61 protein-coding genes and 1 pseudogene (1 of these 62 running past the window's edge) are annotated in these 48,757 nt (G+C 61.9%); 52 read left to right on the top strand and 10 right to left on the bottom strand.

Translation table 11 applies throughout. The features are described from left to right. The 38 genes and pseudogenes from LB568_RS23435 to LB568_RS23250 all read left to right on the top strand — a co-directional run. Positions 1-84, top strand: a pseudogene (locus LB568_RS23435) (elongation factor Tu); the annotation flags it as partial. Positions 85-153: 69 nt separating this feature from the next. Continuing rightward, positions 154-462 (top strand): 30S ribosomal protein S10, encoded by a 309-nt coding sequence (rpsJ, locus tag LB568_RS23430; protein ID WP_010909272.1) that lies wholly within the window; start codon positions 154-156, stop codon positions 460-462. A 61-nt stretch (positions 463-523) separates the two neighbouring features. Next, the gene (gene rplC / locus LB568_RS23425) at positions 524-1,237 is read left to right on the top strand and encodes a 50S ribosomal protein L3 (RefSeq protein WP_013895700.1); all 714 of its coding nucleotides are present in this window, start codon (positions 524-526) and stop codon (positions 1,235-1,237) included. Beyond that, positions 1,237-1,857, top strand: coding sequence for a 50S ribosomal protein L4 (gene rplD / locus LB568_RS23420; protein ID WP_013895699.1), 621 nt, complete (start codon positions 1,237-1,239; stop codon positions 1,855-1,857). Before rplC ends, rplD begins: the two co-directional genes overlap by 1 nt. Next, entirely contained in the window at positions 1,854-2,147 is a 294-nt protein-coding gene (locus tag LB568_RS23415; protein WP_010909275.1) for a 50S ribosomal protein L23, read from the top strand. The genes rplD and LB568_RS23415 overlap by 4 nt, the downstream gene beginning before the upstream one ends. Positions 2,148-2,170: 23 nt before the next feature. Then, a complete protein-coding gene (gene rplB, locus LB568_RS23410) occupies positions 2,171-3,004 on the top strand; it encodes a 50S ribosomal protein L2 (RefSeq protein ID WP_013895698.1) in 834 nt (277 codons plus the stop codon). Between the two features lie 16 nt (positions 3,005-3,020). Continuing rightward, a complete protein-coding gene (gene rpsS, locus LB568_RS23405) occupies positions 3,021-3,299 on the top strand; it encodes a 30S ribosomal protein S19 (protein WP_006205463.1) in 279 nt (92 codons plus the stop codon). A gap of 2 nt (positions 3,300-3,301) precedes the next feature. Continuing rightward, entirely contained in the window at positions 3,302-3,691 is a 390-nt protein-coding gene (gene rplV / locus LB568_RS23400; protein ID WP_006205462.1) for a 50S ribosomal protein L22, read from the top strand. After that, positions 3,691-4,416 carry a 30S ribosomal protein S3 gene (gene rpsC, locus LB568_RS23395; RefSeq protein WP_013895697.1) on the top strand — a complete coding sequence of 242 codons (726 nt, stop codon included), beginning with the start codon at positions 3,691-3,693 and terminating at the stop codon, positions 4,414-4,416. Before rplV ends, rpsC begins: the two co-directional genes overlap by 1 nt. Positions 4,417-4,443: 27 nt before the next feature. Then, complete coding sequence (gene rplP / locus LB568_RS23390; RefSeq protein ID WP_006205460.1) at positions 4,444-4,857, top strand: 50S ribosomal protein L16; 414 nt, start codon at positions 4,444-4,446, stop codon at positions 4,855-4,857. Positions 4,858-4,870: 13 nt separating this feature from the next. Continuing rightward, entirely contained in the window at positions 4,871-5,071 is a 201-nt protein-coding gene (gene rpmC / locus LB568_RS23385) for a 50S ribosomal protein L29 (RefSeq protein WP_006205459.1), read from the top strand. 11 nt (positions 5,072-5,082) lie between these two features. Continuing rightward, a complete protein-coding gene (rpsQ, locus tag LB568_RS23380; RefSeq protein WP_010909280.1) occupies positions 5,083-5,322 on the top strand; it encodes a 30S ribosomal protein S17 in 240 nt (79 codons plus the stop codon). Between the two features lie 72 nt (positions 5,323-5,394). Next, positions 5,395-5,763, top strand: coding sequence for a 50S ribosomal protein L14 (gene rplN, locus LB568_RS23375; protein ID WP_006205457.1), 369 nt, complete (start codon positions 5,395-5,397; stop codon positions 5,761-5,763). A gap of 12 nt (positions 5,764-5,775) precedes the next feature. After that, a complete protein-coding gene (gene rplX, locus LB568_RS23370; RefSeq protein ID WP_006205456.1) occupies positions 5,776-6,090 on the top strand; it encodes a 50S ribosomal protein L24 in 315 nt (104 codons plus the stop codon). Further along, complete coding sequence (rplE, locus tag LB568_RS23365; RefSeq protein WP_013895696.1) at positions 6,083-6,661, top strand: 50S ribosomal protein L5; 579 nt, start codon at positions 6,083-6,085, stop codon at positions 6,659-6,661. Before rplX ends, rplE begins: the two co-directional genes overlap by 8 nt. Positions 6,662-6,688: 27 nt before the next feature. Next, positions 6,689-6,994, top strand: a complete 306-nt coding sequence (gene rpsN, locus LB568_RS23360) for a 30S ribosomal protein S14 (RefSeq protein ID WP_013895695.1) — start codon at positions 6,689-6,691, stop codon at positions 6,992-6,994. 12 nt (positions 6,995-7,006) lie between these two features. Then, complete coding sequence (gene rpsH, locus LB568_RS23355; RefSeq protein WP_006205453.1) at positions 7,007-7,405, top strand: 30S ribosomal protein S8; 399 nt, start codon at positions 7,007-7,009, stop codon at positions 7,403-7,405. Positions 7,406-7,494: 89 nt separating this feature from the next. Beyond that, the gene (rplF, locus tag LB568_RS23350; RefSeq protein WP_224731344.1) at positions 7,495-8,028 is read left to right on the top strand and encodes a 50S ribosomal protein L6; all 534 of its coding nucleotides are present in this window, start codon (positions 7,495-7,497) and stop codon (positions 8,026-8,028) included. A gap of 140 nt (positions 8,029-8,168) precedes the next feature. Continuing rightward, positions 8,169-8,528, top strand: coding sequence for a 50S ribosomal protein L18 (gene rplR / locus LB568_RS23345; RefSeq protein ID WP_010909284.1), 360 nt, complete (start codon positions 8,169-8,171; stop codon positions 8,526-8,528). Between the two features lie 76 nt (positions 8,529-8,604). Beyond that, positions 8,605-9,168, top strand: coding sequence for a 30S ribosomal protein S5 (gene rpsE, locus LB568_RS23340; RefSeq protein ID WP_006333394.1), 564 nt, complete (start codon positions 8,605-8,607; stop codon positions 9,166-9,168). 25 nt (positions 9,169-9,193) lie between these two features. Then, entirely contained in the window at positions 9,194-9,391 is a 198-nt protein-coding gene (gene rpmD, locus LB568_RS23335; protein WP_006205449.1) for a 50S ribosomal protein L30, read from the top strand. Positions 9,392-9,413: 22 nt separating this feature from the next. Next, complete coding sequence (gene rplO, locus LB568_RS23330) at positions 9,414-9,887, top strand: 50S ribosomal protein L15 (RefSeq protein ID WP_224731343.1); 474 nt, start codon at positions 9,414-9,416, stop codon at positions 9,885-9,887. A 194-nt stretch (positions 9,888-10,081) separates the two neighbouring features. Continuing rightward, on the top strand, positions 10,082-11,422 hold the full coding sequence (gene secY / locus LB568_RS23325; RefSeq protein ID WP_224731342.1) for a preprotein translocase subunit SecY: 1,341 nt from the start codon (positions 10,082-10,084) through the stop codon (positions 11,420-11,422). Further along, positions 11,419-12,027 carry an adenylate kinase gene (locus LB568_RS23320; RefSeq protein WP_224731341.1) on the top strand — a complete coding sequence of 203 codons (609 nt, stop codon included), beginning with the start codon at positions 11,419-11,421 and terminating at the stop codon, positions 12,025-12,027. Before secY ends, LB568_RS23320 begins: the two co-directional genes overlap by 4 nt. 206 nt (positions 12,028-12,233) lie before the next feature. Then, positions 12,234-12,602, top strand: coding sequence for a 30S ribosomal protein S13 (gene rpsM / locus LB568_RS23315; RefSeq protein WP_006205445.1), 369 nt, complete (start codon positions 12,234-12,236; stop codon positions 12,600-12,602). 127 nt (positions 12,603-12,729) lie between these two features. Further along, positions 12,730-13,119 (top strand): 30S ribosomal protein S11, encoded by a 390-nt coding sequence (gene rpsK / locus LB568_RS23310; protein ID WP_006205444.1) that lies wholly within the window; start codon positions 12,730-12,732, stop codon positions 13,117-13,119. Between the two features lie 100 nt (positions 13,120-13,219). Next, entirely contained in the window at positions 13,220-14,230 is a 1,011-nt protein-coding gene (locus LB568_RS23305; protein WP_006205443.1) for a DNA-directed RNA polymerase subunit alpha, read from the top strand. A gap of 104 nt (positions 14,231-14,334) precedes the next feature. Beyond that, positions 14,335-14,766 (top strand): 50S ribosomal protein L17, encoded by a 432-nt coding sequence (gene rplQ / locus LB568_RS23300; RefSeq protein ID WP_013895690.1) that lies wholly within the window; start codon positions 14,335-14,337, stop codon positions 14,764-14,766. A 181-nt stretch (positions 14,767-14,947) separates the two neighbouring features. Further along, on the top strand, positions 14,948-16,441 hold the full coding sequence (locus LB568_RS23295) for a DegQ family serine endoprotease (protein ID WP_224731340.1): 1,494 nt from the start codon (positions 14,948-14,950) through the stop codon (positions 16,439-16,441). 41 nt (positions 16,442-16,482) lie between these two features. After that, positions 16,483-17,790 carry a replication-associated recombination protein A gene (locus tag LB568_RS23290; protein ID WP_023776147.1) on the top strand — a complete coding sequence of 436 codons (1,308 nt, stop codon included), beginning with the start codon at positions 16,483-16,485 and terminating at the stop codon, positions 17,788-17,790. A 5-nt stretch (positions 17,791-17,795) separates the two neighbouring features. Further along, positions 17,796-18,473 carry a DUF930 domain-containing protein gene (locus tag LB568_RS23285; protein ID WP_224731339.1) on the top strand — a complete coding sequence of 226 codons (678 nt, stop codon included), beginning with the start codon at positions 17,796-17,798 and terminating at the stop codon, positions 18,471-18,473. A 159-nt stretch (positions 18,474-18,632) separates the two neighbouring features. Further along, positions 18,633-19,463 (top strand): aspartyl/asparaginyl beta-hydroxylase domain-containing protein, encoded by an 831-nt coding sequence (locus LB568_RS23280; RefSeq protein WP_224731338.1) that lies wholly within the window; start codon positions 18,633-18,635, stop codon positions 19,461-19,463. Between the two features lie 380 nt (positions 19,464-19,843). Further along, positions 19,844-21,502 carry a hypothetical protein gene (locus tag LB568_RS23275; RefSeq protein WP_224731337.1) on the top strand — a complete coding sequence of 553 codons (1,659 nt, stop codon included), beginning with the start codon at positions 19,844-19,846 and terminating at the stop codon, positions 21,500-21,502. 67 nt (positions 21,503-21,569) lie between these two features. Continuing rightward, on the top strand, positions 21,570-21,944 hold the full coding sequence (crcB, locus tag LB568_RS23270) for a fluoride efflux transporter CrcB (protein ID WP_224731336.1): 375 nt from the start codon (positions 21,570-21,572) through the stop codon (positions 21,942-21,944). A gap of 61 nt (positions 21,945-22,005) precedes the next feature. Continuing rightward, positions 22,006-22,986 (top strand): RluA family pseudouridine synthase, encoded by a 981-nt coding sequence (locus LB568_RS23265; protein WP_013895683.1) that lies wholly within the window; start codon positions 22,006-22,008, stop codon positions 22,984-22,986. A 41-nt stretch (positions 22,987-23,027) separates the two neighbouring features. Next, positions 23,028-23,900, top strand: coding sequence for a DMT family transporter (locus LB568_RS23260; protein WP_049802473.1), 873 nt, complete (start codon positions 23,028-23,030; stop codon positions 23,898-23,900). Between the two features lie 11 nt (positions 23,901-23,911). Continuing rightward, a complete protein-coding gene (locus LB568_RS23255; protein ID WP_013895681.1) occupies positions 23,912-24,703 on the top strand; it encodes an ATP12 family chaperone protein in 792 nt (263 codons plus the stop codon). Positions 24,704-24,886: 183 nt separating this feature from the next. Continuing rightward, positions 24,887-26,776, top strand: coding sequence for an MFS transporter (locus LB568_RS23250; RefSeq protein ID WP_224731335.1), 1,890 nt, complete (start codon positions 24,887-24,889; stop codon positions 26,774-26,776). Positions 26,777-26,859: 83 nt separating this feature from the next. Here LB568_RS23250 and LB568_RS23245 read toward each other — a convergent pair whose 3' ends face one another. Further along, positions 26,860-27,051 carry a DUF2735 domain-containing protein gene (locus tag LB568_RS23245; protein WP_023768589.1) on the bottom strand — a complete coding sequence of 64 codons (192 nt, stop codon included), beginning with the start codon at positions 27,049-27,051 and terminating at the stop codon, positions 26,860-26,862. Positions 27,052-27,368: 317 nt separating this feature from the next. Here LB568_RS23245 and LB568_RS23240 point away from each other — a divergent pair, with 317 nt between their 5' ends. Next, positions 27,369-28,409: a glutamine synthetase beta-grasp domain-containing protein gene (locus tag LB568_RS23240; protein WP_013895678.1), complete on the top strand. Its 1,041-nt coding sequence runs from the start codon at positions 27,369-27,371 to the stop codon at positions 28,407-28,409. Positions 28,410-28,531: 122 nt separating this feature from the next. Here LB568_RS23240 and LB568_RS23235 read toward each other — a convergent pair whose 3' ends face one another. The 3 genes from LB568_RS23235 to LB568_RS23225 form a co-directional block, all read right to left on the bottom strand. Then, positions 28,532-28,696 (bottom strand): hypothetical protein, encoded by a 165-nt coding sequence (locus LB568_RS23235; protein WP_210241457.1) that lies wholly within the window; start codon positions 28,694-28,696, stop codon positions 28,532-28,534. 722 nt (positions 28,697-29,418) lie between these two features. Beyond that, the gene (gene glnA / locus LB568_RS23230; RefSeq protein ID WP_023768587.1) at positions 29,419-30,828 is read right to left on the bottom strand and encodes a type I glutamate--ammonia ligase; all 1,410 of its coding nucleotides are present in this window, start codon (positions 30,826-30,828) and stop codon (positions 29,419-29,421) included. Between the two features lie 58 nt (positions 30,829-30,886). Further along, complete coding sequence (locus LB568_RS23225; RefSeq protein WP_006205430.1) at positions 30,887-31,225, bottom strand: P-II family nitrogen regulator; 339 nt, start codon at positions 31,223-31,225, stop codon at positions 30,887-30,889. 358 nt (positions 31,226-31,583) lie between these two features. Between LB568_RS23225 and LB568_RS23220 the strand changes: the two genes are divergently transcribed. Continuing rightward, positions 31,584-33,113, top strand: coding sequence for an NAD(P)H-hydrate dehydratase (locus tag LB568_RS23220; RefSeq protein ID WP_224731334.1), 1,530 nt, complete (start codon positions 31,584-31,586; stop codon positions 33,111-33,113). A gap of 13 nt (positions 33,114-33,126) precedes the next feature. Here the strand turns inward: LB568_RS23220 and LB568_RS23215 are convergent, their stop codons facing one another. Further along, positions 33,127-34,659, bottom strand: a complete 1,533-nt coding sequence (locus LB568_RS23215) for an acyl-CoA carboxylase subunit beta (RefSeq protein ID WP_013895675.1) — start codon at positions 34,657-34,659, stop codon at positions 33,127-33,129. A 66-nt stretch (positions 34,660-34,725) separates the two neighbouring features. Here LB568_RS23215 and LB568_RS23210 point away from each other — a divergent pair, with 66 nt between their 5' ends. The 4 genes from LB568_RS23210 (at position 34,726) to LB568_RS23205 (ending at position 37,038) form a co-directional block, all read left to right on the top strand. Then, complete coding sequence (locus LB568_RS23210; RefSeq protein ID WP_013895674.1) at positions 34,726-34,962, top strand: transcriptional regulator; 237 nt, start codon at positions 34,726-34,728, stop codon at positions 34,960-34,962. 6 nt (positions 34,963-34,968) lie between these two features. Continuing rightward, complete coding sequence (locus LB568_RS33855; protein ID WP_412033925.1) at positions 34,969-35,154, top strand: type II toxin-antitoxin system RelE/ParE family toxin; 186 nt, start codon at positions 34,969-34,971, stop codon at positions 35,152-35,154. Further along, positions 35,151-35,255, top strand: coding sequence for a hypothetical protein (locus LB568_RS33850; protein ID WP_412033924.1), 105 nt, complete (start codon positions 35,151-35,153; stop codon positions 35,253-35,255). Before LB568_RS33855 ends, LB568_RS33850 begins: the two co-directional genes overlap by 4 nt. Before the next feature lie 349 nt (positions 35,256-35,604). Beyond that, complete coding sequence (locus LB568_RS23205) at positions 35,605-37,038, top strand: DEAD/DEAH box helicase (RefSeq protein WP_023768583.1); 1,434 nt, start codon at positions 35,605-35,607, stop codon at positions 37,036-37,038. Positions 37,039-37,152: 114 nt separating this feature from the next. Here the strand turns inward: LB568_RS23205 and LB568_RS23200 are convergent, their stop codons facing one another. Continuing rightward, positions 37,153-38,127, bottom strand: coding sequence for an alpha/beta hydrolase (locus LB568_RS23200; protein WP_224731333.1), 975 nt, complete (start codon positions 38,125-38,127; stop codon positions 37,153-37,155). A 92-nt stretch (positions 38,128-38,219) separates the two neighbouring features. Continuing rightward, entirely contained in the window at positions 38,220-39,044 is an 825-nt protein-coding gene (locus LB568_RS23195) for an SDR family oxidoreductase (protein ID WP_224731332.1), read from the bottom strand. A 225-nt stretch (positions 39,045-39,269) separates the two neighbouring features. Between LB568_RS23195 and LB568_RS23190 the strand changes: the two genes are divergently transcribed. From LB568_RS23190 to LB568_RS23165, 6 genes are all read left to right on the top strand, one after another. Next, entirely contained in the window at positions 39,270-40,304 is a 1,035-nt protein-coding gene (locus LB568_RS23190) for a cysteine synthase A (RefSeq protein ID WP_224731331.1), read from the top strand. Next, positions 40,304-41,047 (top strand): alanyl-tRNA editing protein, encoded by a 744-nt coding sequence (locus tag LB568_RS23185; protein WP_224731346.1) that lies wholly within the window; start codon positions 40,304-40,306, stop codon positions 41,045-41,047. The genes LB568_RS23190 and LB568_RS23185 overlap by 1 nt, the downstream gene beginning before the upstream one ends. 30 nt (positions 41,048-41,077) lie before the next feature. After that, positions 41,078-41,944, top strand: a complete 867-nt coding sequence (gene sseA / locus LB568_RS23180; protein ID WP_224731330.1) for a 3-mercaptopyruvate sulfurtransferase — start codon at positions 41,078-41,080, stop codon at positions 41,942-41,944. Between the two features lie 5 nt (positions 41,945-41,949). Further along, positions 41,950-42,513 carry a GNAT family N-acetyltransferase gene (locus LB568_RS23175; protein WP_224731345.1) on the top strand — a complete coding sequence of 188 codons (564 nt, stop codon included), beginning with the start codon at positions 41,950-41,952 and terminating at the stop codon, positions 42,511-42,513. Positions 42,514-42,611: 98 nt separating this feature from the next. Beyond that, positions 42,612-43,169: an OmpA family protein gene (locus LB568_RS23170; protein WP_224731329.1), complete on the top strand. Its 558-nt coding sequence runs from the start codon at positions 42,612-42,614 to the stop codon at positions 43,167-43,169. Positions 43,170-43,350: 181 nt separating this feature from the next. Continuing rightward, positions 43,351-43,818, top strand: coding sequence for a DUF1203 domain-containing protein (locus LB568_RS23165; RefSeq protein WP_224731328.1), 468 nt, complete (start codon positions 43,351-43,353; stop codon positions 43,816-43,818). 232 nt (positions 43,819-44,050) lie between these two features. Here LB568_RS23165 and LB568_RS23160 read toward each other — a convergent pair whose 3' ends face one another. Together LB568_RS23160 and ald are read right to left on the bottom strand one after the other, a co-directional pair. Then, positions 44,051-45,361 (bottom strand): outer membrane protein, encoded by a 1,311-nt coding sequence (locus LB568_RS23160; protein ID WP_224731327.1) that lies wholly within the window; start codon positions 45,359-45,361, stop codon positions 44,051-44,053. A gap of 213 nt (positions 45,362-45,574) precedes the next feature. After that, positions 45,575-46,690 (bottom strand): alanine dehydrogenase, encoded by a 1,116-nt coding sequence (gene ald / locus LB568_RS23155; RefSeq protein WP_013895663.1) that lies wholly within the window; start codon positions 46,688-46,690, stop codon positions 45,575-45,577. A 158-nt stretch (positions 46,691-46,848) separates the two neighbouring features. Here ald and LB568_RS23150 point away from each other — a divergent pair, with 158 nt between their 5' ends. Beyond that, a complete protein-coding gene (locus LB568_RS23150; protein ID WP_013895662.1) occupies positions 46,849-47,322 on the top strand; it encodes an Lrp/AsnC family transcriptional regulator in 474 nt (157 codons plus the stop codon). Positions 47,323-47,776: 454 nt separating this feature from the next. Here the strand turns inward: LB568_RS23150 and LB568_RS23145 are convergent, their stop codons facing one another. Beyond that, positions 47,777-48,427 carry a 5-formyltetrahydrofolate cyclo-ligase gene (locus LB568_RS23145; protein ID WP_224731326.1) on the bottom strand — a complete coding sequence of 217 codons (651 nt, stop codon included), beginning with the start codon at positions 48,425-48,427 and terminating at the stop codon, positions 47,777-47,779. A 163-nt stretch (positions 48,428-48,590) separates the two neighbouring features. Here LB568_RS23145 and LB568_RS23140 point away from each other — a divergent pair, with 163 nt between their 5' ends. Further along, positions 48,591-48,757, top strand: the start of a protein-coding gene (locus LB568_RS23140; protein WP_224731325.1) for an NAD(P)/FAD-dependent oxidoreductase. Its footprint extends 1,099 nt past the window's final position; 167 of the gene's 1,266 nt are visible here — the first part of the coding sequence; its start codon is at positions 48,591-48,593; its stop codon lies beyond the right edge, outside the window.

Below are 48,757 nucleotides of genomic sequence, written 5' to 3'. Positions count from 1 at the left end.
GCCATGGAAGAGAAGCTGCGCTTCGCCATCCGTGAAGGCGGCCGCACCGTCGGTGCCGGCATCGTCGTCACCATCAAAGAGTAATTTGGACTTAAACCGATCTGTCGCGGGCGCGGGAGTTGCCCGCGCCGCGCCAGAACAAGGAAGTGACGCATGAACGGACAGAATATCCGCATCCGCCTGAAGGCGTTTGATCACCGCGTGCTCGACGCCTCGACGAAGGAAATCGTGTCGACGGCCAAGCGTACCGGTGCAAACGTCCGCGGCCCCATTCCGCTGCCGACGCGGATCGAAAAGTTCACGGTCAACCGGTCGCCTCACGTCGACAAGAAGAGCCGCGAGCAGTTCGAGATGCGCACGCACAAGCGTCTGCTCGACATCGTCGATCCGACCCCGCAGACCGTCGATGCTTTGATGAAGCTCGATCTGGCCGCCGGCGTCGACGTCGAGATCAAGCTCTAAGGGAATGAGAGCGCGGTAAGGGGCGGTGCCCCTGGCCCGGAACTCTAAAGGAATTGAACCGATGCGTTCAGGTGTGATTGCAAAGAAGGTGGGAATGACCCGCATCTACAACGATGCCGGGGAACATGTTCCCGTCACCGTTCTCCAGATGGAGAACTGCCAGGTCGTGGCGCAGCGCACGCAGGAGAAGAATGGCTACACCGCCGTTCAGCTCGGCGTTGGCCTCGCCAAGGTGAAGAACACGTCGAAGGCGCTGCGCGGCCATTTCGCGACCGCTTCCGTCGAGCCGAAGGCTAAGGTCGCCGAGTTCCGCGTCTCCGCCGACAACATGATCGATGTTGGCGCCGAGATCACCGTCGAGCACTTCGTCGCCGGCCAGAAGGTCGATGTGACGGGCACGACGATCGGCAAGGGTTTCCAGGGCGTCATCAAGCGCCACCACATGGGTGGTGGCCGCGCGACGCACGGTAACTCGGTTTCGCACCGTACGCACGGTTCGACCGGCCAGCGTCAGGACCCGGGCAAAGTGTTCAAGGGCAAGCATATGGCTGGCCACATGGGCGACACCCGCGTCACCACGCAGAATGTCGAGATCGTCTCGACCGACGCCGATCGCGGCCTGATCCTGATCCGCGGTGCGGTTCCCGGATCGAAGGGCGCATGGATCCTGGTCCGCGACGCGGCCAAGGTGGCGCTGCCGGCCAATGCGCCGAAGCCCGCCGCGATCCGTGCCGTTGCTAAGAACGAGGCTCCGGCCACAGAGGGAGCGGAATAATGGATCTCAAGATCACAACGCTGGGCGGCAAGGACGCCGGCAAGGTGAAACTCTCCGAGGAGATTTTCGGCCTTGATCCCCGCGAGGACATCCTGCAGCGCGTCGTGCGCTGGCAGCTTGCCAAGAAGCAGCAGGGCACGCACAAGGCCAAGGGCCGCGCCGAAATCGCGCGCACCGGCGCCAAGATGTACAAGCAGAAGGGCACGGGCCGCGCCCGTCACCACTCCGCACGCGCTCCGCAGTTCCGCGGCGGTGGCAAGGCCCATGGCCCGGTCGTCCGCAGCCACGAGCACGACCTGCCGAAAAAGGTCCGCGCGCTCGGCCTCAAGCATGCTCTCTCGGCCAAGGCCAAGAGCGCGTCGATCATCATCATCGACGAGCTGAAGCTGACAGAGGCCAAGACGAAGGCGCTGATCGCGAATTTCGCGACGCTGGGCCTGAGCAACGCCCTGGTGATTGGTGGCGCCGAGCTTGACCAGAACTTCAAGCTGGCCGCGACCAACATTCCGAACATCGACGTGCTGCCTATCCAGGGCATCAACGTCTACGACATTCTGCGCCGCGGCACGCTGGTCCTTTCGAAGGCCGCCGTCGAGGCTCTCGAGGAGCGCTTTAAATGACCGACCTTCGTCACTACGACGTGATCGTCAGCCCGGCGATCACCGAAAAGTCGACCATGGCTTCCGAGCAGAACCAGGTCGTCTTCAACGTCGCCAAGAAGGCGTCGAAGCCGGAAATCAAGGCCGCCGTCGAAGCGCTGTTCGGCGTCAAGGTGATGGCCGTGAACACGCTTGTCCGTAAGGGCAAGATCAAGCGCTTCCGCGGCACGATCGGCCGCCAGAGCGACGTCAAGAAGGCGATTGTGACGCTGGCCGACGGCCAGTCGATCGACGTCGCGACGGGTCTCTGAGCAAGGCCGCGAGGACAACAACAATGGCACTGAAAAAATTCAACCCGGTAACGCCGAGCACCCGCCAGTTGGTCATCGTCGACCGCTCGGGCCTCTACAAGGGCAAGCCCGTCAAGGGTCTGACCGAGGGCCTGACCAAGTCGGGCGGCCGCAACAATCACGGCCGCATCACCGCCCGCTTCATCGGCGGTGGTCACAAGCGTTCGTACCGCATCATCGACTTCAAGCGCCGCAAGTTCGACGTCGTCGGCACGGTCGAGCGCATTGAATACGATCCGAACCGCACCGCCTTCATCGCGTTGATCAAGTACGACGATGGCGAGCTGTCCTACATCATCGCCCCGCAGCGCCTTGCCGCAGGCGACAAGATCGTGGCTGGCGAAGCGGTGGACGTGAAGCCGGGCAATGCGATGCCGCTGGCCTCGATGCCGGTCGGCACGATCGTCCACAACATCGAGCTGAAGCCGGGCAAGGGCGCCCAGGTCGCCCGTTCGGCTGGCGGTTACGCCCAGCTCGTCGGCCGCGACCAGGGCATGGCGATCCTGCGCCTCAATTCGGGCGAGCAGCGTGTCGTCCACGGCTCCTGCATGGCCACAGTCGGTGCCGTGTCCAACCCGGACCACGGCAACATCAACGACGGCAAGGCCGGCCGCACGGTTTGGCGCGGCAAGCGTCCGCACAATCGCGGCGTGACCATGAACCCGGTCGACCACCCGCATGGCGGTGGTGAAGGCCGCACCTCCGGTGGCCGTCATCCGGTCAGCCCGTGGGGCAAGCCGACCAAGGGCAAGAAGACGCGGTCCAACAAGGCGACCGACAAGTTCATCCTGCGCTCGCGCCATCAGCGCAAGAGCTAAGAAGAGGTAACGCCAAGTGACTCGTTCTATTTGGAAAGGCCCCTTCATCGACGGCTACCTTCTCAAGAAGGTGGACAAGGTTCGTGAAGGTGGTCGCAATGAGGTGATCAAGATGTGGAGCCGTCGCTCCACCATCCTGCCGCAGTTCGTCGGCTTCACCTTCGGTGTCTACAACGGCCAGAAGCATGTTCCCGTTTCGGTGAACGAGGACATGGTCGGTCATAAGTTCGGTGAATTCGCTCCGACCCGGACCTATTACGGTCACGGCGCGGATAAGAAGGCGAAGAGGAAATAATCATGGGCAAGGCCAAAGCTCCGCGCAGGCTTGCTGACAACGAAGCGCGCGCCGTGTTGCGCACGATCCGTATCAGCCCGCAGAAGCTGAACCTGGTTGCCGCGCTAATCCGCGGCAAGAAGGTCGCGACAGCGCTTTCCGATCTCGAATTCTCGGCCAAGCGGATTTCCGGCACGGTCAAGAAGACGCTGGAATCGGCGATTGCCAACGCGGAAAACAACCACGACCTGGACGTCGATGCGCTGATCGTGGCGGAAGCCTATGTCGGCAAGTCGATCGTCATGAAGCGGTTCCACGCTCGTGGCCGTGGTCGCGCCAGCCGTATCGAGAAGCCGTTCTCGCACCTCACGATCGTCGTTCGTGAAGTCGAAGAAAAAGGGGAGGCCGCATAATGGGCCAGAAAGTCAATCCGATCGGTCTTCGCCTCGGCATTAACCGCACCTGGGATTCGCGCTGGTTCGCGAACACCGGCGAGTACGGCAAGCTGCTGCATGAGGACATCAAGATCCGCAAGTATCTTGAGAAGGAACTCAAGCAGGCCGCGATCTCCAAGGTCGTGATCGAGCGCCCGCACAAGAAGTGCCGCGTCACCATCCATGCCGCGCGCCCGGGTCTGATCATCGGCAAGAAGGGCGCCGACATCGAGAAGCTTCGCAAGAAGCTGATGGAGATGACGAAGTCCGAGACGCACCTCAACATCGTCGAAGTGCGCAAGCCGGAAATCGATGCGACCCTGGTCGCCCAGTCGATCGCCCAGCAGCTCGAACGCCGCATCGCGTTCCGCCGCGCCATGAAGCGCGCCGTGCAGTCGGCGATGCGCCTCGGTGCCGAGGGCATCCGCATCAACTGCGCCGGCCGTCTCGGCGGCGCCGAGATCGCGCGCATGGAATGGTATCGCGAAGGCCGCGTGCCGCTGCATACGCTGCGCGCCGATGTCGACTACGGCACGGCCGAGGCGAACACCGCGTACGGTATCTGCGGCGTCAAGGTCTGGGTATTCAAGGGCGAGATCCTCGAGCACGATCCGATGGCTTCGGAGCGTCGCGCGACCGAGGGTGATGCTGCGCATGGCGGTGGTGGTGATCGCGAACGCGGTCGTCGTCGCGAAAACGCCTGAGACATTTAGGAATTTGGAGTTAGAACGATGCTGCAGCCAAAGCGCACAAAGTTCCGCAAGCAGTTCAAGGGCCGTATCCATGGTACCGCAAAGGGCGGCACCAACCTGGATTTCGGTGGTTTCGGGCTGAAGGCGCTTGAGCCGAACCGCGTCACCGCGCGTGAGATCGAGGCGGCCCGCCGTGCGATCACTCGCGAAATGAAGCGCGCTGGCCGCGTCTGGATCCGTATTTTCCCGGACGTGCCGGTCACCTCGAAGCCGACCGAAGTCCGCATGGGCAAGGGCAAGGGCGCGGTCGACTACTGGGCGGCGCGCGTCAAGCCGGGCCGCATCATGTTCGAGATCGACGGCGTCAATGAAGAAACCGCCCGTGAGGCGCTGCGTCTCGGCGCGGCCAAGCTCTCGGTCAGGACGCGCTTCGTACAGCGCATCGCAGAATAAGGACGGGCTGATCATGAAAGCCGAAGACATCCGGACCAAGACCCAGGACCAGCTGACCGACGACCTGGCCAGCCTGAAGAAGGAGCAGTTCAACCTGCGCTTCCAGAAGGCCACCGGCCAGCTCGAGAAGACCGCGCGCGTGAGACAGGTCCGTAAGGATATTGCGCGTATCAAGACCATCGCTGCGGAAAAGTCCGCGGCTAAGAAGGCTTAAGGACGAAAACCATGCCAAAGCGCATTCTGCAGGGCACCGTCGTCAGCGACAAGAACGAGAAGACGGTTGTCGTCAAGGTCGAACGGCGCTTCACGCATCCCGTGATGAAGAAGACCGTGCGCATGACCAAGAAGTACAAGGCGCACGACGAGAACAACGCCCACAAGGTTGGCGATCAGGTGTTCATCCAGGAATCGAAGCCGATTTCCAAGGATAAGCGCTGGATCGTCGTATCCTCGGACCAGGCGTAAACAAACGAATTTTGGACAGACCGGGGAGGGGTGAAGAACCCGTCCCGTTAGAAAAGAAGAAGGCGGCCAGTCATGATTCAGATGCAAACAAACCTCGACGTGGCGGATAATTCCGGCGCGCGTCGTGTCATGTGCATCAAGGTGCTGGGCGGCTCGAAGCGGAAATACGCTTCCGTGGGCGACATCATCGTGGTGTCGATCAAGGAAGCCATTCCGCGCGGCCGCGTTAAGAAGGGCGATGTGATGAAGGCGGTCGTGGTTCGCACGGCCAAGGACATCCGCCGCCCGGACGGCAGCGTGATCCGTTTCGACAAGAACGCGGCCGTTCTCGTCGACAACAAGAAAGAGCCGATCGGCACGCGTATCTTCGGACCGGTTCCGCGCGAACTCCGCGCCAAGAACCACATGAAGATCATCTCGCTCGCGCCTGAAGTGCTGTAAGGAGCCGGACCAATGCAAAAGATTAGAAAAGGCGACAAGGTCGTCGTTCTGGCCGGCAAGGACAAGGGCCGTTCGGGCGAAGTCCTCTCGGTTCAGCCGAAGGATGACACCGCGCTGGTGCGCGGCGTCAACATGATCCGTCGTCACCAGAAGCAGTCCCAGTCCCAAGAGGGCGGGATCATCACCAAGGAAGCGCCGATCCAGCTGTCGAACATCGCGCTGGCCGACCCCAAGGATGGCAAGCCGACCCGCGTCGGTTTCATCTTCCAGAAGGACGGCAAGAAGGTGCGCGTCGCCAAGCGCTCGGGAGAAGTCATCAATGGCTAAGGCTCAAAGCAAGCAGGCGACTGCCACCAACACGCCGCGCCTCAAGCAGGTCTACAACGAGACCATCCGCAAGGCGCTGCAGGAGCAGTTCGGCTACGACAACGACATGCAGGTTCCGCGCCTCGACAAGATCGTGCTGAACATGGGCGTCGGTGAAGCGACCGCCGATTCGAAGAAGCCTTCGGTTGCCGCCGAAGACCTGGCGATGATCGCCGGCCAGAAGGCCGTCGTCACCCGCGCCCGCAATTCGATCGCCGGCTTCAAGGTCCGCGAGAACATGCCGATCGGCGCCAAGGTCACGCTGCGCAAGGAACGCATGTACGAGTTCCTCGACCGCCTCGTGAACATCGCGCTGCCGCGCGTCCGAGACTTTCGCGGACTGAATCCGAAGAGCTTCGATGGCCGTGGCAACTACGCCATGGGCATCAAGGAACACATCGTGTTTCCGGAGATCAACTACGACAAGGTTGATCAGATCTGGGGCATGGACGTCATCGTTTGTACGACTGCGAAGACGGACGACGAAGCCAGGGCATTGCTCAAGGCCTTCAACTTCCCCTTCCGCCAGTAACGGCAGCGAGAAAAGGAAAAATCTGAAATGGCAAAGACCAGCTCAGTCGAGAAGAACAACAGGCGCCGCAAGCTTGCCGACCAGTACGGTCCCAAGCGGGCTGCCCTGAAGGCGATCATCATGGATCAGTCCAAGCCGATGGAAGAGCGCTTCCGCGCTCAGCTCAAGCTTGCCGCCATGCCGCGCAACTCGGCCAAGATCCGCATCCGCAACCGCTGCGAAGTCACCGGCCGTCCGCGTGCCTACTATCGCAAGCTCAAAGTATCGCGCATCGCGCTTCGTGATCTCGGCAATAACGGCCAGATCCCGGGCCTGGTCAAGTCGAGCTGGTAAGGAGGACATAACATGTCATTGAGCGATCCTCTCGGCGATATGCTGACCCGCATCCGCAACGCGTATGGCCGCAAGAAGTCGAGTGTCTCGACGCCGGCTTCGCGTCTGCGCACTCGCGTCCTCGACGTGCTGAAGGCTGAAGGCTATATCCGCGATTACAGCCAGACCGACTTCGACAACGGCAAGTCCGAAATCGAGATCGAGCTGAAGTATTTCGACGGCGCGCCGGTCGTGCGTGAAATCGCCCGCGTCTCGAAGCCGGGCCGCCGCGTTTACGTTTCGGCCAAGTCGATCCCGCACGTCGCCAACGGCCTCGGCATCGCCATCCTTTCGACACCGAAGGGCGTGATGGCCGACCACGAAGCACGCGAACAGAACGTCGGCGGTGAGATCCTCTGCCAGATCTTCTGATCTGGCAGCTGACCGCAAAGTGGAATCCGGTCTTCGGATCGTTTCCGAAGACAGAGACCTGAAACAAGAGAAGTGACGAGGACAACAAAATGTCTCGTATTGGAAAGAAACCCGTTTCGCTGCCGCAGGGCGTGACCGCGACCGTCAACGGCCAGACCGTGACGGCGAAGGGCCCCAAGGGCGAGCTGAAGTTCGTGGTGAACGACGAAGTCCTGGTCAAGATGGAAGGCAGCGAGATCGCTGTCCAGCCGCGCGACCAGACCAAGACGGCCCGCTCCAAGTGGGGCATGTCGCGCACGCAGATCGTCAACATCCTGCAGGGTGTGAAGGACGGCTTCGAGAAGAAGCTCGAGATCACCGGCGTCGGCTATCGTGCCGCACTTCAGGGCAAGAACCTGCAGCTGGCACTTGGCTTCAGCCATGACGTCGTCTACGAGACGCCGGCTGGCATCACCATCACGGTGCCGAAGCCGACGGAAGTCACCGTGGCCGGCATCGACAAGCAGCAGGTCGGCCAGGTGGCCGCCGAGATCCGCGAATACCGCGGCCCCGAGCCCTACAAGGGCAAGGGCGTCCGCTACGCTGGCGAGAAGATCGTCCGCAAGGAAGGCAAGAAGAAGTAGTGGGCTTGGCCCCGAAAGGTTGAAGACTTTTCGGAAAGGGCCAAGCTGAAGAAGTGCAACGCCGCGGGGAGCGGTCGCGGGAGGCGCTTTCGCCTACCGCACATGGCGGCCCCCGTTTTTTGAAGGCAAGGAAGACCATCATGGGTACCAAGGAATCCACGCAGCGCCGTGCGCAGCGCGTTCGCCGCCAGATCAGGAAGGTCGCCGGCGAGCGTCCGCGTCTGTCGGTTCACCGCACCTCGAAGAACATCTATGTCCAGGTGATCGACGACGCCAAGGGCCACACCATCGCTGCCGCCTCGACGCTCGAGAAGGATCTCAAGGGTTCGCTCAAGACCGGCGCCGACACCGCCGCCGCCGCCGCGATCGGCAAGCTGATCGCCGAGCGCGCCACCAAGGCCGGCGTCAAGGAAGTCGTCTTCGACCGTGGCCCGTACATCTATCATGGCCGCGTCAAGGCGCTGGCTGAAGCTGCCCGCGAAGGCGGCTTGAGCTTCTGATCTTTCACCGTCGGCGACCCAAAGCGGCGCCGGCAATCAGCAACCCGTGCTTCCGGAAAAGAACAAGGAACAGGATATGGCACAGGAACGTAGGGATGGCGGCCGCGGCCGCGATCGTGAAGAACGCGATGACGGCATGGTGGACAAGCTGGTCCACATCAACCGCGTCGCCAAGGTCGTCAAGGGCGGCCGTCGCTTCGGCTTCGCCGCACTCGTCGTCGTCGGCGACCAGAAGGGCCGCGTCGGCTTCGGTCACGGCAAGGCACGCGAAGTGCCGGAAGCGATCCGCAAGGCAACCGAATCGGCAAAGCGCGACATGATCTTCGTGCCGCTGCGCTCGGGCCGCACGCTGCACCACGACGTCGAGGGACGTTGGGGCGCTGGACGCGTTCTGCTGCGCGCTGCCAAGCAGGGTACCGGCATCATCGCCGGCGGCCCGATGCGCGCCGTCTTCGAGACGCTCGGCATGCATGACGTGGTCGCCAAGTCGATGGGTTCGTCGAACCCCTACAACATGGTTCGCGCCACCTTCGACGCGCTGAAGAGCCAGATGCATCCCAAGGATGTGGCTGCCGCGCGCGGCATCAAGTATTCGACCCTTCAGGCCCGCCGCGGCACCGCCGTTGCGGCTGAAGAATAGTCGATCTGACCAGGGATTTTTGACCATGGCCAAGAAAGCAACCAAGACCATCACCGTTGAGCAGATCGGTTCGCCGATCCGCCGCCCGAAGGAACAGCGCGCGACGCTGGTCGGCCTCGGCCTCAACAAGATGCACAAGCAGCGCACCCTGGAAGATACGCCTTCCGTGCGCGGCATGATCGCTGCCGTTCAGCATCTCGTCCGCGTCGTGGACGAGGGCTGAACCAAAGCGCAGGAGAACCCAGATGAAACTCAACGATCTGCGTGACAAGGACGGCGCGACGCACTCCAAGAAGCGTCTCGGCCGTGGCATCGGTTCCGGCTCGGGCAAGACCGCCGGTCGCGGCGTCAAGGGCCAGAAGGCGCGCTCCGGCGTCGCCGTCAACGGCTTCGAGGGTGGCCAGATGCCGCTTTACCGGCGCCTGCCGAAGCGTGGCTTCAACAACATCTTCGCCAAGAGCTTCAACGTCGTCTCGCTGGCCCGCATCCAGGTGGCCATCGACGCCAAGAAGCTCGATGCCAAGGCAGCCGTGACGGCTGAATCGCTGGTTGCCGCCGGCGTCATTCGTCGCGTCAAGGACGGTGTGCGCATCCTTTCGGACGGCGAGATCAAGGCGAAGCTCGCCTTCGACGTCGCCGGTGCCTCCAAGGCCGCGATCGAGAAGATCGAAAAGGCCGGCGGCTCGGTCAAGCTGCCGGAAAAGGCAGCCGCGGAGTAACGGCAATTTGAAGCGCGACCGGTAAGAATGGGATCCCGTTTTTGCCCACGGTCGCGCTTTGATCTGCTCAATTAAGCGGCCGCGTCAACGCGCCCGCTTGCATGTTTAGAGCCCGGAGCTTATCTCGTGAGCTTCGGTGAAACGCACCGCCTGACCTCACGGGCCATCAAGCGTTACCAAGCGGAGAATCAGGCATGGCTTCGGCTGCTGAACAATTAGCCTCGAATCTGAATTTCTCGGCCTTCGCCAAGGCGGAGGACCTGAAGAAACGCATCTGGTTCACCATCGGCGCGCTGCTCGTCTATCGCCTCGGCACCTACATTCCGCTTCCCGGCATCAATCCCGACGCCTTCGCCCAGGCCTTCTCCTCGCAGAGCAAGGGTGTGCTCGGCATGTTCAACATGTTCGCCGGCGGCGCCGTGCAGCGCATGGCGATCTTCGCGCTCGGCATCATGCCTTACATCTCCGCCTCCATCATCATGCAGCTGATGACCTCGGTCGTCCCGTCGCTGGAAGCGCTGAAGAAGGAAGGCGAGCAGGGCCGCAAGGTCATCAACCAGTACACGCGCTACGGCACCGTGCTGCTCGCGCTGGTTCAGGCCTATGGCATTTCGGTGGGGCTGGAGAACGGCAACGGCATCGTCAGCGATCCCGGCATGTTCTTCCGCATCTCGACCGTCGTCACTCTGGTCGGCGGCACCATGTTCCTGATGTGGCTCGGTGAGCAGATCACCGCGCGCGGCATCGGCAACGGCATTTCGCTGATCATCTTCTCGGGCATCGTCGCCGGCCTGCCGCACGCCATCTCCGGCACGCTGGAACTCGGCCGCACCGGCGCACTGTCGACCGGCCTGATCCTGGCGATCATCGTGCTGGCCATCGTCGTCATCGCGCTGATCGTGTTCTTCGAGCGCGCCCAGCGGCGCCTGCTGATCCAGTATCCGAAGCGCCAGGTCGGCAATCGCATGTTCCAGGGCGATACCTCGCATCTGCCGCTCAAGCTGAACACGTCGGGCGTCATCCCGCCGATCTTCGCCTCGTCGCTGCTGTTGCTGCCGGCCACCATCGCCGGCTTCTCGCAGACGACCAACATGCCGGCCTGGGCCAGCACCATCCTGGCCTCGCTCGGCCATGGCCAGCCGCTCTACATGGCGTTCTACGCGGCGATGATTGTGTTCTTCGCCTTCTTCTACACAGCGATTGTCTTCAACCCGAAGGACACCGCCGACCAGCTCAAGAAGCATTCGGGCTTCATCCCGGGCTATCGTCCGGGCGAGCGCACCGCCGATTACATCGATTACGTTCTCACCCGCATCACCGTCGTCGGCGCCATCTATCTGGTGCTGGTGTGCCTGCTGCCGGAGTTCCTGATCTCGGCGACTGGCGTACCATTCTACCTTGGTGGCACATCGCTTCTGATCGTGGTCAGTGTCACGCTCGATACGGTTGCGCAGATTCAGGGCCACCTGATCGCGCACCAGTATGAAGGCCTGATCAAGAAGTCGAAGCTGCGCGGGGGGAAGAAAGCCAGATGAGGTTGATTTTGCTTGGGCCGCCAGGAGCGGGCAAGGGGACACAAGCACAAAGACTGGTAGAGAAACACGGCATACCCCAGCTGTCGACGGGCGACATGCTGCGTGCCGCCGTTCAAGCCGGCACCGAAGTCGGCAAGCGTGCCAAGGCGGTGATGGATGCGGGTGAACTGGTGTCCGATGCCATCGTCAACGCCATCGTTGCCGAGCGGATCGACCAGGCTGACTGCGCCAAGGGCTTCATCCTCGACGGCTACCCGCGCACGCTGGTGCAGGCCGATGCGGTCGAGCAGATGCTTGCCGAGCGTAGCATCGGCCTCGACACGGTCATCGAACTGGTCGTCGACGACAGGGCCCTGGTCGGCCGCATCGTCAAGCGCGCCGAGGATGCCAAGGCAGCCGGCCAGCCGGTGCGCAAGGACGACAATCCCGCGGTGTTCGAAGAGCGCCTGCGCGAGTACTACAAGAAGACCGCTCCGCTGACCGGTTACTATTACGCCAAGGGCAGGCTCAAGACTGTCGACGGCATGGCCAGCATCGACGCGGTGACCGCCGAGATCGAGGCCGTGCTCGCGGCGGCCGCTCAAGGGGCGGAGTCGGTAAATTAACGATTGCGCTTGACGGGAGCGGTTCGCTGCGGTATGGCGGCCCGTCTTCCTATCAGGCATGGGCTTTGCTTGTCCGCAAGGGCAAGGCAGTCGCTTTGAACTGGAAACTCCCGCATGGGCCGGCCTCCACCGGACGCGGGGCAACTTTGACAGCGCCGGATCTGCCTTTTTGAGGGTTGGCCGGCCCACATGGAGAAGAGAAGAACATGGCTCGTATAGCCGGCGTCAACATTCCGACCAACAAGCGCGTCGTCATCGCGCTTCAGTACATTCACGGCATTGGCAAGAAGTTCGCCCAGGAGATCGTCGACAAGGTCGGCATCCCGGCGGAGCGCCGCGTCAACCAGCTGACCGACGCGGAAGTGCTGCAGATCCGTGAGACCATCGACCGCGACTACCAGGTCGAAGGCGACCTGCGCCGCGAAGTGTCGATGAACATCAAGCGGCTCATGGACCTCGGCTGCTACCGCGGCCTGCGTCACCGCCGCTCGCTGCCGGTTCGCGGCCAGCGCACCCACACCAATGCACGCACCCGCAAGGGCCCGGCCAAGTCGATCGCCGGCAAGAAGAAGTAAGTGAGCGAATAGCGAGTAGCCATTAGCGAGTAGGGGATCCCTATTCGCTAATCACTACTCACTACTCGCTTTCAAAGGTGGAGCCGCTGGCATTACGGCGGTGTAGAGATCAACTGAAAGGACTATCATGGCCAAGGAAGCCGCTCGTGTTCGCCGTCGCGAACGCAAGAATATCTCGTCGGGCGTTGCCCACGTCAATTCGACCTTCAACAACACGATGATCACCATCACCGACGCGCAGGGCAATTCGATCGCCTGGTCGTCGGCCGGTGCCCAAGGCTTCAAGGGGTCGCGCAAGTCGACCCCGTTCGCCGCCCAGATGGCAGCCGAGGACGTTGCCAAGAAGGCCCAGGAACACGGCATGCGCATGCTCGAAGTCGAGGTCTGCGGACCTGGCTCGGGCCGTGAATCGGCACTGCGCGCCCTGCAGGCGGCCGGCTTCACCATCACCTCGATCCGTGATGTGACGCCGATCCCGCACAATGGCTGCCGCCCGCGCAAGAAGCGCCGCGTCTAACATTATTGAACGCCGTGCGAACGCCGAAAGGCGTTCCTCCACGGTATTCCAGGTCGCCCGCCACGATTGGATGGTGGCGGGTCAACGGAAGGAAAGCATCATGATCCAGAAAAATTGGCAGGAACTGATCAAGCCGAACAAGATCGAGTTCTCGTCGAAGAAGAAGACGCTGACCACGCTGGTTGCCGAGCCGCTCGAGCGCGGCTTTGGCCTCACGCTCGGCAACGCGCTGCGCCGCGTGCTTCTGTCTTCGCTGCGCGGTGCGGCCGTCACCGCCGTGCAGATCGACGGTGTCCTGCATGAATTCTCGTCCATCGCCGGCGTGCGCGAGGACGTGACCGATATCGTTCTGAACATCAAGGAAATCGCCATCCGCATGGAAGGCGATGGACCCAAGCGCATGGTCGTGCGCAAGCAGGGACCGGGCGCGGTTCTGGCCGGCGACATCCAGACGGTTGGCGACGTCGAGATCCTCAACCCCGACCACGTCATCTGCACGCTGGACGAAGGCGCTGAAATCCGCATGGAATTCACCGTCGACACCGGCAAGGGTTACGTGCCGGCAGAGCGCAACCGCGCCGAGGATGCGCCGATCGGCCTGATCCCGGTCGACAGCCTGTATTCGCCGGTCAAGAAGGTCTCCTACAAGGTCGAGAACACCCGCGAGGGCCAGGTTCTCGATTACGACAAGCTGACCATGACCATCGAGACCGACGGTTCGATCTCGGGCGAGGATGCGGTGGCGTTCGCCGCTCGCATCCTGCAGGACCAGCTCGGCCTGTTCGTCAACTTCGACGAGCCGCAGAAGGAAGTCGCGGCGGAAGCCGTCACCGAGCTCGCCTTCAACCCGGCGCTGCTCAAGAAGGTCGACGAACTCGAGCTTTCGGTGCGTTCGGCCAACTGCCTGAAGAACGACAACATCGTCTACATTGGCGATCTCATCCAGAAGACCGAAGCCGAGATGCTGCGCACCCCGAACTTCGGCCGCAAGTCGCTGAACGAGATCAAGGAAGTGCTGGCGGCGATGGGCCTGCATCTCGGCATGGAAGTGCCGGACTGGCCGCCGGAAAACATCGAAGACCTCGCCAAGCGTTACGAAGATCAATATTGAGCATGAATTCCAAGGATCGGCGGCCTTGGCCGCTCGATCCGACGGTCATGCGGAAAACCATCAGAGGCCGTGTCCTCTTGAACAACTGAAGAAGGAAGTGAGCCATGCGCCACGGTTTCAAAGGCCGTCGCTTCGCCCGAAGCATTAGCCATCGCAAGTCGATGTTCGCCAACCTCGCCGTGTCGCTGCTCGAGCACGAGCAGATCGTCACCACCTTGCCGAAGGCGAAGGACCTGCGTCCGATCGTCGAGAAGCTGGTGACGCTCGGCAAGCGCGGCGACCTGCACGCCCGCCGCCAGGTGATCGCGCAGATCGGCAATGAAGGCGTCGTCAAGCGCCTGTTCGACACGATCGCCCCGCGCTACGCCAACCGTAACGGCGGCTATTTGCGCATCATGAAGGCGGGCTTCCGTCACGGCGACAATGCCGCGATGGCCGTCATCGAGTTCGTCGATCGCGACACCTCGGCCAAGGGCGCCGGCGACCGCGCCCGCCTCGAAGCCGAAGGCACCGAAGCGGACGCCGCGGCCGCATAAGGTCACGTCTTTCCAGAATGAATTGAAGGGGCCTGCGGGCCCCTTTTTCATGTTCTGCGCGGTTCAAAGCGTGCCCATAAAGATCTGCTTGCGCGAAAATAATCGGATTTCAGCGGCTTAGCCTTTCATTTTGCACAATCGTCGGGACAATGCGCCCGAACTTGCCTTGGAGGATTCGCGAATGCGCGCCAAAAGACTGTCCCTTGTCCTGCTCTGCGCCTTCATGGTGTTCGCAGCCGCACCGGCAGTTCGGCAGGCGTTGGCCGAAGACGCCGCAAAACCAGCCGATCCGGGCCTGTCGGACGTGCTGACCGATCTGTTGCATGGTGTCGAGGGCGAAAACGCTACCTCAGGACCCGACAAGCGCGTGCCGTTCGGCCGCGAAGAGGTGCAGCTGTCGTTCGCGCCGCTGGTCAAGCAGACGGCGCCCGCCGTGGTCAATGTCTATGCCTCGCAGACGGCCAAGGTCACGTCGCCTTTTGAAGGCGATCCGTTCTTCGAGGAGTTTTTCGGCCGTGCCCGGCCGCGCGCGCAGTCCTCGCTGGGTTCGGGCGTGCTTGTCGATCCGAGCGGCGTCATCGTCACCAATTTTCACGTCATCAAGGATGCCGACGAGGTCAAGGTGGCGACCGCCGACGGGCGCGAATTCACCAGCAAGGTGATGCTGAAGGACGAGACGCTCGACCTTGCCGTGCTCAAGATCGAATCCGACAAGCCATTCCCGGTGATCGCCATCGGCGATTCCGACGCGCTCGAAGTTGGCGATCTGGTGCTGGCCATCGGCAATCCCTTCGGCGTCGGCCAGACCACCACAAGCGGTATCGTCTCCGCACTTGCCCGCAGCCATATCGGCGTCTCGGACTCGGGCTACTTCATCCAGACCGACGCCGCCATCAATCCCGGCAATTCCGGCGGCGCGCTGATCAACATGGGCGGCCAGCTGGTCGGCATCAACACCGCAATTTATAGCCGCAGCGGCGGCTCGATCGGCATCGGTTTTGCCATCCCGGCCAACATGGTGCGGGCTTTCGCCGATGCCGCCAAGGCCGGCCTCGATTTCTTCGAGCGCCCCTATATCGGCGCCGAGTTCGAGGCGGTGACGCCGCAGATCGCCGAATCGCTTGCCATGGAAAAGCCGACCGGCGCCCTGGTCTCGTCCGTCGATGCGACGGGGCCGGCTGGCAAGGCGGGGCTGAAGCCAGGCGATGTCGTGCTGCAGATCAACGGCAAGCCGGTCGAGAGTATCGAGGCGCTGGATTATCGCATGGCGACGCTGTCGATCGGCACCAAGGCCAATTTCGCGATCCTGACCAAGGGCCAGCAGGCAGCGATGGACATCGCGCTGGAGCGCGCGCCGGAGGGTGCGAAAGCCACGGAAGTGACGCTGCATGGCCGCAGCCCGTTCTCGGGCGCCAAGGTCGCGGAGCTGTCGCCGCGGCTTGCCCAGAAGCTCGGCCTGCGCACCGATCTCAAGGGCGTGACGGTGATCGACATCAACCGCGACTCGCCGGCCGCCGATTTCGGTTTCATGCCGGGCGACATCGTGCGCGAGGTCAACGGCACCGCGATCGACACAGCCGCGACGCTGGCGCAGGCTGCCCAGCAGGATACGCGCTGGTGGCGCTTTACCGTCGAGCGCGGCGGGCAGATACTGCGCCAGGTGTTGCGTTACTGAGCTCGATCTGAAGAGATCGCGCTCCAAACCAAAAGAAGTGCATGGCCGATCTGTTCAGCGTTGACGAACCGGAAAAGACGCCGCCTGGACGGCCGCTGGCCGACAGGCTGCGGCCGAAGAATCTTGGTGAGGTCGTTGGCCAGGAACATCTGACCGGGCCAGATGGCGCGCTGACCCGGCTGATCGGCTCGGGTTCGCTCGGCTCGATGATCTTCTGGGGTCCGCCCGGCACTGGCAAGACCACAGTGGCAAGGTTGCTTGCCGGCGAGACCAGCCTTGCCTTCGAGCAGATATCGGCGGTGTTTTCCGGGGTCGCCGACCTGAAGAAGGTCTTTGAGGCCGCCAAGCTGCGCCGCGCCAATGGCCGCCAGACATTGTTGTTTGTCGACGAGATCCATCGTTTCAACCGCGCCCAGCAGGATTCCTTTCTCCCCGTCATGGAGGATGGGACAGTCGTCCTGGTCGGCGCCACCACCGAAAATCCGTCCTTCGAACTCAACGCGGCGCTGTTGTCGCGCGCGCGCGTCATGGTCTTTCATTCGCTTGGCGAGGACAGCATCGCCAAGCTGATGACGCGGGCGGAAGAGACGGAGGGCAGGGCACTGCCGCTAGACGATGAGGCGCGGACAATGCTCATCCGCATGAGCGATGGTGACGGACGCGCCTCCCTGACGCTCGCCGAGGAAGTCTGGCGCGCCGCCAAGCCTGGCGAGGTGTTCGATCCCGAAGGGCTGCAGCGCATCGTGCAGCGCCGTGCGCCGATCTACGACAAAGGCCAGGACGGCCATTACAATCTGATTTCGGCGCTGCACAAATCGGTGCGCGGCTCGGATCCCGACGCCGCGCTCTACTATCTCGCGCGCATGTTCGATGCCGGCGAGGATCCGCTCTATCTCGGCCGCCGGCTGGTGCGCATGGCGATGGAGGACATCGGCCTTGCCGATCCGCAGGCGCTGGTCGTCGCCAACGCCGCCAAGGATGCCTACGACTATCTGGGCTCGCCCGAGGGCGAACTCGCCTTTGCCGAGGCCACCGTCTATCTCGCCACGGCGCCCAAATCCAACGCCGTCTACACCGCCTTCAAAGCGGCCACGCGCGCTGCCAAGGAGCACGGCTCGCTGCTGCCGCCAAAGCACATTCTGAACGCGCCGACCAAGCTGATGAAGGAAGAGGATTACGGCGCGGGCTATCGCTACGATCATGACGAGCCGGACGCCTTTTCGGGCCAGGACTATTTTCCCGAGAAGATGGGCCGCCAGACCTTCTACGATCCGCCTGAGCGTGGTTTCGAGCGCGATATCAGGAAGCGGCTCGATTATTGGGCAAAGCTGCGCAAAGAGCGGGAATAGCCGGCTTGCGCGGCCCGGTGGTCGTCACGCTTCGAGACGAGGCTTCGCCCTGGGGTGTTTCCGCCTCTGTTGTCCTGCACACGCTGCTCGCCGCCGCGCTGGCCTTGATGCCATTGCCGAAGCCGCCGAAACGGCTGGAGGAAGAGCGGGTGTCTGTCGACATTCTGACGCCGCTGCAGTTCGAGGCTTCGACAAGGCGACCGCCCGCGCCAACGCCGGCACCGCTACCGGCGCCGGAGGAGCGAACTCCGGCGCCAACGCCGGATGCCCCTCAAACTCAACAGCCGTCTGCGCCGGCCATGATCCGGCCGACCGAGATGCTGTCGGCCAAGACGCTCGCCGATCCACGCAGCCGGCAGGCGCGCGCCGATCTCGCCACCTTCGCTTCGGATGAACGCATGGTGCAATTGTGCAATCTCGAGGCCATGGACCAGATTCGCCGCTGGCGGGCGGACTTTCAGCCCGAACGCGTCGTGCCTTACGCGACGGCGGAGGAAAAAATAACTGGAACCACGATTGCCGCGAACGGTGCGGCTTTCCGCAGCCGCAAAAACTGGTACAGTTTGAAGTTCAAATGCCAGCTCGCACGAGACGGCGAAAGCGTCATCGGCTTTGAGTTTCTGGTCGGCGATCCCGTGGCCAGGGAAAAATGGGACGAGCTTGGTTTGCCGGCGGTGCATTGACCGAAGTCCGGCGACCTCCACGAGGCAGCCGCCAGGCACGATGCCGTGACCGTTGTGTGGTGACCCAAAAGACCTTATCAAGGCGCACGGCCGGGCGGTGGTCGTTGCCATGATTTTGGCAGTTCATTCGCAACAGGATCGCGCTCCGCGCGTGGAAAAATGACAAAAACCCTTCGCAAATCCCTTCGCAAATTCGCCATTGCCGTCCCGCTTCTCGCCCTTGGCTTCTATTTCATCCCCATCCTGACGACGATCTTCATCGTCTGCGGCCTGATCGACGTGCTGCGCAACGACAGAAAGGATCTCTCGCTGTTCTCAGGTTACTTCCTCGGCAACGGCCTGTTCACCTGGCTGCTGTCGCCGTTCAACCTGCTGGTCGATCTGCTCTGCTACAGGAATCCCGGCGTGTGGAAGCTGGAGCAATTTCCCGCCGATTATCAGCGCGAGGTCAATGAGGTCCTGGACATCTTCAAGGCGCGCAAGGACGAGATCATCGCCGACATCGATGCCAATTTCGGCGCCGGCAGGCGCGGCATGTATGTCTACCAATGGTACGGCAAGCACAGGATCGACAACGTCGCCGAGTTCAATAAGGATTTCAAATACATAAAGACGATCGCCGTTTCCGTCTTCAGCAAGCGCGAATCGACCTCGTGGCACTTCGGCCCGCTGCGGCTCAGCCTGCGCATTCTCTACAATCTGATCCCGGTGAAGTCGGAGATCTTCGTCGAATGCGGCAACGTCAAGAATTACTGGTACGACAATCCGCTGTTCATTTTCGACGACACGCTGCTGCACCGCTCGGTCAACGAGTATGACGGCCGCCGCTACTGCGTGTTCATGGACATCATCAGGCCATCCCCGGTCCCCCGCCTGATAGCAGGCATGCTCGCCATCGTCTCGGTCAGCGTCGAGCGCATCAATTCGATGTTCTACAAGAACTGGAAAATGATCGGCTCGACCAAACCGAAGAAAGTCGAAACCACCTGAGCTGAAAGCTATCGACGCTGTCGGGCTCCGCCGGCAGCGTCCTGGTGGCTTGCAGGACAAGGTGTGGCAGGACGAGATGTAGTCAATTTTGACAGATCTCGTGCACAGGCTTGGCATCGCCAAGCCTTGAAACTCCGGTACCTCTTGAATCTCCGGTACCTCTTGAGCCTCCGGCACCGGGACTCCATTCGGCAATGCCGTCGCTGGGCTTGAGGCGAGCAAGGCGTCGCCGCGCTTGTTCTTTCACCGCCATTTGGGCTCTCGACAATTCATTATATGAATTGTCTCGCTAGATTCGCATTTGCCGGAACGGCTCCTGCGTTGGGAGTTGGTGCGGTTCGGGTTCCACGGCTCTGTCTTTTCCTCCCAGGCGGCCTCCAGTGACAAAGAACAAAATCTTCGGATTCTGGACGGGGGCTTATATCTGCACCCTGATACCGGGCCTTGTTCTGAGCGCCATATATGTAAGCCTTGAAGAGCCCGTCTATTATTGGGACTTCGTCGCCTACTTCAATACATTCCGGCATCAAGGGGCGCTCCTGATCGAGGGGCCTTTTCAATGGCTAAGCCAGTTGGCCACCTCCATCGCGACAGATGACTATGGTTCGGCGATTTTGGCGCCGTTGATGCCGATTTATGTAGTTTTCGGAGGTTCGCGGTATGCGTTTGTCGCTGGAATAGTCGCGGTCTATCTGGTACCGACGGTTCTCCTCATAGCCCGAATGAGCTATCTGGAGGCGACTTCCGAGACGTCTTCACCCCGAGCCTGGCTCGCCGTCTGGATTGCGGCCTTCCTCTACACTCCGTTCTGGGCGCCGACGCTTCGTGGAATGCCGGACATTGCCGGTTGTCTTGCCATTACCGTGGCGACCTATTTTCTTTGGAAGTCAAAGTTTCTTACCCGCGAACCGGTGATCAGCGGAATTTGCGTGGGTGTGTGCCTGTGGCTGGCGTTCATGCTGCGTCGCTGGTACGCCTACGCCGTCATTGGCATCGCCGTTTCCGCCGCCTTCTTTTGTTTGCTGCAGATTGCAAGGGATCGGAGCTATCCGTCCTTTGGCAAAGCGGCATTGGGCGGCCTGTGTGCGATTTTCGTTATTGCCGCGACCTCATTGAACTTTCAGCTACCGCTGATCGCCAAGATTCTAGGCACCAGCTATGGCGATCTCTACAGCGGATACAGGACGACCTTCCTCATCCAACTTGGCGAGATGGGATCCCGGCTCAGCTATGTGAACTGGCTGCTGATCTTCGTTGGCCTCTATCTCTCGATCGTGCGCCGCAATGGGTTTTCGCTGTTGTGCGCCTTTGCCTCGGTGCTCACTTTCTTGATCTTTATCCGCACCCAGGATCCGGAGCGGCATCATTCATTGCCGATGTTTCTTTGGCTGTTCCCGGCATACGCCCAGGCAATCGTTGCGATCGTTTCGATGCCGGCACTGAAATCACGATGGTCGGCGGCCGCCATCGCTTGTGCCGCCGGTTTTGCTTTTTTTGGCACTTTTTTTCCAGTCGGTCGTCAACTGCTGTCGCCGGTCGGCTTCGTTTTCGCCGAGGAAGCGACGCTCCCGCTACACCTCGACAATCTTCCCGAATACAGACGCTTGATTGCCGACCTGCTTGGCAAAATGAAAGCTGAGGATCGTTTTTCGGTGTTTGCCTCAGGCGCGGTTTTGAGCGACTCGCTGTTGTTTGGTTTGGATCCCAAGCTCACTCCGCACGTCGGATGGATTTGTCAGGTGGATAGTCGCGATCGATTCCGGCCGGAGGCTTTGAAATCCAGATATGTTGTCGTGGCTGACCGGCCTGTTATCCATCTGCAGCCGGGTGCGCAGATCTGTGTCACGCTTCCCAACCAGAATATTGTCGAGGGAACGGGTATCGGCGCTGCCTACAAACGCGTTGAAACCTACCAATTGTCCGGCGGCCTTACCGGTTACCTCTATGAGCAGGTGCGCCCGGTCAGCAAAGCCGAAGTGGATGCCCTCTACAGCGAGTTCCAGAAGAGATATCCGAACTGGACGGCGCCCGAGTGGTGAAGGCGGGGTCGACTGTCGGGTCTTGAAGGGATTGACGCCGCCGCCCCTGCAGGGGCAGTAAACGACCATGTTCAATCTGCTTCTCGTGGTCGTCGGCGGCGGCATCGGCGCCGGCATCCGTCATTTCGCCAATATGGGCGCGCTGCGCCTCGTCGGCCCCAACTATCCCTGGGGCACGATGGCGATCAACATCGTCGGCTCCTTTGCCATGGGTCTATTCATCGCCATCCTGGCGCGCCGCGGCGGATCGACCGAAGTCAGGCTGTTTGTCGCCACCGGCATCCTTGGCGGCTTCACCACCTTTTCCGCTTTCTCGCTGGATTTCGCGACATTGTGGGAGCGGGGAGCCACGCTGCCTGCGTTCGGATATGCGCTTGCCAGCGTCATTGGCGCCATTATCGCCCTGTTTCTGGGACTTTGGCTCGCAAGAAGCCTGCCTTAGTGCTATTGCCGCGCCGAGAGTAGGGCCGAGCCCTGCCGGGAAATGGATAAGCGAAGAAAACATGGCAGGCGTTGAACAGATCACGGTGGAGGCCGGCGAGGCGGGCATGCGGCTCGATCGTTGGTTCAAGACCCATTTCCCGGGCCTCGGCTTCGGCCATCTGCAGAAGCTGCTGCGCTCGGGCCAAATCCGCGTCGATGGCGGCCGCGTCAAGGCGGACAGCCGTGTCGAGCCTGGCCAGGTGGTGCGTGTCCCGCCGCTCGAGGTGGACAAGAAGGGCGAGAGCCCGCTGACCGGCCACTCGATCCGTAACCAGGGCGATGCCGACGTCCTGGCCAAAATGCTGATCCATGAGGATCCGAAGGTTTTCGTCTTCAACAAGCCTGCAGGCCTGGCGGTGCAGGGCGGTTCGGGCGTTACCCGCAATGTCGACGACATGCTGGAAGCGTGGCGCAACCAGAAGGGCGAGAAGCCGCGGCTGGTCCACCGGCTCGACCGCGACACGTCGGGCGTGCTGGTCGTTGCCCGCACGAGGCTGGCCGCGATGAAGCTCTCCGAGGCATTCCGCGCCCGCGAGACCAAGAAGACCTACTGGGCGCTGGTCAAGGGCGTGCCTCCCAAGCGCGAGGACAAGATCTCGACCTGGCTGATCAAGGAGCCGACACCCGACGGCGACCGGGTGCGCATCGCCGCGCATGGCGAAAAAGGCGCCGACCATGCCGTGTCCTACTACCGCATCATCGAGCAGGCGGCGCAGACGATGACCTGGCTGGAAATGGAGCCCTATACCGGCCGCACCCACCAGCTGCGCGTCCATGCCGCCTATATCGGCTGCCCGATCATCGGCGATCCGAAATATTTCGAGGCCGACACCAATTGGGATTTTCCCGGCGGCATCCAAAATCGCCTGCACCTGCACGCGCGGCGCATCGTCATCCCCCACCCGGACAAGGGCTTCATCGACGTCACCGCGCCGATGCCGCCGCATATGCGCCAGAGCTGGAACCTGATCGGCTTCGACGACGCCAGCGCGGAGGATTGATCGTGGTCACCGACACGCTCGATCGGCGCGACACGGTCGACATGGCCGCCGCCGCGATCATGGTCGGCCTGACTTTTTCCTGGGGACTGAACTACGTCGCCGCCAAGATCTCCTATGCCGGTTACGACCCCGTCTTCCTGTCGATCGCGCGTTCGATCATCGGCGGCTTCTGCGTCTTCCTCTGGTGCCGCTGGCGCGGCATCGCGCTGTTCACGCGCGACGGCACCTTGCTTGCCGGCATCGCGGTGGGCGTACTTTTCGGCGTCGAATTTCTTTGCCTTTACGTTGGCCTGGAACACACGACCGTTGCCCGCAACACGCTGCTGGTCAATACCATGCCGTTCTGGATGCTGATCGGCGGCCACTTCCTGCTTGGCGAACAGATCACCTTGCGCAAGTTCCTCGGCCTGCTCTTGGCCTTCGCCGGTCTTGCCGCTGTTTTTTCCGATAAGCTCGGCGGCGGCGGGGACATGCTGTTCGGCGACCTACTCAGTCTCGGCTCAGGGTTTTTCTGGGCCCTGACCAATATCCTCATCAAACGCTCGAAACTGGTCGAGGCGAGTGCTGAAAAGCTGCTGCTTTACCAACTCGCCGGCGCGGCCATCGTTGGCCTTCTGGTTCTGCCTTTGGCGGGCCCGCCGGTCCGCGATCCCACATTGCTGCCGACCCTGGCGCTGCTGTTCCAGGCGATCTACATCGTCGCCTTCACCTACGTGTTGTGGTTCTGGCTGCTGCGCCGCTATCCGGCGTCGGGTCTGTCCAGTTTCACCTTCCTGTCACCGGTGTTCGGTGTTTTGTGCGGCGCAATCATCTTGAACGAGCCGCTGACCATCCGCATCTTCCTGGCACTTGGTCTGATTGCCGCCGGCCTGATCATCGTCAACCGGCCGGCGCGCAAGCTGACACCGGTGTGAGAGAGACCTTCATGCGCGATATCCTCAACGACCTCGAAGCGGGCAAATACCTTTCCGATCCGGACCCGGTGCGCCGCGCCCAGATCCAGATGAAGACACCGCTGCCGAAGCGCTTCTACAAAACCGTCTCGGTTGCGCCGGTGGAAGACGGGTTTGCCGTCCATCTCGACGGCAGGCCGGTGCGCACACCGGGAAAGGCGCTGCTGTCGCTGCCGACCGAAGCAGCCGCGGCGCTGGTTGCCGACGAGTTCGCCGCCCAGGGCGAGACCATCAATCCAGTAACGATGCCGGTGATGCGCCTGGTCAACACCGCCATCGATGGCGTCGCCAGCGATCCGCAGGCGGTGCTGGAAGACATATTGCGCTTTGCCTCGTCCGACTTGCTTTGTTACCGCGCCGATGCGCCGCAAGGGCTGGTCGAGCGGCAGAACGAGCACTGGGACCCGGTGATCGATTGGGCACGCGGCAGCCTTGGAGCCCGCTTCAATCTTGCTGAAGGCATCATTCATGTCGAGCAGCCGCGCGAGACGATCGCCGTGCTGGGCGCGCATCTTGCTCAGCGTGCCGATCCGCTGCGGCTCGCCGCCATCCACGTCATGACATCGCTGACCGGTTCGGCGCTGCTGGCGCTGGCTGTCGATTTTGGCGAGCTCGACGTCGAGGCCGCCTGGGCCGCCGGCCATGTCGATGAGGACTGGCAGATCGAGCAATGGGGCCAGGACGCGGAGGCGGTTGCCCGCCGCTCCGCCCGCAAGCGCGATATGATGGCCGCTGTCCAGCTCCTGGAAGCGCTCAAGGCCTGAGCTTCGCACGGCTTTGCCGCACCGCACCTAATACCAAAGTCATAATCCCATCGTCGCTCTGCCGCCGGGGGGCGCTTTCTGTCATTTTTTCCGCGATGGCTGTCGTTGAGTCCGCGTTCGGAGGAGAACGCCGACGATTGAAACGCAGCGTCGAGGAAAAGGGTCTCACGGGAGGAAAACGCAATGGCATTGGCATCGACCGCCGGCGGAACGAGCCGCGGCATGACGCGGGAAGAGAAGAAGGTCATCTTCGCTTCCTCGCTCGGCACCGTTTTCGAATGGTACGATTTCTATCTCTACGGCTCGTTGGCGGCTTTCATCGGCTCGACCTTTTTTGCTCCGACGATCCCTGAGGCGACACGCAACATCTTCGCGCTGCTGGCCTTTGCCGCCGGCTTCCTGGTGCGCCCTTTCGGCGCCCTTTTGTTCGGTCGTATCGGCGACCTCGTCGGCCGCAAATATACGTTCCTTGTCACCATGACGATCATGGGCCTGTCCACCTTCCTGGTCGGCCTGCTGCCGGGGTATGCCACCTTGGGCATCGCCGCTCCGGTGATCCTGATCATCCTTCGCATGCTGCAGGGCCTGGCGCTCGGCGGTGAATATGGTGGCGCGGCGACCTACGTCGCCGAGCACGCGCCCGACGACCGCCGAGGCTTCTATACGTCATGGATCCAGACGACGGCTACGCTCGGTCTGTTCCTGTCGCTGATCGTCATCCTGATCGTTCAGGGCTCGTTGAGCAAGGAAAGCTACGCTGCCTGGGGCTGGCGCATTCCGTTCATCGTTTCCTTCCTGCTGCTCGCCGTCTCGATCTGGATCCGGCTGTCGCTTTCTGAGTCGCCGACCTTCCAGAAGATGAAGGAAGAGGGCAAAGGCTCCAAGGCGCCGCTCTCCGAGGCTTTCGGTCAGTGGAAGAACGCCAAGATCGCGCTGCTGGCGCTGCTTGGCCTCACTGCCGGCCAGGCCGTCGTCTGGTACAACGGCCAGTTCTACGCACTGTTCTTCCTGCAGAACGTGCTGAAGGTCGATGCGCAGTCGGTCAACATCATGATCGCCATTGCGCTGGCCATCGGCTCGATCTTCTTCGTCGTGTTCGGCTGGCTGTCCGACAAGATCGGCCGCAAGCCGATCATCATGGCTGGCCTTGCGCTGGCAATTGTCTGCACCTTCCCGCTGTTCAAGGCGTTGACCTGGGCCGCCAATCCGGCGCTGGCCACGGCACAGCAGAACACCCGGGCAACGGTGACGGCCGCCCCCGGCGATTGCAGGTTCCAGTTCAATCCGGTCGGCACCGCCAAGTTCACGACGTCCTGCGACATCGCGACTTCGTTCTTGACCAAGAACTCGGTTCCCTACGACGTCGTCTCGACGGCCGCGGCCGGAACAGCCGCGTCGGTCAAGATCGGCAACGAGACCGTGGAGTCCTACGACGCCATCGCTGCCGGCGACCAGGCGAAGGCCAAGGACGCCGCCTTCGTCAAGGCCGTCAACATGTCCCTGCGGGATGGCGGTTATCCGCTGAAGCGCGCGGCAATCAAGGTTGCCGACCAGAAACTCGACGCCTTCATCGCCGCCAACCCTGAACTGAAGCTCGATGCTGCCGCCATCCGTGGCGGCGAAAAGACAGCGGTGCCGACCGAGCAGGCGGTCAAGGATAAGATCCTGACCACCGATGAGGCCGCGGGCGCGCCCGAGGTCACTGTCTACAACATACCGGGCGGTGGCGCCTTCGCCATGTTCGCGGATCCGGCAGCCGTCAACTGGCCGATGACGATCGGCATCCTGTTCATCCTGGTGCTGTTCGTCACCATGGTCTACGGGCCGATCGCGGCGATTCTGGTCGAGATGTTCCCGACCCGCATCCGCTATACCGGCATGTCGCTGCCCTACCATATCGGCAATGGCTGGTTCGGCGGCCTGCTGCCGGCAACTGTGTTCGCCCTCAGTGCCTACAAGGGCGACATCTACTACGGCCTCTGGTATCCGGTGGTGATCGCGGCGATGTCGCTCGTTATCGGCATGATCTTCGTCAAGGACACGCTTGGCACCGATCTGCACGCCAAGGAGTAGCCGACGGATCGTCCACCAACAAAAAAAGCCCGGCGTGAGCAATCACGCCGGGCTTTTTCGTATCCGAGACCTGAAGGGCTGGCTCAGCTCTTCCGCTGGTTTTCTTCCTCGACGGCCGCTTCGTGGTACCAGCCGTCAAAATCGGCGTGGGTGTTGCGCAGCGAGGCAAGCTCTGCCGCGAACTTGGCCTTTGCGCCTAAATTTGAGGCAGATTTGCGGGCTGCCAGAGGGAACATCAGGATCTTTGCCGACGGACGGGAGATGGTGACTTCCATAAGCGGCCTCCTTTCTTTCGCGGGAGCTTTTCGATTCAGCTTTATTGCAAGATAGGTTGTGCGATTCATTTAGGCAATATGCCTACGAAAAGATCATCTTTTGCATATTATTTGTGCATTTTGCATTGTTGATCGATCTCGATCCATCGATGAGGCGGCTCAGCAAATTCAACCGGGTACCGCCGCCATTTTGCCGCACCCGCCGGGACCCGAGTGGCACACGAATTGCATTTTAGTGATCCGGCAGGGCCGGCTGCTGACGGCAGACGCGTGTCGACGCCGTTCAGTGTTCGGTGATCAAGCAACGAGAGGCTAGAATGACGAAATACAAGCTCGAGTACATTTGGCTCGATGGTTACACCCCGGTCCCCAACCTTCGCGGCAAGACGCAGGTCAAGGAATTCGCCGAATTCCCGACGCTCGACCAGCTGCCGCTGTGGGGTTTCGATGGTTCCTCGACCATGCAGGCCGAAGGCCACAGCTCCGATTGCGTGCTGAAGCCGGTCGCGGTTTATCCGGACCCGACCCGCACCAACGGCGTGCTGGTCATGTGCGAAGTCATGATGCCCGACGGTGTGACGCCGCACGCCTCCAACAAGCGCGCCACCATTCTCGACGACGAGGGCGCCTGGTTCGGCTTCGAGCAGGAGTATTTCTTCTACAAGGACGGCCGTCCGCTCGGCTTCCCGGAGACCGGTTATCCCGCCCCGCAGGGCCCGTATTACACCGGTGTCGGCTACAAGAACGTCGGCGATGTCGCACGCCAGATCGTCGAGGAGCATCTCGACCTTTGCCTGGCGGCCGGCATCAACCATGAAGGCATCAACGCCGAAGTGGCCAAGGGCCAGTGGGAATTCCAGATCTTCGGCAAGGGCTCCAAGAAGGCCGCCGACCAGATGTGGATCGCCCGCTATCTGCTTCTGCGCCTGACCGAAAAATACCGCATCGACATCGAATTCCACTGCAAGCCGCTTGGCGACACCGATTGGAACGGCTCGGGCATGCATGCCAACTTCTCGACCGCTTATATGCGCGAAGTCGGCGGCAAGGCGTATTTCGAATCGCTGATGGCGCAGTTCGACAAGAACCTGATGGACCACATCGCCGTCTACGGCCCGGACAATGACAAGCGTCTGACCGGCAAGCACGAGACCGCGCCATGGAACAAGTTCAGCTACGGCATCGCCGACCGCGGTGCGTCGATCCGCGTGCCGCACTCCTTCGTCAAGAATGACTACAAGGGCTACCTGGAAGACCGCCGTCCGAATTCGCAGGGCGACCCCTACCAGATCGCTTCGCAGATCCTGAAGACGATCTCGCAGGTTGCGACCGACGCATCGGTTTCGGCTGCCGCCTGATTGTTTTCGCGGCGCGGACGCAAGATCTTCGCCGCACCAGAACTCGATGACGAAAAAGGCCCTGGCGAAAAACGCCAGGGCCTTTTTCGTAGTGCTTGCGGGGCGAGGCACGTCCGCCTTGGTCAGCGGGCGGCAGCTCCACGTGCTTTCAGCGCGGCGACAACCTTCGCATGGGGCAAAGCGGGGTTGCGGTTGCCGTCGCGGCCGATCATGTCGCTGTTGGCGATGAGGGCGTTGGGCACCGCCTCTTCGGGCGCCTGCACGACGGCTGCGTAAAAGTCGTCCATGCGCCCCATGCCGGATAGGCGTCGCCCTCCAACGTTCTGTCCTTGCGAGAACTCCGGCCGTTGCCGGGGTTCTTTTTGCCGTGCTGGCCCGGCGGGGTGAATTCCCCCAAAAAAAGTCAGGTTGAAAAGGACCGGGCAATTTCCTGTCACGGAGAGGCTTTGGCAGGCGCCTTTTGCCGTCACGAAGTGTCCAGCGTTTCCGAGTTCGTTGAAAAGCCCGGAAAACAGCCAGTTTCAGCTCGTCCGTAGACCAATGATCCCCTATATAAGCCACTGTTCATACACCGAAATCGGCGATTTATGCCTCGGGCTGGCGGCGTTGACAGATCACGCCGCGGCATGCGTATTCGGGACCTTGGGTTACGCCAAAGCGATGCTGTTCGAACGGGGCGGGGTTTCTTGAACGACGGCATTGGCGGGGGCGCCGGACGAGCGGGCATTGCAGCCTGAGGCAGTGTGCCGCTCGCTCCTGGCGACTTTTCCGCGCGGAAAGCCATCTGCCGCTCACCGCAAATGGGCCGCGATGGCCCGGTGTTACGACCGTGACCGACGTTGCCTGCCCTCGGCAAATACAGCTAACAAACGATCCCCACAAACCAAAAGCGGGTGGCCGCTGTCGCATGGCTGGTCACGCAGACCATCCGCGGACATCTGGTGACAGCAAAAAGCCCTTGAAGGGGGGAGATCCTTCAAGGGCTTTGCAAGTCTATGCGAACGAGATTTTAGACCGAGTAGTACATGTCGTATTCGACCGGATGCGGGGTCATTTCGAAGCGCATCACTTCGGCCATTTTCAGCTCGATGTAGCTGTCGATCTGGTCGTCGTCGAAGACGCCGCCGGCCTTCAGGAAGCCGCGGTCCTTGTCGAGGCTCTGCAGGGCTTCACGCAGCGATCCACAGACGGTCGGGATCTTTTTCAGTTCTTTCGGCGGCAGGTCGTAGAGATCCTTGTCCATCGGCTGGCCGGGATGGATCTTGTTCTTGATGCCGTCGAGACCGGCCATCAGCATGGCGGCGAAAGCGAGGTAGGGGTTCGCGCCCGGATCGGGGAAGCGGACCTCGACGCGCTTGGACTTCGGCGACGAGCCGAACGGGATGCGGCATGACGCCGAGCGGTTGCGCGCCGAATAGGCGAGCAACACCGGCGCTTCGTAGCCCGGCACCAGACGCTTGTAGGAATTGGTCAGCGGGTTGGTGAAGGCATTGATCGCCTTGGCGTGCTTGATGATGCCGCCGATGTAGAACAGGCAGCTTTCCGAAAGACCGGCGTACTCGTTGCCGGCGAAGGTCGGCTTGCCGCCCTTCCAGATCGACTGGTGGACGTGCATGCCCGAGCCATTGTCGCCGAAGATCGGCTTCGGCATGAAAGTGGCCGTCTTGCCGTAGGCGTTGGCGACCTGGTGCACGACATACTTGTAGATCAGCATCTTGTCGGCGTTGCGAACCAGCGTATCGAACTTGATGCCGAGTTCGTGCTGGGCAGCCGCGACCTCATGGTGATGCTTCTCGACGCGCACGCCCATTTCGGCGAGCACGGTCAGCATTTCGGAGCGCATGTCCTGCGCGCTGTCGATCGGAGGCACCGGGAAATAGCCGCCCTTGATGCGCGGGCGGTGGCCAAGGTTGCCGGTCTCGTAGTCGGTGTCGTCGTTCGACGGCAGTTCGGTGGAATCGAGCTTGAAGCCGGTGTTGTAGGGATCGGCCTTGTACTTGACGTCGTCGAACACGAAGAATTCGGCTTCCGGGCCGACATAGATGGTGTCGCCGATGCCTTCCGACTTCATGTAGGCCTCGGCCTTCTTGGCCGTGCCGCGCGGGTCGCGATTGTAGGATTCGCCCGAGACCGGATCGAGGATGTCGCACAGGATGACCATGGTCGACTGCGCGAAGAACGGATCCATGTGGACCGTGTCCGCATCGGGCATCAGCACCATGTCGGACTCGTTGATGGCTTTCCAGCCGGCAATCGAAGAGCCGTCGAACATCACGCCATCGGCGAACATGTCTTCTTCGACCTCGATGACATCCATCGTCACGTGTTGCAGCTTGCCCTTCGGGTCGGTGAAGCGCAGGTCAACGAATTTCACGTCGTTGTCCTTGATCTGCTTCATGATGTCTTTGGCTGTCGTCATGTCATGTATCCCTGTTTGATGACGTTTTTTGATGATGACGTTTGGGGAGGTGGTCGCGTCAGACGGCGTCCATGCCGGTTTCGCCGGTGCGGATGCGCACGACTTCCTCGATGTTGGAGACGAAGATCTTGCCGTCGCCGATACGGCCTGTCTGGGCCGCCTTGCGGATAGCCTCGATCGCGCCTTCGACGGCGTCGTCGCCAAGCACGACCTCGATCTTCACCTTGGGCAGGAAGTCGACGACATATTCGGCGCCGCGGTAGAGTTCGGTGTGGCCTTTCTGGCGTCCGAAGCCCTTGGCCTCGGTCACGGTGATGCCTTGCAGTCCGGCCTCCTGAAGCGCTTCCTTCACTTCGTCCAGCTTGAATGGCTTGATGATCGCTTCGATCTTTTTCATGTAAAAAGTGGCCTCCACTGCCAAAAAAACGGGTTGTGAGCCCCCGCTTGCGCCTCCATCAAGCACGAACTGTGCCAATCCGAGGGATTCGAAGCGGTCTCATGCGATTTCGAAGCCGCACCGCGCCGGGATGCAAATTCGCGTCATTCGCTGTACAGGATGCGGCACCGGCTTCCGGAACCTACACAGTGCCATCCGTCGTCGCAGCACAATAATTAGGCATGTCGCCCATCGCGTGGGCAATTTTTGCCTGTGATGCCTCTCATCCGAACAGTATGGCTGCCCTCGCGCAACCTCCTCCTTGTTTGCTTCGGATCGAAAAGTGGACAATGCTTGATCGAATGCGGATCGGCAATCCATGAGCGATGAACTTCTTACTCCCGCCGAAATGGCCGAAGCGGACCGGCTGACGATCGCCGCCGGTCCAGCCGACGGCATCGGCCTTATGCGTCGTGCCGGCGAGGCCGTCGCGGCCGAGGTTTTCAAGCGCCATCCGGCAGCGGTCCACGTCCACGTGCTGTGCGGTCCAGGCAACAATGGCGGTGATGGCTATGTCGTCGCTCGCATCCTGACCGGCAGCGGCGTCGCCGCGACGATCTGGGCAGCCGGCGCGCCGACGCCGCGAAGCGACGCAGCACTGGTAGCGGCGGAGTGCCCGATCAAGCCTCGGCCGCTATCCGGCTTCAAAGCCGAGCCCGGCTCGATCGTGGTCGACGCGCTGTACGGGGCAGGGCTGTCCAAGCCGCTGTCCGGCGATGCCGCCAGGGCGATCGATATCGCCACCGAGATGCATTTGCCCGTTATTGCCGTCGACCTGCCATCGGGCGTGTCCGGCGACAGCGGCAAGGTGCTCGGCAAGGCATTTGCCGCGGAAATCACCGTGACCTTCGCGCGCAGGAAGCCCGGCCATCTGCTCCTGCCTGGCCGGGAGCGATGCGGCGATATCGTGCTTGCCGATATCGGCATTGGCGACGAGATCATCGCACGGCTGCGGCCCAGGACGTTCGAGAACACACCGGCGCTTTGGTTGCGTGTTTTTCCCGTGCCGGCCATCGATGCGCATAAATACAAGCGCGGCCATGTCGGCGTCTTCTCCGGCGACCCAAGCGCCACCGGCGCGGCGCGGCTGTCGGCACTGGCCGCTGCGAGGAGCGGGGCGGGGGCTGTGACCGTGCTGTCGCCGGGTAACGCCATGCAGGTCAATGCGGCCCATCTGACCTCGATCATGCTTCGCAAGGCCGATGACGTCGCGGACATCGAAGAATTTGTCGGCGAACGCCGGCCGTCGGCCTTTGTCCTCGGACCCGGCTTTGGCGTCGGTCAGAAAACGCGGACCTTCGGGCTCGCGCTCCTTGCCTCCGGCCAAAAACAGGATGCTCCGGCCCAGGTCGATGGTCTTGTCTTTGACGCAGATGCGATCACCTCCTTTCGCGACGCGCCGGATGTCTTGTTCGAAGCTGCGCGCCGGAAAAACGCGCCGGCCTTGCTGATGACGCCGCATGACGGGGAGTTCGCCAGGCTGTTTCCGGACATCGCCGGCGACGATGCAACGTCCAAGCTCGACAAGGCGCGTGCGGCAGCCGCCAATGCCAATGCGGTCATCATCTACAAGGGCGCCGACACGGTGATCGCAGCGCCCGATGGCAGGGCGGCGATCAATGCCAACGGTGCGGCCTGGCTTGCCACCGCGGGGTCTGGCGACGTGCTGTCGGGCATATCAGCCGGTCTGCTGGCACAAGGCATGCCGGCGTTCGAGGCGGCCTGCGCGGCGGTGTGGATCCATGCCGAGGCCGGCAGCCGCCTCGGGCCTGGCCTGATCGCCGAGGACCTGCCGCAGGCGATGGTGACGGTGCTGCGCGAACTGGTCGCGGCCCGCAGCGGGCGCTGACTGGAATCCCAGCTCACAACGGAATGTTGTCGTGCTTCTTCCAGGGGTTCTGCATGTCCTTGTTGCGCAGCATCCGCAGCGCGCGCGCAATGCGGCGGCGGGTCGAGTGCGGCATGATCACCTCGTCGACATAGCCGCGCTCGGCGGCGACGAAAGGCGACAGGAAACGATCCTCGTAAGCCTTTGTATGGGCTGCGATCTTTTCAGCGTCACCGATGTCCTTGCGGTAGATGATTTCGACCGCGCCCCTGGCGCCCATGACCGCGATCTGCGCCGTCGGCCAGGCATAGTTCATGTCGCCGCGCAGGTGCTTTGAGGCCATGACGTCATAGGCGCCGCCATAGGCTTTGCGGGTGATCACGGTGATCTTGGGTACGGTGGCCTCGGCATAGGCGAACAAGAGCTTGGCGCCATGCTTGATCAACCCGCCATATTCCTGGGCAGTGCCGGGCAGGAAGCCCGGAACGTCGACGAAGGTGACGATCGGGATGGAAAAACAGTCGCAGAAGCGCACGAAACGTGCCGCCTTGCGGCTGGCATCGGAATCCAGAACGCCGGCAAGGACCATCGGCTGGTTGGCGACGAAGCCGACGGTGCGGCCCTCGACGCGTCCGAAGCCGGTGACGATGTTCTTGGCGAAGCTCTGCTGGATCTCGAAGAAGTCGCCCTCGTCGGCGACTTTCAGGATCAGTTCCTTGATGTCGTAGGGCTTGTTGGCGTTGTCGGGGATCAGCCGGTCGAGCGACAAATCGTGGTCGGTGACCGACTGATAGCATTCGATTTCGGGGAGTTCCGATGTGTTGGACGCCGGCAGGAGGTCGACCAGCCGGCGCATCTGCAAGAGCGCCTCGACGTCGTTGTCATAGGCGCCGTCGGCGATCGAGGATTTCGTCGTGTGGACCGAGGCGCCGCCGAGGCTCTCGGCGGTCACCGTCTCGTTGGTGACGGTCTTCACCACGTCCGGTCCGGTGACGAACATGTAGGAGGTGTCGCGCACCATGAAGATGAAGTCGGTCATGGCAGGCGAGTAGACGTCGCCGCCGGCGCACGGACCCATGATGACGGAAATCTGCGGAATGACGCCGGACGCCAGCACGTTGCGCTGGAAGATCTCGGCATAGCCGCCAAGGGCCGCCACGCCTTCCTGGATGCGCGCCCCGCCAGCATCGTAAAGGCCGATGATCGGCGCGCGGTTGCGCAGCGCCATCTCCTGCACCTTGATGACCTTCTCAGCATGGGCTTCCGACAGCGAGCCGCCGAACACGGTGAAATCCTTGGCGAAGAGGTAGACCGGACGGCCGTTGACCGTACCCCAGCCGGTGACGACGCCGTCGCCGGCGATCTTCGTCTTCTCCATGGCGAAATCGGTCGAGCGGTGCTCGACATACATGTCGAACTCCTCGAACGAGCCTTCGTCGAGAAAGACCTCGATGCGTTCGCGCGCGGTGAGCTTGCCCTTCTTGTGCTGCGCATCGATACGCGCCTGGCCACCGCCCATGCGGGCGATGTCGCGCCGCCGCTCGAGTTCCTTCAGCACGTCCTTCATAGTCGATCTCCCCGCGACGCCGGAAAATTCTTGGCAGGCATTCGCCAGATATGGCAGACTAATCTTATGAAGAACAACATAGAAATATCCGAGGATCTGAGCCGCCGGATCGACATGTTGGCCTCGCGCTCTTCGCTCACTCGCGGTCAGATCATCGAGGACGCCCTGTCGCACGGCCGTTCTTTGGCGTGGCAAGAAAAATGGATCGCCGGCGTTCAGGCCGGAATCGAGGCTGCCGACCGTGAGGACTTCGCGAGCGAAGAGGAGATTGCGGCTGTTCTGAACAAATTCAGCCAGGCTTAGAGGTCTGTGCGAATTGTCTGGACGCATCACTATCTGATCGAGCTTGCGTCAATTGGCGATTATATCGGCCAGCATAACCCGCGGGCTGCCGCGCGAATCGTCAACGACATTCATTCAAAGACGACCCGGTTGCTATCAGCCAACCCATTCATCGGGCGTATTGTTGAGATCAAAGGTACCGTGAGCTGGTGATTTCCGGCACACCCTACATCGTCGCCTACCGGGTGAAAGACACTCAAATTGAAGTTCTGTTCGTCCAGCATGGGGCGAGGGAGTGGCCGGATGACGCCTGATCTCGGCCATTCGGTCTGATCGATTTTGCTGCACCGCAACATCACGCCCCTTGCATTCCGGTGTGAACTCAGCCATATGCAGCGCATAGGCGCTTGGGCCGGGAGATTCCGGCCTTCTCGACAAATGAGACTGGTTGCGTCTGTTTTCCCTCTTTTTGGCTGATCGATCCCGATTGGTTGGCAAGGTGGCGAAAAAGCCCCGTGGCATGATGCCTGCGGGCGCGACAGCGCAGCCGAGTGGACGTTACCGTCCGCCCGCCTTGTCGTTTCATATCGAATTTTTCGACGGCAGGTTGCGCCCTGTCGCCATTGACGTTTGCGGCCAGAGGCCGCGTGAAAGAAGATTATTTTGACCAACGAAAACACATTGTCCGGTAAGGACACTGGGCCCGACACCGCGGAACTCTCCGGTTTCGCAGCGCTGGGAATTACAGGTGCGCTGCTCAAGGCCACCCACAATGCCGGCTTCACCGAACCGAAGCCGATCCAGATGCAGGCGATCCCGCCGCAGCTGGAAGGCCGCGATATATTCGGCATCGCCCAGACCGGCTCCGGCAAGACCGCTGCCTTTGCGCTGCCGATCCTGTCCAAGATCATCGCACTCGGCACCAAGCGGCGCGCCAAGACGACGCGCGCTCTGATCTTGGCGCCGACCCGCGAACTCGCGGTTCAGATCGAGGACACCATCAAGATCCTCGCCAAGGGCGCGCATGTCTCGACGGCACTCGTGCTGGGCGGCGTTTCGCGCTTCAGCCAGGTGAAGAAAGTTGCACCCGGCGTCGACATCCTGATTGCCACACCCGGCCGGTTGACCGACCTGGTGCGCGAGGGCGACCTCATCCTCTCCGACACCAAATGGCTGGTGCTCGACGAGGGCGACCGCATGCTCGACATGGGCTTCATCAACGACGTCAAGCGCATCGCCAAGGCGACCGCGCCTGACCGCCAGACGGCGCTGTTTTCGGCCACCATGCCGGACGAGATCGCCGAACTGGCCAAGGGCCTGTTGAAGAACCCTGTGCGTATCGAAGTCTCGCCGCAAAGCACCGCGGCCGCCGAGATCGTGCAGGGCGTCGTCTTCGCCCGCACCAAGCAGAAGCGCCAGGTGTTGTCGACGATGCTCGCCGATGCGGCGATGAAGTCCGTCATCATCTTTTCGCGCACCAAGCATGGCGCCGACCGGGTGACCAAGGACCTCGAGCGCGACGGCTTCAAGGCCGCCGTCATCCATGGCAACAAGTCGCAGAATGCCCGTCAGAAGGCGCTGAACGATTTTCGCGATGGATCGGTGCGCATCCTCGTTGCGACCGACATCGCGGCGCGCGGCATCGACGTTCCCGGCATCAGCCATGTCGTGAATTTCGACCTGCCGGACGAGGCTGAAAGCTACGTTCACCGCATCGGCCGCACCGGCCGCAACGGCATGGACGGCATTGCCATCACGCTTTGCGATCCGTCGGAAAACAGCAAGCTGCGTCAGGTCGAGCGCATCATCCGCACCAAGCTGCCTATCGTTGCCGACCATCTCGGCAGCCCCGATCCGCAGCGCAATCCGGCTGAAAAGAACGAGCGCTTCGAGCCCGCCAATGACCGCAACGACCGCAATGGCCGTCGCGACGGCAGGCGTCCAGGCGGCGAGAACAAGGGCAACGGCTTCGGCAAGAAGCGCTTCGGCGACAAGCCGGCCTTCGCCGGTGAACGCAAGCCGGAAGGCGCCAAGCCCTTCAAGGGCAACAACAAGCGCCGCTTCGGCGGCAAGCGTCCGGCGGCGCGGGCTGCCTAAACAGGCCGCCTCGCATCAGCCGAACCTTTGCATGGTCGGCTGACCAGCCAGCGACAGAAAAAAGGGCGACCGCGGTGATCTCGCGGTAGCCCTTTTTGTGTCTGGACAATCAGCTTACTTCACCACCGCTTCGAGCCAGACGGCGATCCTTTGCGCGAGGAAGGCCGTGGTCGACGGCGACAGCGCGTCGCCGGCGATGACATGGTTGTCCGGATCGCCGGTGTCGTCGACCGGCACCAGTTCGTGCGGCGCGCCCCATCGCCCGGCAATTTCGCGGGTGCGGTCGGGCCGCACCACCTTGTCTGAATCCGAAAAGATGAACAGCGCCGGGATGGTCGCTTTCTCGACTGGCGCGCCAAAGGCAAGTTCCGTCAGCGCCTGCATCGGCAGCGTCGCGGCGATCGGATATTTGGTGGTCCAGAATTTCCCGTGCAGGGCGTTGCGCGGCGCGAAGCTGCGTTCCTTGCCGGCGACAAGTTCGGCGATCTGTTTGCCCCATGGCATGGTGAGGATCTCGGCGCCGGATGCCTTCACACCGAAATTGGGCGAGATGAATGCAATGGCCACGATCCCGTCCGATGCTCCCGGCTGCGTTGCCGCCCACACCGCCAGCGAGCCGCCCGTCGAGGTGGCGATGACGACCACCTTGTCCCCGATCGCCCGGCCGATGGCGAGCGCCTCCTCATAGTCGTTGATCCAGGCGTTGACGCTGCCTTGCGTCATCGCCGCGCCGTCCTGCCCGTGGCCGGTGAGGCGGGTGTAGAACAGGTTGGCGTCGAGCTGATCGGCCACGTCGTCGGGCAGGGGGCGAACCTCGCCCTTCGATGCGGAGAAGCCGTGGATGTAGACGATCGACAGCGGCGTCTTGGCATGCACCATCGGGTTGGCCCAGACGATCTCCTTCTCCAGCCCATCGCGTATGCCCGGTATGGCGGCTTCTGTCCTGGCGACATAGGCTTGCGGATCGTCACCGATGACGGAAGGATCGAAGCGGATCGTGGTGTCGATGGGAACGCGTGGGCCGAGGACGAAGATCAATGCAAGGACGGCGATCAGGCCCAGCACGGCAAACACGATCCGTCGCCCCATAGCAGACTCCACGCAACAACAATGAACCTATGGCGATGGCCGTGAACAGGCAACGGCCGTTCAGGCAGCCAAACCATCAATCCTGTGGGCATCTATTCCTTCGGCGGCAGCTTGCGCTCGTAATGCAGCGGCCGCGCCTTCCAGCTGGTCGTCAGGCTGATCACCCACCGGGTTATCGGCCTCGGCAGCAGGGCGAGAAATTTCAGCGGCCAGCTCGTCCGATACGGGAAGGTGACTTCGAAGCCACCGGATTTGATGCCCCGCACCATGCGCCGCGTCGCGCGGTTGACAGGCATCAGGCCAGGCATCGGCAACATGTTCTTCTCGGTCAGCGGCGTGTCGACGAAGCCCGGATTGATGACCTGGACGCGAATGTTCATCTTGTCGAAATCATATTTCAACGACTCGGCCAGGATGTTGATCGCCGCCTTGGTGCCGCCATAGGCGGCCGTGGTCGGCCAGCCGAAATAGGCGGTGACGGAGCCGACCAGCACGACATGGCCGCGCGCCCTGATCCGCATGTAGTCAAGCACGGGCACCAGCCCATTGATGATGCCGAAATAGTTGACCTCGAAGGAACGGCGAAAATCGCGGACGACGAGCGCCTCTCCGGGCGTCGAGATGTAGTTTCCGGCATTGAAGATGGCGAGCACGATGGGACCGAGTTCCTTTTCGATCGCGGCAACCGTTCTTGCCATGCGCGGCTCATCGGTGACATCGCAAGGAAAGGCCGTGACGCTGCCGGGCATCTGCGCGGTCTCGACGATGAGCGTGTCGATCGGATGGTCGTCGAGCGCCGTTACCGCCACGGCATAGCCCTGGGACGCCAGATCCCTGGCCAGCGAACGGCCTATGCCGCTGCTGCCGCCGGTGACCCAGGCGACGCCGTGTTTCGGATCGGCCCGATAGAGTGTCATGCTGCGCCCTGTCGAGTTGTTGCCGTCTTGCTCTAGCGGCGAAGAAATCGAATGGAAAGAGTGCTTTTCAACGTCGGATGCAAATGAACTGTGCGATACCGATCCGGACTTGAGGGCATCCATGCACAACAGTGCTGGAAATGCGACTGGACCAGGCGAATTCTTGCCTTGAAACCGAGGCTTTGGGTTTCTAGGGTTTCGGCGCATGCACACAAGGAATCCTGAATGCCCCGTTCTGTGATCGACGCGATCGGCAACACGCCTCTGATCCGCCTCAACAAAGCCTCCGAGGAAACCGGCTGCGAGATCCTGGGCAAGGCTGAATTCATGAATCCGGGGCAATCGGTCAAGGATCGCGCCGGCCTGTTCATCATCCGCGATGCCGAACAGCGTGGCTTGTTGAAGCCGGGCGGCGTCATCGTCGAGGGGACGGCCGGCAATACGGGCATCGGGCTGACGCTGGTAGCCAAGGCTCTGGGATACCGCACCGTCATCGTCATTCCCGACACCCAGAGCCAGGAAAAGAAGGACACGATCAGGCTGCTCGGCGCCGAGCTGATCGAAGTGCCGGCAGTGCCCTATAAGAACCCCAACAACTACGTGAAACTGTCGGGACGGCTGGCCGAGCAGATGGCCAGAACCGAGCCGAATGGCGCCATCTGGGCCAACCAGTTCGACAATGTCGCCAACCGCGACGGTCATATCCGCACCACGGCGCAGGAAATCTGGGCCCAGACCGGCGGCAAGGTCGACGGTTTCGTCTCGGCGGTCGGGTCCGGCGGAACGCTGGCCGGCGTCGCTTCCGGGCTGAAGGCCAAAAACAAGGACGTGAAGATCGCGCTCGCCGATCCGCTGGGGGCCGCGCTCTACAGTTTCTACACCAGCGGCGAACTGAAGTCCGAGGGCAGCTCGATCACCGAAGGCATCGGGCAGGGGCGCATCACCGCCAATCTCGACGGGTTCACGCCGGACTTCTCGTTCCAGATCAAGGACGAGGACGCGCTGCCGATCGTCTTCGACCTGATCCAGGAAGAAGGCCTGTGCGTCGGCGGCTCGACCGGCATCAACATCGCCGGCGCGATCCGGCTGGCCAGGGAATTGGGCCCAGGCCATACCATCGTGACCATTCTTTGCGACTACGGCACGCGCTACCAGTCGAAACTGTTCAACCCGGAATTTCTGCGCGAGAAAAACCTGCCAATACCGGGCTGGATGGAGTTGCAGAGCAAGATTTCGGTGCCTTTCGAAAAGGTCGCATGATGGCGTACAGGACGGAAGCGCTGTTTCGCGACGACGCCTATCTGAAGACGGCGGACGCCACGGTGGTTGCCGTCAACGACCGTGGCGGCGTCATTCTCGACCGCACCATCTTCTATGCCACCTCGGGTGGCCAGCCAGGAGACTCCGGCGCATTGGAGCGCGCCGACGGCAGCCGCATCGAGATTGCCGCCACCATCACCGGCGAGACCAAGGACGAGATCGTCCATGTGCAGGCGCCTGCACAGGCGGCCTTGGCGGTCGGCGAGAAGGTGAAGCTCGCCATCGATTGGGAGCGGCGGCATCTCCTGATGCGCATGCACGCGGCCTGCCATTTACTGACCGTCGTCTGCCCGTTCCCGATCACGGGCGCTTCCGTTTCCGAGGACGACAGCCGTGTCGATTTCGACATTCCGGACGCCAGCTTCACCAGGGAAGAGGTGACCGCTGGCTTGATGGACCTGGTGCGGGCCGACCACCCGATCTTCACCAGGCTGATCAGCGACGAGGAACTGGCCGCCAATCCCGGCCTGGTGAAGTCCAAGAACGTCAGGCCGCCGGTGGGCACCGGCAAGATCCGCTTGGTCTGCATCGGCGAAAATGCTTCCGTGGACAGCCAGCCCTGCGGCGGCACGCATGTGAAGAGCACCGGCGAAGTCGGCGAAATCCACATCGGCAAGATCGAGAAGAAGGGCCGTGAAAACCGGCGCTTCCGCATCCGCTTCGGCCCGATGCCCGCGAACTGAACAGACCGCCAGAGGGCGGCAGGAGAAAAAATGGCCGAAGACAGTCCTTTCACGGTCGATGCGGATTGGCTGCAGGGGCGCCTGGGCCAGCCGGGCCTGACGGTCATAGACGCGTCCTGGTATCTGCCGGCGCAAAAACGCGACGCGCGTGCCGAATATGACGCGGCCCACATTCCCGGCGCTCGTTTCCTGGACCAGGATGCGGTTTCGGATCCCGACGCCGCCTTGCCGCATACATTGCCGTCGCCGCAGCATTTTGCGCAATATGTCGGTTCGATGGGGGTTTCGGCCGATGACACCATCGTCGTCTACGACGGTCCAGGTTTCTTCTCGGCACCCCGGGCATGGTGGATGTTCCGCATCATGGGCGTCCTCCAGACCTATATTCTGGATGGCGGCTTCGACGGCTGGAAGGCCGCGGGCCGGCCGGTAACGGCCGAGCCGACGAAGATAGCGCCAAGCGTGTTCCATGCCGATTTCGACGCCGGTCGCGTCGCCAGCCTCGCCGACATGCGCCGGATCGTCGAGACCGGCGCCAGCCAGATTGCCGATGCCCGTGGACCGGGCCGCTTTACCGGCGCCGAACCCGAGCCCCGTGCGGGTATCCGCTCTGGCCACATGCCGGGCGCGCGCAACGTGCCGTACTCCGCCCTGTCGGAAAAGGGCGTGCTGTTGTCGAAGGATCGTTTGCGCAAGGTGATCGAGCAGGCCGGCATTGACCTGTCGAAGCCCGTCGTCACATCTTGCGGCTCCGGTGTCACCGCCGCGGTGGTCACTCTGGCGCTGGAGACACTTGGCCACACCGACAACAGGCTTTATGACGGCTCATGGACCGAGTGGGGCGGGCTCTCCGACACGCCTGTCGTGACCGGGCCCGCGAGGGCTGGCAAGGAATGAACGCGATGGAAAACGGCGTGCTGCAGGACATCGAAGTCACGGTGACTTTCCTCGAAATGCACGCGCCTCCCGCCGCCTCGCCGCCGGTGCCCTACAACCGCCAGGTCGCGCTGCTGAAGACCAAGAATATCCCCTTGCATTTTTACCGCTACCTGATGGACCGGGTGGGGCGCAAATGGCATTGGGTGAACGTTCTCAGGCTGAATGACGACGAACTCTCGGCCGGAATCCACCGCGAGGATCGCGACATCAGGGTGCTCTATCTCGACGGTGCGCCGGCAGGCTTCTTCGATCTCAAGCCGCATTTGCCCGAGGAAGTCGAGCTCGCCTATTTCGGCATGATGGAACACGCGACCGGACTGGGCATCGGCCGCTGGTTCCTGGGTGCCGCGATCTCCGCTGCGTGGTCTTACGGGCCAAAGCGGGTAGTCGTGCAGACCTGCACGCTCGATCATCCGGCGGCCCTGCCGCTCTACCAGAAGCTTGGTTTTACGCCGGTTGCGCAGAAGAAGGAAACCGTGCACCCGCTGCCTTTCGCCGAGCGCTCGGCAAGCGTCATGCGGCCATGACACGAGCCGGAACCTGAACCTTTCGTTCATCGCCGATTCAGCCTGCCTTTGGCATTGTGCCCGCATCGCCAATGCGGCCGAGGCCGAAGGAGAAACATATGCTGACCCGCCGTACACTCGCCGCCGCGCTGATCGCAGCGATTGCCATGCCGAGCCTTGCCGCCGCGCAGGCGACAACACCTTCGGCCGCGACAATCGAACGGAAGCTGGAGGCAGCACCCCGCGTGAAGCTGCGGCCGAACGAGCGCGTCACCATCCGCGAATTCAAGCGCCGGCCGGATCTGCGCCTCATGGCGCGCTCGATCGATATCCAGTCGATCAATTTCGCCTTCGGCTCGGCGGCCATTTCCAGTTCGCAATACGGCAAGATCGAGAACATCGCCGATGCGCTGAAGCGCATCCTGCGCCGCGATCGCGGTGCTCGCGTGCTGATCGAGGGGCATACCGACGCCGTCGGCTCCTTCCAATCGAACCAGGTCCTGTCCGAACAGCGCGCTGCCTCGCTGAAACGCACGCTGGTGCGTGAATTCGGCGTACCCGGTCATGCGTTGGAGACTGTCGGTTACGGCGAGGAGTTCTTGCTGGTGCCGACGCAGAATGAAAACTGGCAGAATCGCAGGGTGACGCTGCGCCGCTTTGACGATTTCATCCGGTGATTGGGTCCGGCTTGCTCTTTGGCTGGCCGGGTTGCGTATTGGCCCGGCCTGTCGGCTAGCTTTCGCAGCTTGCGGGGACTGATCGCTCGCATCGGATCGGTCCCTCGATCTTTGCATGAAACGGGTGGGAAGCATTGGCTCGAGCCGCTAGTTTCCGGTCGACAACACCGGAGATTTCACCATGACCATCCAGTTCAAAGCTCTGCCGACCGAAGACGTCAGACCGCTGCAGCGCGGCGGGCCCGATGCCTACGGCCACACGCCAGAGCGGCAGATTTCCGATGGCGACGGCATGCCTTGCCGGCATTGCCTGAAGAACATCGCAGCCGGCGATACCTACCTCATCCTGGCCTATCGGCCGTTCCCGAACCTTCAACCCTATGCCGAAACGGGGCCGATCTTCCTGCATGCCGACGAATGCGAGCGCGCCGGCGAGGCGGAAGCGCTTCCCGAGATTCTCGAGAGCCCGGACTATATCGTGCGTGGCTATGGCAAGGACGACCGCATCGTCTACGGCAGCGGCGGCGTTATCGCGACCGACGCGATCGCTGCGCGGGCCGAGACTTTGTTCGAGCGCGACGACATTGCCTACGTGCATGTCCGCTCGGCACGCAACAATTGCTATCAGTGCCGCATCGAGCGGGCGTGAAGCGTAAGCTTGCCGGCCGGGAACCTTGTCGTAGTTCCGTCGCATAGATGCGCTAAAAAGCAATTGTCGATCGATTGGCCGACCGCGGATGAACCGGCGGCAATCTCGATATCGAGGAAGCGGGGCTTTGGCTCCGCTTTTTTGTTGCCCGCGCTTTTCCCAGTTTGCCGCACAACAAAAAAAGCCCGTCGGCCTGGCCGACGGGCTTCGACTGTTTGCCTGGAGGGGCTACTTAGTTGAACTTGTACTTTGCGCCGATACGCACGGTATGGAAGGAAGGAGTCGTCGTCACCAACCCATCGGGTGCTCCTGATCCCAACAAGAACGACAGGTCCTTCTCGGCGAATTGCGAATAGCGGTATTCCAAACCGATTGTCATGTTGCTCGATACAGCCGTTTCCAAACCGGCACCCACCGAGAAACCGCTCGAACCCCAGTCGGCAATGTCGCCGACCGGGTCGGAAGCATTCAGGTCGAAATGCTGCCAGCTGTAACCAGCCAGTGCGTAGGCGAGCGTCGATTCGTTCATCTTCATGCCGACGCGGCCAAGCACATCGAAGCCGTAGTCGGTGTCGACATTGATCGATCCGACGCCGAGATCCAGCTTCGACGTCATGCCGGAGTAGCGAGCATCGACCATGACGCCTGCGACCCAGCTGCCGAAGTCCTGGTCGTAACCAACGTTCAATTCGCCAAACGCGCCTTCGCCGCCGAGGCCATTGAACTTGGCGCCGCCCAGGGGTGGGATTTCGATCTGGTGCACGGATGCACCCGCGCCCAACCCGCCACCGATATAGAAACCGGTCCAGTTATACGCAGGGGTTTCAAAGGCAGCACCACCGCCATTTTGGGCGCCAAAACGGTAGTTGGCTGCAATCTGGAACGTATGCCGCGACGTATCGAGGTTGAGAAGGCCATCCGGCGCGCCGATAAGGCCCGCTTCTGAAAGGAGATCCCCCTTGGTGCCGAAGCGCGTATAGCGGTACTCGGTCTTGATCGTCCAGTTGCTGTTGATGGCCGTTTCAATGCCGCCGCCGACAAAGTAGCCGCTCTGGTCCCAGTCGAACCCAAAGCCGGCATTCGAATCGAGCTTGTACTTCTGCCAGGAATAGCCACCGAGCACGTAGCCCAGTGTATTCGGGGTAAACAGATAGCCTACGCGCAGGCCGGCATCGAAACCGTACGTCTCCTGGATCGAGGCGTCGAAACCGGCGGCATCGATCTTGGTTTTGATATCGCCCACGTGGACGTCCAGCAGTCCACCGAGCAGGAAGCGGGGCGAAACCATGTAGTCATAGCCAGCGGTAAGTTCGCCGTAGACGCCTTCGCCGCCGATGCCATTCAGCGAGATCGGAATAAAGTCGCTGCCAAGTTTGTGAACGTTGGCGCCGGCGCCAACACCGAAGCCGACATACAGCCCACTCCAGTTGAAACCGGATGCTTCGATCGGCTGAACCACATCAGCCGCATGCGCAGCCGACATCAAAGCAAATACGGAAACAGCACCGAGAAAAATAGATTTCGCAGAAACGCGAACAGTCATTGCCCAAACCCCTAATCAATAAGCCCGCAATCTTCCTAGCAGGGAGTCGGTCGCATGAGGAATGACAAATATGCAACAGTTGTAGGCAAACTCATACCTGCAACTGACCCCGATCTGCCCAGTAATCAAGTTTAGCGACCTGGATCGACCAGTAAAAAGCCCGCCGGAGGGAACCGGCGGGCAACAATAGCAAGTTGACTTTTTCTGGGTGTATCAGGCGGCCAGAACGGCTTTCGGCTCGACCAGCTCGTAGCCGAGCGCTTCGGCGACCGCGCGGTTGGTGATCTTGCCCTTGTGGACATTGAGGCCGTTGCGCAGGTGATGGTCGTCGATGACAGCCTTCAGGCCCTTGTCTGCAAGCTGCAGGCCGTAGTGGAGCGTCGCGTTGTTGAGCGCATGGGCCGAGGTGACCGGTACGGCGCCCGGCATGTTGGCGACGCAATAGTGAATGACGCCGTCGACTTCATAAGTGGGCTCGGCGTGGGTCGTCGCATGCGAGGTCTCGAAGCAGCCGCCCTGGTCGATGGCGACGTCGACCAGCACCGAGCCCTTCTTCATGCCCGACAGCATCTCGCGGGTGACGAGCTTCGGCGCGGCGGCACCGGGGATCAGCACGGCGCCGATGACGATGTCGGCCGAGAAGCATTCCTCCTCGAGCGCCTCGACGGTCGAGTAACGTGTATGGACGCGGCCGGTAAAAAGATCGTCGAGCTGGCGCAGGCGAGGGATCGAGCGGTCGATGATAGTGACATCGGCGCCAAGGCCGACCGCCATGCGAGCGGCATGCAGGCCGACGACGCCGCCGCCGAGCACTGTGACCTTGCCGGGCAGCACGCCGGGCACGCCGCCGAGCAGCACGCCGCGGCCGCCATTGGCCTTCTGCAGCGCCGTCGCGCCGGCCTGGATCGACAGGCGGCCGGCGACTTCCGACATCGGCGCCAGCAGCGGCAGGCCGCCACGGTCGTCGGTCACGGTTTCGTAGGCGATCGCCGTCACGCCCGAAGCGAGCAGGCCCTTGGTCTGCTCCGGGTCTGGAGCCAGGTGAAGATAGGTGTACAAGATCTGGCCGTCGCGCAGCTGCACCCACTCATTGGGCTGCGGCTCCTTGACCTTGACGATCATGTCCGACTTGGCGAACACGTCGGCGGCCGTCTTGGCGATCGTGGCGCCGGCGGCGCGATAGGCGTTGTCGTCGGCGCCGATGCCGGCACCGGCGCCGGTCTCGACCAGCACTTCATGGCCATGGGCGACATATTCGCGAACCGCTCCGGGCGTGAGGCCGACGCGGTATTCGTGGTTCTTGATTTCCTTGGGGCAACCGACGCGCATTTTTCTTCTCCTGATCCGGCCCCTTAGGGGCTCACTCCCTGTATGGACAGAGTGAACCATGAATCGGCCTGCAGGTGTTTGCGAATGCGCTTGCGTGATCTGGCATGTTTCGATAATCGTTGCGCAAAACAGCTGGATATTCGCAGGATTCACGAAAAATGCCGCTCGACAGGATTGATATCGCCATTCTCGAGAGTTTGCAGAAGGATGGCCGGATACCCAACGCGGCGCTTGCCGAGAAGGTTGGCCTGTCGCAATCCGCCTGTTCGCGCCGGCTTGATAATCTGGAGAAGTCCGGAACCATTCGCGGCTACCACGCCCGGCTTTCCAATGCGGCGCTCGGCCACCAGATGACGGCCATCGTGCATATATCGCTGTCGGGCCAGTTCGAGAAGACGCTGTCGGATTTCGAGGCGGCGATCAAGCGTTGCCCCAACGTGCTGTCCTGCCACCTGATGTCGGGCGAATATGACTACATCCTGCGCATCGCGGCAAAGGACCTCGTCGACTATGAGCGCATCCACAAGGAATGGCTGTCGGCCATGCCGCATGTGACGAAGATCAACTCGTCATTCGCCTTGCGCGAGATCGTCGATCGCACGGCCATGGGCATGAAGCCGGAAATGGCCTAACGCCAAAGGCACACCCGGACGTCCTTGCCGACATAGCATGCGCCTTCGCGGCGAAGGTCGCCCCAATCTCCGGGTTCACCGTGCGTCGCGCGAATGTCCGAGTTCCCATAGCCTTCCCAAAGATCACCGTCCTTGTATACGACTGCCCAGTAATCTTTGGACATTTCACCAGCCCCGCTGTTCGTATTGGGGTAGTCGATACCTGCAAAAACTTGCCGAGGCCCCTGGATATTGAAACCGCCGCCCCTCTCGATTTGATAGGAGCATCTTCCGGATATGCGTGTCTGACCGTTAACAGCAAGCAGGCAGCGGCCCCATTTATAACCGCTCGGCAAACGATGCCGTGGTTGCGCATGCAAGGGCGAAACGGAAAACGCAATTGCAAGGACAGCCGCCACAGTTCGTCCGATCATCGTGTCACCCGTTGTGAACCGGTTTCATTTCCCAAACAGGTTTACGCCTCCGTCACGATCCGATCCATCGGGATGTCGTGCGGCTGCGGATAGATCGTGGCGATGCGCTGCAGTTCGTAGCCGACGCCGATGACCAGCGGCTTGAACGGCATCGCGGCCAGCGTGCGGTCGAAGAAGCCGCCGCCATAGCCCAGGCGATAGTTTGCCGGATCGATGCCGACGATCGGCGAGATGACGATGTCGGGCAGCACCGGATCGCCCTCGGCCGGAATCGGGATGTTCCAGACGCCCTTTTCCAGCCGGTCGCCCGGTTTGTAGGCGCGGAAGATCAGCGGCTGTCCTTTCTCGATGACGATCGGCAGCGCGGTGCGGCCACCACGCTCATTGATGGACGCCACCCATGGCCGCAAGTCCGGCTCGCCGCGAAACGGCCAGTAGAGGCTGACCATGCGCCCAGTGATGTCGCCGATGATCGCGTCGAGCCCATCCGCGATGCGCTGCGACATGGCCGTTCGCGCGTCGGCCGAAACCGCGAGCCGGGCGGTGATCAGCCGTTCGCGCTCGGCCTTGCGCCAGCGCCTCACATCGGTCCAGTCGGATAGCGGCGCTCGGAACTCCGGGTCGAGTTCGTGCATGAAGCAGGGCGGCGAGGAATACTGCGCCGGACCCGGGTCGTCATGATCATTGGCCATGCGTTACCTCATAAGCGTGTTCGATGACGCTATACCTCGCGACACGATACAACATGTGCATTCACGACATGGAACGACGAGTCCCGGGCACCGTCCTCTGTTGCTGCATTGCACAAAAATACCTACATTTAGGTCAGGCAATCTAGCCGTCAGGGTGAACGAAATGAGCCAAGCCAGCCATAACGTCGTCGTTGTCGGCGCGGGTTTCGGCGGCCTCGAATTCACCCGTGCGCTTGCCGGCGCCCCGGTGCGCATCACCATGATTGACAAGCGTAACCATCATCTGTTCCAGCCGCTGCTCTACCAGGTGGCGACGACGGCGCTGGCGAC

It is taken from the genome of Mesorhizobium sp. B263B2A, from assembly GCF_020165775.1.
GTDB lineage: Bacteria > Pseudomonadota > Alphaproteobacteria > Rhizobiales > Rhizobiaceae > Mesorhizobium > Mesorhizobium opportunistum.
This window is presented reverse-complemented; position numbering and strand designations above follow the sequence as displayed.

Bases quoted from the DNA above. Each gene is read 5' to 3' on its own strand.
- rpsJ (WP_010909272.1), top strand. From the start codon at position 154: ATGAACGGACAGAATATCCGCATCCGCCTGAAGGCGTTTGATCACCGC.
- rplC (WP_013895700.1), top strand. From the start codon at position 524: ATGCGTTCAGGTGTGATTGCAAAGAAGGTGGGAATGACCCGCATCTAC.
- rplD (WP_013895699.1), top strand. From the start codon at position 1,237: ATGGATCTCAAGATCACAACGCTGGGCGGCAAGGACGCCGGCAAGGTG.
- LB568_RS23415 (WP_010909275.1), top strand. From the start codon at position 1,854: ATGACCGACCTTCGTCACTACGACGTGATCGTCAGCCCGGCGATCACC.
- rplB (WP_013895698.1), top strand. From the start codon at position 2,171: ATGGCACTGAAAAAATTCAACCCGGTAACGCCGAGCACCCGCCAGTTG.
- rplV (WP_006205462.1), top strand. From the start codon at position 3,302: ATGGGCAAGGCCAAAGCTCCGCGCAGGCTTGCTGACAACGAAGCGCGC.
- rpsC (WP_013895697.1), top strand. From the start codon at position 3,691: ATGGGCCAGAAAGTCAATCCGATCGGTCTTCGCCTCGGCATTAACCGC.
- rplP (WP_006205460.1), top strand. From the start codon at position 4,444: ATGCTGCAGCCAAAGCGCACAAAGTTCCGCAAGCAGTTCAAGGGCCGT.
- rpmC (WP_006205459.1), top strand. From the start codon at position 4,871: ATGAAAGCCGAAGACATCCGGACCAAGACCCAGGACCAGCTGACCGAC.
- rpsQ (WP_010909280.1), top strand. From the start codon at position 5,083: ATGCCAAAGCGCATTCTGCAGGGCACCGTCGTCAGCGACAAGAACGAG.
- rplN (WP_006205457.1), top strand. From the start codon at position 5,395: ATGATTCAGATGCAAACAAACCTCGACGTGGCGGATAATTCCGGCGCG.
- rplX (WP_006205456.1), top strand. From the start codon at position 5,776: ATGCAAAAGATTAGAAAAGGCGACAAGGTCGTCGTTCTGGCCGGCAAG.
- rplE (WP_013895696.1), top strand. From the start codon at position 6,083: ATGGCTAAGGCTCAAAGCAAGCAGGCGACTGCCACCAACACGCCGCGC.
- rpsN (WP_013895695.1), top strand. From the start codon at position 6,689: ATGGCAAAGACCAGCTCAGTCGAGAAGAACAACAGGCGCCGCAAGCTT.
- rpsH (WP_006205453.1), top strand. From the start codon at position 7,007: ATGTCATTGAGCGATCCTCTCGGCGATATGCTGACCCGCATCCGCAAC.
- rplF (WP_224731344.1), top strand. From the start codon at position 7,495: ATGTCTCGTATTGGAAAGAAACCCGTTTCGCTGCCGCAGGGCGTGACC.
- rplR (WP_010909284.1), top strand. From the start codon at position 8,169: ATGGGTACCAAGGAATCCACGCAGCGCCGTGCGCAGCGCGTTCGCCGC.
- rpsE (WP_006333394.1), top strand. From the start codon at position 8,605: ATGGCACAGGAACGTAGGGATGGCGGCCGCGGCCGCGATCGTGAAGAA.
- rpmD (WP_006205449.1), top strand. From the start codon at position 9,194: ATGGCCAAGAAAGCAACCAAGACCATCACCGTTGAGCAGATCGGTTCG.
- rplO (WP_224731343.1), top strand. From the start codon at position 9,414: ATGAAACTCAACGATCTGCGTGACAAGGACGGCGCGACGCACTCCAAG.
- secY (WP_224731342.1), top strand. From the start codon at position 10,082: ATGGCTTCGGCTGCTGAACAATTAGCCTCGAATCTGAATTTCTCGGCC.
- LB568_RS23320 (WP_224731341.1), top strand. From the start codon at position 11,419: ATGAGGTTGATTTTGCTTGGGCCGCCAGGAGCGGGCAAGGGGACACAA.
- rpsM (WP_006205445.1), top strand. From the start codon at position 12,234: ATGGCTCGTATAGCCGGCGTCAACATTCCGACCAACAAGCGCGTCGTC.
- rpsK (WP_006205444.1), top strand. From the start codon at position 12,730: ATGGCCAAGGAAGCCGCTCGTGTTCGCCGTCGCGAACGCAAGAATATC.
- LB568_RS23305 (WP_006205443.1), top strand. From the start codon at position 13,220: ATGATCCAGAAAAATTGGCAGGAACTGATCAAGCCGAACAAGATCGAG.
- rplQ (WP_013895690.1), top strand. From the start codon at position 14,335: ATGCGCCACGGTTTCAAAGGCCGTCGCTTCGCCCGAAGCATTAGCCAT.
- LB568_RS23295 (WP_224731340.1), top strand. From the start codon at position 14,948: ATGCGCGCCAAAAGACTGTCCCTTGTCCTGCTCTGCGCCTTCATGGTG.
- LB568_RS23290 (WP_023776147.1), top strand. From the start codon at position 16,483: ATGGCCGATCTGTTCAGCGTTGACGAACCGGAAAAGACGCCGCCTGGA.
- LB568_RS23280 (WP_224731338.1), top strand. From the start codon at position 18,633: ATGACAAAAACCCTTCGCAAATCCCTTCGCAAATTCGCCATTGCCGTC.
- crcB (WP_224731336.1), top strand. From the start codon at position 21,570: ATGTTCAATCTGCTTCTCGTGGTCGTCGGCGGCGGCATCGGCGCCGGC.
- LB568_RS23265 (WP_013895683.1), top strand. From the start codon at position 22,006: ATGGCAGGCGTTGAACAGATCACGGTGGAGGCCGGCGAGGCGGGCATG.
- LB568_RS23260 (WP_049802473.1), top strand. From the start codon at position 23,028: ATGGCCGCCGCCGCGATCATGGTCGGCCTGACTTTTTCCTGGGGACTG.
- LB568_RS23255 (WP_013895681.1), top strand. From the start codon at position 23,912: ATGCGCGATATCCTCAACGACCTCGAAGCGGGCAAATACCTTTCCGAT.
- LB568_RS23250 (WP_224731335.1), top strand. From the start codon at position 24,887: ATGGCATTGGCATCGACCGCCGGCGGAACGAGCCGCGGCATGACGCGG.
- LB568_RS23245 (WP_023768589.1), bottom strand. From the start codon at position 27,051: ATGGAAGTCACCATCTCCCGTCCGTCGGCAAAGATCCTGATGTTCCCT.
- LB568_RS23240 (WP_013895678.1), top strand. From the start codon at position 27,369: ATGACGAAATACAAGCTCGAGTACATTTGGCTCGATGGTTACACCCCG.
- LB568_RS23235 (WP_210241457.1), bottom strand. From the start codon at position 28,696: ATGGACGACTTTTACGCAGCCGTCGTGCAGGCGCCCGAAGAGGCGGTG.
- glnA (WP_023768587.1), bottom strand. From the start codon at position 30,828: ATGACGACAGCCAAAGACATCATGAAGCAGATCAAGGACAACGACGTG.
- LB568_RS23225 (WP_006205430.1), bottom strand. From the start codon at position 31,225: ATGAAAAAGATCGAAGCGATCATCAAGCCATTCAAGCTGGACGAAGTG.
- LB568_RS23220 (WP_224731334.1), top strand. From the start codon at position 31,584: ATGAGCGATGAACTTCTTACTCCCGCCGAAATGGCCGAAGCGGACCGG.
- LB568_RS23215 (WP_013895675.1), bottom strand. From the start codon at position 34,659: ATGAAGGACGTGCTGAAGGAACTCGAGCGGCGGCGCGACATCGCCCGC.
- LB568_RS23210 (WP_013895674.1), top strand. From the start codon at position 34,726: ATGAAGAACAACATAGAAATATCCGAGGATCTGAGCCGCCGGATCGAC.
- LB568_RS23200 (WP_224731333.1), bottom strand. From the start codon at position 38,127: ATGGGGCGACGGATCGTGTTTGCCGTGCTGGGCCTGATCGCCGTCCTT.
- LB568_RS23195 (WP_224731332.1), bottom strand. From the start codon at position 39,044: ATGACACTCTATCGGGCCGATCCGAAACACGGCGTCGCCTGGGTCACC.
- LB568_RS23190 (WP_224731331.1), top strand. From the start codon at position 39,270: ATGCCCCGTTCTGTGATCGACGCGATCGGCAACACGCCTCTGATCCGC.
- LB568_RS23185 (WP_224731346.1), top strand. From the start codon at position 40,304: ATGGCGTACAGGACGGAAGCGCTGTTTCGCGACGACGCCTATCTGAAG.
- sseA (WP_224731330.1), top strand. From the start codon at position 41,078: ATGGCCGAAGACAGTCCTTTCACGGTCGATGCGGATTGGCTGCAGGGG.
- LB568_RS23175 (WP_224731345.1), top strand. From the start codon at position 41,950: ATGGAAAACGGCGTGCTGCAGGACATCGAAGTCACGGTGACTTTCCTC.
- LB568_RS23170 (WP_224731329.1), top strand. From the start codon at position 42,612: ATGCTGACCCGCCGTACACTCGCCGCCGCGCTGATCGCAGCGATTGCC.
- LB568_RS23165 (WP_224731328.1), top strand. From the start codon at position 43,351: ATGACCATCCAGTTCAAAGCTCTGCCGACCGAAGACGTCAGACCGCTG.
- LB568_RS23160 (WP_224731327.1), bottom strand. From the start codon at position 45,361: ATGACTGTTCGCGTTTCTGCGAAATCTATTTTTCTCGGTGCTGTTTCC.
- ald (WP_013895663.1), bottom strand. From the start codon at position 46,690: ATGCGCGTCGGTTGCCCCAAGGAAATCAAGAACCACGAATACCGCGTC.
- LB568_RS23150 (WP_013895662.1), top strand. From the start codon at position 46,849: ATGCCGCTCGACAGGATTGATATCGCCATTCTCGAGAGTTTGCAGAAG.
- LB568_RS23145 (WP_224731326.1), bottom strand. From the start codon at position 48,427: ATGGCCAATGATCATGACGACCCGGGTCCGGCGCAGTATTCCTCGCCG.